Annotated in this window: 37 protein-coding genes (2 of these 37 running past the window's edge); 15 read left to right on the forward strand and 22 right to left on the reverse strand. The window is 42.7% G+C overall.

Annotation, left to right across the window (positions count from 1 at the left end; translation table 11 throughout):
• Positions 1 to 312, forward strand: partial view of an OmpA family protein gene (locus R8P61_14335; protein ID MDW3648243.1) — the final stretch only. The gene continues 1632 nt to the left of window position 1, outside the view; only the last 312 of its 1944 coding nucleotides appear in the window; its start codon lies beyond the left edge, outside the window; it ends in the stop codon at positions 310 to 312.
• A gap of 436 nt (positions 313 to 748) precedes the next feature.
• Here R8P61_14335 and dapB read toward each other — a convergent pair whose 3' ends face one another.
• From dapB to R8P61_14355, 4 genes are all read right to left on the reverse strand, one after another.
• Positions 749 to 1474: a 4-hydroxy-tetrahydrodipicolinate reductase gene (dapB, locus tag R8P61_14340; GenBank protein MDW3648244.1), complete on the reverse strand. Its 726-nt coding sequence runs from the start codon at positions 1472 to 1474 to the stop codon at positions 749 to 751.
• Between the two features lie 69 nt (positions 1475 to 1543).
• Positions 1544 to 2311 (reverse strand): DUF5683 domain-containing protein, encoded by a 768-nt coding sequence (locus R8P61_14345; protein ID MDW3648245.1) that lies wholly within the window; start codon positions 2309 to 2311, stop codon positions 1544 to 1546.
• A 172-nt stretch (positions 2312 to 2483) separates the two neighbouring features.
• Entirely contained in the window at positions 2484 to 3359 is an 876-nt protein-coding gene (locus tag R8P61_14350) for a ParB/RepB/Spo0J family partition protein (GenBank protein ID MDW3648246.1), read from the reverse strand.
• 44 nt (positions 3360 to 3403) lie between these two features.
• The gene (locus R8P61_14355) at positions 3404 to 4174 is read right to left on the reverse strand and encodes a bifunctional hydroxymethylpyrimidine kinase/phosphomethylpyrimidine kinase (protein ID MDW3648247.1); all 771 of its coding nucleotides are present in this window, start codon (positions 4172 to 4174) and stop codon (positions 3404 to 3406) included.
• 234 nt (positions 4175 to 4408) lie between these two features.
• Between R8P61_14355 and R8P61_14360 the strand changes: the two genes are divergently transcribed.
• On the forward strand, positions 4409 to 5014 hold the full coding sequence (locus R8P61_14360) for a GNAT family protein (protein ID MDW3648248.1): 606 nt from the start codon (positions 4409 to 4411) through the stop codon (positions 5012 to 5014).
• Here R8P61_14360 and R8P61_14365 read toward each other — a convergent pair.
• Positions 5011 to 6393 carry a sulfatase-like hydrolase/transferase gene (locus tag R8P61_14365; protein MDW3648249.1) on the reverse strand — a complete coding sequence of 461 codons (1383 nt, stop codon included), beginning with the start codon at positions 6391 to 6393 and terminating at the stop codon, positions 5011 to 5013. The genes R8P61_14360 and R8P61_14365 overlap by 4 nt on opposite strands.
• Before the next feature lie 183 nt (positions 6394 to 6576).
• Here R8P61_14365 and R8P61_14370 point away from each other — a divergent pair, with 183 nt between their 5' ends.
• A complete protein-coding gene (locus R8P61_14370) occupies positions 6577 to 8163 on the forward strand; it encodes a DUF547 domain-containing protein (protein MDW3648250.1) in 1587 nt (528 codons plus the stop codon).
• On the opposite strand, the gene R8P61_14375 is transcribed toward R8P61_14370, so the two are convergent.
• The gene (locus R8P61_14375; protein MDW3648251.1) at positions 8164 to 9327 is read right to left on the reverse strand and encodes an MFS transporter; all 1164 of its coding nucleotides are present in this window, start codon (positions 9325 to 9327) and stop codon (positions 8164 to 8166) included.
• A 98-nt stretch (positions 9328 to 9425) separates the two neighbouring features.
• Positions 9426 to 10388, reverse strand: coding sequence for a MerR family transcriptional regulator (locus R8P61_14380; GenBank protein ID MDW3648252.1), 963 nt, complete (start codon positions 10386 to 10388; stop codon positions 9426 to 9428).
• 145 nt (positions 10389 to 10533) lie between these two features.
• On the opposite strand from R8P61_14380, the gene R8P61_14385 reads away from it, so the two are divergent.
• The 4 genes from R8P61_14385 to R8P61_14400 are packed head-to-tail and all read left to right on the forward strand — an operon-like array spanning position 10534 to position 15559.
• On the forward strand, positions 10534 to 11613 hold the full coding sequence (locus R8P61_14385; protein ID MDW3648253.1) for a hypothetical protein: 1080 nt from the start codon (positions 10534 to 10536) through the stop codon (positions 11611 to 11613).
• Positions 11614 to 11663: 50 nt separating this feature from the next.
• Positions 11664 to 14570 carry an insulinase family protein gene (locus tag R8P61_14390; protein MDW3648254.1) on the forward strand — a complete coding sequence of 969 codons (2907 nt, stop codon included), beginning with the start codon at positions 11664 to 11666 and terminating at the stop codon, positions 14568 to 14570.
• Positions 14571 to 14573: 3 nt separating this feature from the next.
• On the forward strand, positions 14574 to 15011 hold the full coding sequence (locus R8P61_14395) for a GNAT family N-acetyltransferase (protein MDW3648255.1): 438 nt from the start codon (positions 14574 to 14576) through the stop codon (positions 15009 to 15011).
• A gap of 44 nt (positions 15012 to 15055) precedes the next feature.
• Positions 15056 to 15559 (forward strand): TlpA disulfide reductase family protein, encoded by a 504-nt coding sequence (locus R8P61_14400; GenBank protein ID MDW3648256.1) that lies wholly within the window; start codon positions 15056 to 15058, stop codon positions 15557 to 15559.
• Here the strand turns inward: R8P61_14400 and R8P61_14405 are convergent.
• The gene (locus R8P61_14405; GenBank protein MDW3648257.1) at positions 15549 to 16184 is read right to left on the reverse strand and encodes a uracil-DNA glycosylase; all 636 of its coding nucleotides are present in this window, start codon (positions 16182 to 16184) and stop codon (positions 15549 to 15551) included. The two genes, R8P61_14400 and R8P61_14405, sit on opposite strands and share 11 nt — an antisense overlap.
• Positions 16185 to 16280: 96 nt before the next feature.
• Positions 16281 to 19046: a TonB-dependent receptor gene (locus tag R8P61_14410; GenBank protein MDW3648258.1), complete on the reverse strand. Its 2766-nt coding sequence runs from the start codon at positions 19044 to 19046 to the stop codon at positions 16281 to 16283.
• Positions 19047 to 19347: 301 nt separating this feature from the next.
• On the opposite strand from R8P61_14410, the gene R8P61_14415 reads away from it, so the two are divergent.
• Complete coding sequence (locus tag R8P61_14415; GenBank protein ID MDW3648259.1) at positions 19348 to 19845, forward strand: hypothetical protein; 498 nt, start codon at positions 19348 to 19350, stop codon at positions 19843 to 19845.
• 2 nt (positions 19846 to 19847) lie between these two features.
• Here R8P61_14415 and R8P61_14420 read toward each other — a convergent pair whose 3' ends face one another.
• The 5 genes from R8P61_14420 to R8P61_14440 all read right to left on the reverse strand — a co-directional run bounded on the left by R8P61_14420 (position 19848) and on the right by R8P61_14440 (position 24859).
• The gene (locus R8P61_14420) at positions 19848 to 20468 is read right to left on the reverse strand and encodes a DUF3137 domain-containing protein (GenBank protein ID MDW3648260.1); all 621 of its coding nucleotides are present in this window, start codon (positions 20466 to 20468) and stop codon (positions 19848 to 19850) included.
• Between the two features lie 43 nt (positions 20469 to 20511).
• A complete protein-coding gene (locus R8P61_14425) occupies positions 20512 to 21123 on the reverse strand; it encodes a hypothetical protein (GenBank protein ID MDW3648261.1) in 612 nt (203 codons plus the stop codon).
• 70 nt (positions 21124 to 21193) lie between these two features.
• Positions 21194 to 22186 carry an aminoglycoside phosphotransferase gene (locus R8P61_14430; GenBank protein ID MDW3648262.1) on the reverse strand — a complete coding sequence of 331 codons (993 nt, stop codon included), beginning with the start codon at positions 22184 to 22186 and terminating at the stop codon, positions 21194 to 21196.
• Positions 22187 to 22288: 102 nt separating this feature from the next.
• Entirely contained in the window at positions 22289 to 23323 is a 1035-nt protein-coding gene (locus R8P61_14435; GenBank protein ID MDW3648263.1) for a nucleoside hydrolase, read from the reverse strand.
• Positions 23324 to 23329: 6 nt separating this feature from the next.
• Positions 23330 to 24859, reverse strand: a complete 1530-nt coding sequence (locus R8P61_14440) for a M20/M25/M40 family metallo-hydrolase (protein ID MDW3648264.1) — start codon at positions 24857 to 24859, stop codon at positions 23330 to 23332.
• A gap of 197 nt (positions 24860 to 25056) precedes the next feature.
• Here R8P61_14440 and clpB point away from each other — a divergent pair, with 197 nt between their 5' ends.
• The 3 genes from clpB (at position 25057) to R8P61_14455 (ending at position 31202) form a co-directional block, all read left to right on the forward strand.
• Positions 25057 to 27669 carry an ATP-dependent chaperone ClpB gene (gene clpB, locus R8P61_14445; protein MDW3648265.1) on the forward strand — a complete coding sequence of 871 codons (2613 nt, stop codon included), beginning with the start codon at positions 25057 to 25059 and terminating at the stop codon, positions 27667 to 27669.
• A gap of 239 nt (positions 27670 to 27908) precedes the next feature.
• Positions 27909 to 28400, forward strand: coding sequence for a hypothetical protein (locus R8P61_14450; protein MDW3648266.1), 492 nt, complete (start codon positions 27909 to 27911; stop codon positions 28398 to 28400).
• 351 nt (positions 28401 to 28751) lie between these two features.
• Complete coding sequence (locus R8P61_14455) at positions 28752 to 31202, forward strand: PKD domain-containing protein (GenBank protein ID MDW3648267.1); 2451 nt, start codon at positions 28752 to 28754, stop codon at positions 31200 to 31202.
• 74 nt (positions 31203 to 31276) lie between these two features.
• Here the strand turns inward: R8P61_14455 and R8P61_14460 are convergent, their stop codons facing one another.
• Positions 31277 to 31678, reverse strand: a complete 402-nt coding sequence (locus tag R8P61_14460; protein MDW3648268.1) for a DUF4345 domain-containing protein — start codon at positions 31676 to 31678, stop codon at positions 31277 to 31279.
• A gap of 136 nt (positions 31679 to 31814) precedes the next feature.
• Entirely contained in the window at positions 31815 to 32981 is a 1167-nt protein-coding gene (locus R8P61_14465; GenBank protein ID MDW3648269.1) for a hydroxymethylglutaryl-CoA reductase, read from the reverse strand.
• A 170-nt stretch (positions 32982 to 33151) separates the two neighbouring features.
• Between R8P61_14465 and R8P61_14470 the strand changes: the two genes are divergently transcribed.
• Positions 33152 to 34087, forward strand: a complete 936-nt coding sequence (locus tag R8P61_14470) for a homoserine kinase (protein ID MDW3648270.1) — start codon at positions 33152 to 33154, stop codon at positions 34085 to 34087.
• A 52-nt stretch (positions 34088 to 34139) separates the two neighbouring features.
• Positions 34140 to 34268, forward strand: coding sequence for a hypothetical protein (locus R8P61_14475; protein MDW3648271.1), 129 nt, complete (start codon positions 34140 to 34142; stop codon positions 34266 to 34268).
• Between the two features lie 66 nt (positions 34269 to 34334).
• Here the strand turns inward: R8P61_14475 and R8P61_14480 are convergent, their stop codons facing one another.
• From R8P61_14480 to R8P61_14495, 4 genes are all read right to left on the reverse strand, one after another.
• Positions 34335 to 40916 carry an FG-GAP-like repeat-containing protein gene (locus R8P61_14480; protein ID MDW3648272.1) on the reverse strand — a complete coding sequence of 2194 codons (6582 nt, stop codon included), beginning with the start codon at positions 40914 to 40916 and terminating at the stop codon, positions 34335 to 34337.
• Positions 40917 to 41160: 244 nt separating this feature from the next.
• Positions 41161 to 49185: an FG-GAP-like repeat-containing protein gene (locus tag R8P61_14485; protein MDW3648273.1), complete on the reverse strand. Its 8025-nt coding sequence runs from the start codon at positions 49183 to 49185 to the stop codon at positions 41161 to 41163.
• A 267-nt stretch (positions 49186 to 49452) separates the two neighbouring features.
• Positions 49453 to 50532, reverse strand: a complete 1080-nt coding sequence (fbaA, locus tag R8P61_14490) for a class II fructose-bisphosphate aldolase (GenBank protein ID MDW3648274.1) — start codon at positions 50530 to 50532, stop codon at positions 49453 to 49455.
• A gap of 108 nt (positions 50533 to 50640) precedes the next feature.
• On the reverse strand, positions 50641 to 53511 hold the full coding sequence (locus tag R8P61_14495) for a glycoside hydrolase family 31 protein (protein MDW3648275.1): 2871 nt from the start codon (positions 53509 to 53511) through the stop codon (positions 50641 to 50643).
• A 260-nt stretch (positions 53512 to 53771) separates the two neighbouring features.
• On the opposite strand from R8P61_14495, the gene R8P61_14500 reads away from it, so the two are divergent.
• Positions 53772 to 54779, forward strand: a complete 1008-nt coding sequence (locus R8P61_14500) for a glycosyltransferase family 9 protein (protein ID MDW3648276.1) — start codon at positions 53772 to 53774, stop codon at positions 54777 to 54779.
• On the opposite strand, the gene R8P61_14505 is transcribed toward R8P61_14500, so the two are convergent.
• Both R8P61_14505 and R8P61_14510 read right to left on the reverse strand, forming a co-directional pair.
• A complete protein-coding gene (locus R8P61_14505) occupies positions 54763 to 55473 on the reverse strand; it encodes a hypothetical protein (protein ID MDW3648277.1) in 711 nt (236 codons plus the stop codon). The two genes, R8P61_14500 and R8P61_14505, sit on opposite strands and share 17 nt — an antisense overlap.
• A 192-nt stretch (positions 55474 to 55665) precedes the next feature.
• The gene (locus tag R8P61_14510; protein ID MDW3648278.1) at positions 55666 to 56160 is read right to left on the reverse strand and encodes a DUF6565 domain-containing protein; all 495 of its coding nucleotides are present in this window, start codon (positions 56158 to 56160) and stop codon (positions 55666 to 55668) included.
• 294 nt (positions 56161 to 56454) lie between these two features.
• On the opposite strand from R8P61_14510, the gene R8P61_14515 reads away from it, so the two are divergent.
• Positions 56455 to 57671 carry the 5' portion of a gliding motility-associated C-terminal domain-containing protein gene (locus R8P61_14515; GenBank protein ID MDW3648279.1) on the forward strand. The gene runs 1048 nt beyond the window's last position, so only the first 1217 of its 2265 coding nucleotides appear in the window; it begins with the start codon at positions 56455 to 56457; its stop codon lies beyond the right edge, outside the window.

A 57671-nucleotide genomic window follows, 5' to 3' on the forward strand; every position in this document is an offset into this window, starting at 1 on the left:
AATACAGGTAAATGGGATCTCTTGTCAAGCTCCTATCCGGAATTGGAACGGGTGGTTGATTTTCTGAACCTCAATCCCAGAGTTGTCATTCAGGTAAGTGGTCATACCGACAATACCGGAAATAAAGCCCAGAAAGTAGAACTCTCCAATCGCAGAGCACTTGCGGTCAAAGACTATTTGGTAGAGCAGGGAATCAATCCCAATCGACTCAAAGTAAAAGGATATGGAATGTATCGACCGATCGCTACGAATAAAACGGAAGCGGGAAGAAAGAAAAATCGTCGAGTGGAGTTTGAGGTTTTGGTGAAATAAGAAAGATGTAAAATGAGGATAAGTCAAGCTTTCTTACTTCTCAAATCCTTGTTCTGCATTCTCTCCTTCCCTTTTGTCATTCCTAGGCTTGAATAAGGGCAGTATCCTGCGCCGAGGAATCTGTATATAGGGCTTATAGGAATTCAGGATTTCTCAGCACACTAGCCCTACCAAAATCCCGCTTCGAAATGACGATTAGAATTGATGGATCGAAGGTATTGACATCAAGCTTCATACAGCCTTGTCATTGCGAGTCGTAATCCACGGCGAAGCAATCTCCTTGGCAACAAATAGCTCTCGGATTCAAGGAGATTGCTTCGCCCAACATTTTGGCTCGCAATGACAAAGTTGTTTAAAGCAGAAAGATGTAAAATGAGGGTAAATCAAGCTTTCTTACTTCTCAAATCCTTGTTCCTTATTCTGCATTCATCCTCCCCTAATTAAAAAGCTCTGTAAAACTGTAAAAGCCCTTCTTGCCCTGCATCCACTCTGCAGCAATGACCGCTCCCAGTGCAAATCCTCTCCGATTATGTGCCTTGTGCTCTATACTGATTTCATCAATAGCAGAAGTATAACAGACTTTATGCCGTCCAATGATTTCACCTGAACGAATATAACCGACAGATAGCTCCTCAGCTTCAGGGGCTCGATTTAAGAGAGCATCTGTTGCGATACGATTCTTTCTATCTAATCCTTCCAACACCTGATTACTGAGGCTTACAGCCGTTCCACTGGGGGCATCAGCTTTATAACGATGATGCTGCTCTTCAATAAAAACATCGTATTGCGGATATCGGTTCATGAGCTCTGCCAGTTTTTGATTGAGCAGAAAAAGCACATTTACCCCCACCGAAAAATTGGAACTATATAAAACGCTGGCATCCGCTTTCTTTGTCATTTCTTCGACCTCTCCCAGCCTGTCATACCATCCCGTAGTTCCGGTAACAAATGGGATACCCAGTTTGAGAACTTTCTGGAGGTTGGGGAAAAATGCATCCGGATGGGTAAACTCAATAATTGCATCCACTTCCTCTGCTTTCAAGGCTTCCAACTCATGCATATTGTCTTTGTCAATCTTCGCGACAATTTCATGTCCTCTTTCCAGGGCTTCGACTTCTATGGCCTTACCCATTTTTCCATATCCCAATAATGCCAGTTTCATAGAATAATTATTTGATTCTTGCCTTCTTTATGAAGGAGGGCAAAAATAAAACATTTTTATATGGACTTCCTAGAATTTGAATTGCAGAGAGAGGCCGGGATAAAAGGAGGTTCCACCGACACCCATATTGAGTTGCAATACATCCGGTCTAACTCTCATGCTTAAATCTTCGGATACATCAAAGCCTCTCAAATGAGCATGCACATAGGCTTCGGCAATCTGGATCACATGCCATCCCGCTAATAATAGGTAGGCATTATCGCGGCGACTTCTGTACTGGTTTCTTTGGGTTCTGAGTCCTTCTGTATCAAATCTTGCACTCAAATCCGTCTCTACTCCATCCAGGGCGAGCAGATAGGCCGTACCAAAGCGACGGTAACGCACATTATTGAAATTGATCCACCAGACAAAGGCACCATAACCGGCATAAAAGATGGGGATTTTCCAGTAGGATCGATTGTATGCCTGTCCCCAGCCAGGAAATATGGCACTTCTTTGCCAGGCTACCGCCGGATCATAGGGAGGAGGATTGGGTTGCTTGGTAAAGCCCTTGGGGTAAGGGATATTCAGATCATTATCCCTCCAGGGAATTTTGATAGTAAGTTGATACTTCTCGTTGACTTCCTTGATCTCAGGCAAATTGTCTTTTATGGCTGTAGCACTTTTGTTGAGAAACTTTTCTTCCGGCTTTTTGGATTTATCTCCCAGGTATTCAATTTCCAGGGGAAAGGGCTTAACAGGATATTTTGTTTTATACAGGAATTGAGGAATTTCTTTCGGGATTCTCACTTCCAGTCTATTGATATCCTGTGCAGACAATTGCAGTCCCAGTATCATAGGAAGAAGCAGCAGGATTAATTTCCTGAATTGAAGGATGCCGTTATGTAAAAACAGATTTGCTATGGATCTCCTATTTATGCTCAAGAGTGTAGTCCAAACAGCCAAATGGTTGTAAGGCGGGGCAAATTTGGAAAAAAATTCGGAGAAAGTACGGATGAATGAGGCTTTCTTAAATATCCAGCAATTCCAAAATCCGCTGAAGATCATCATTGCTACTAAAGTTGAGCTTTATTTCTCCTTTGCCATCTTTCTTTTGGATCAGGCTTACTTTATTCCCAAATTTTTCTTCCAATTGACGTTCCAGATGATCAAGATGTATGCGATTGGGATCCGATGTTTTCTCCGTTTTCTTTTTCTCTTTAGGAGTGCCAAGTTTTCGGACCAGATCTTCGGTTTGACGAACTGACAATCCTTTGCTGATGATGTCCTCAAAAATGCGAAGCTGCATGGTTTGGCTGTCTACCGTAATCAGGGTTCGCCCATGGCCAAAGCTTATTTTCTTTTCTTTAAGTGCCTTCTCAATTTCAGCAGGCAATTTCAGCAAACGCAGATAATTTGATACAGAGGTTCTGTTCTTTCCTACCTTTTCCCCCAATTGATCCTGTTTCAATCCCAGTTCGGAAATCATGCGCTGGTAGGAAAGGGCTATTTCGATAGGATTCAGGTCTTCCCGCTGGATGTTTTCAATCAAGGCCATTTCCAGCATCTGCTCATCATCGGCTGTACGAACATAAGCAGGGACTTCCTTTATTCCTGCGATGCGGGCAGCTCTCATTCTTCGCTCTCCGGCAATTAGTTGATATTTATTCGCGGAAAGTTTGCGGACCGTCAAAGGTTGAATAATGCCATGCAATTTGATCGAATCAGCCAGATCATTCAGTTTACTTGAATCAAAATTATTTCGGGGTTGGAAGGGATTAATCTCAATATTCGCCAAGGGAATTTCATTGACGCCTGCAGGCGATACATCCGGTTTGTTTGAAGGAAGATCTGTAGGAAGTATTGCTCCCAGTCCTTTACCCAGTCCTTTGTTTCTCTTTGCCATAGTCTCTCAAATTGCCCGAGCAAAATACAAAGAAGATTCCAGATTTACACTTCTGGAAAGATCAGGAGATCAGGGCTTTGTGCAGCCTGAGACTGCTCAATGATCCTCAGGGTCTCCATAGCCGCTTTTTCCATTGCCTTTCCATGAGGCATTTTCCTCAGGAAAGCGAAAAAAAGAAAAAAAGCTGCAAATACATCTCCCGTTCCTCCATAATGAGCGTCCAGCCTTTTATGTTGGAAAAGCATCATTTCTTCTTCATGCATCAAACCCAATTTGATTTGATTTTCGGCAGGAAGACTGGTAGCTATAAAAGACAAATTGGAAAATCGCTCCTGAAAGCAATTCAAGGCTTCCTGAGAAGAATCTAACTCATGTTCTGGTTTGCCTGTCAGCAGGCAAAGTTCTGTATAATTAGGAAAGGCCCAATCCGCCTTTTCGAGGAGCCTGGGCCAGGCATCCAGAACTTCCTGAGGCACATAGAGTTTGCCGTGATCTCCTGAAACCGGATCAATCAGGACGTTCTCAATGATATCCTCATATTCTTTAAGGCCCTGTAAAATGATTTCACTCTGCTGAGCATTTCCCAAATAGCCCACATATAGAATAAGCCGCTCATTTCTCCTTTTCGCAATGTCCAGGCTACTGTAAAACAATTCTTCAAAGGCCGTATCCGTTTTTACAAAGCCGGGTATATTGGTTAGTCCACTCAGGTATAAACTGGGGACAGGCAAAATGCGGGTTCCCAGGATACTCATCATGGCTTTCATGCTAGCTGTCCCATGTACAGCAAAACTATGAACACAGAGGATTTTCATACTGCAAATTAAGCAGGACTCAGCAATAAAAAGGACATAATAAATCACATTATGACAGAATATTTGAGCCCAACCCATCCATTTATCGGGGGATGTAGTTCAAACATTAGGAGAAACTTACTATTCATGCAAGGAGACCCATATTTCGAGGACTCTTTAGTATATTGAATACAGGATATGGAAGAACAAAAACATCCACCACTTTCGGAGGCTCTGAACAAGGCGATTCCTTCCATGAAACTACTCAAGGATGCCCTTGTGCCAGTTTTCAATCCCTTCACTCCAGAGCTACAAGTAGATAAAAAGATTTATCTACGGGGTATCTATTTGGATGATGTGGAGTATGTTCACAAACTACTCGTTGACAATCGTGAGCACCTGGATAGTTTCCTTCCCTGGTTAAACAGATTGGAAACTGTAGAGCATGTGAGAGATTTCGTGAAGCGAGCTCGCTATAAAAATATTTATGAAGGACGTTGGGTATATGTGATCTGCTACGAAGATATTATCGTAGGCATGATAGATTTCAATGATGGCAAAGCCGCTAAGCGAGAAATTGCAATCGGTTATTGGCTCTCAAAGGAATGCGTAGGAAAAGGAATTATGACCCGCGCCGTCGAAACTGTAGTTGATTATTTATTTGGCGAACAATCCGTCAACAAAATTCTGATCAAGGTTGCCCTGGGCAATAATAAAAGTATGGGCATCCCTGCAAGGCTCAACTTCAAATGGGAAGGAGTCGATGTAGGAGGCGGCAGTCTCAAAGGAGAAAAAGTTGACCTGGTTATTTATAGCCTGGATCGTCCTACCTGGGAAGAACGACAATGGGCGTCCATTTAATCCTCTTTAGGCCTCAAGGGATCAAACTCAATACTTTCTATCATTTCGGCAATTTCGTCCAGTAACTGCTTTACCACTTCCGGATGTTGAGCACTCAGTTCGCGGACTTCATACGGATCATTTTCAAGATCATATAAGAGGGTTTTACTCAATTCCAGATCTGTTATCAATTTCCAGTTCCCATCCCGTATCGCATAGGCATATCCTTCCGGATCATCAAACTGCCGCGTTTCAAAAGGCCAGAACATAGGTTTTTCTCTTTCGGCGGATTCTCCTTTCCACAATACACTCATATCTTCTCCATCAATAGGCCGATCATCTGGCACCTCCAATCCCAGGACTTTACAAATACTCGGTAATAAATCATATCCATGCCAGGGAATATCAGAAACATAATTTTCTGCTGTAAAGCCAGGAAACCTAATAATACAAGGAACTCGAATTCCCCCTTCAAACAAATCAGCTTTTCGCCCCCTCAATCCTCCCGTACTTCCATACATATTTACTTCCCACCAATGTCGCCACTGAGTAGTAACCGGTCCATTATCACTGGTAAAAATGACCAGACTATTTTCTCGCATGCCTAGTTCATCCAGCTTTTTCAATAAACGCCCTACCTGAAAATCCAAATGACTGATATTTGCATAATACTCTCCGGGCCCTCTATCACTGAGATTCTCCAGATCTATTTCTCCTTTAGTATAAGAAGCATACTTTGCATTGAATTCATCCGGACTAGCGATTTCGGTATGAGGTTCATTTAGGGGAAGGTAGAGAAAGACCGGCTTTTCAGGATCGCGTTTTTCCAACACCTCTATAGCTTCATCAACGACTATCTGTGCGCTATAGCCTTCAACAACTCCTAAAGCTTCTCCATTCTTGTGGAAGTTGTCAGGGTTTTTATGGGTAGGCAGGGCAAAGGCATGATTGAGCAACCAAAACTCAAAGCCATGTTCATCCGGGCGGGGATGCTTGGCATCATCCAGGCCTCCATTGAGATGCCATTTCCCAATTGCATAAGTTTGATATCCCGCTGCTTTCAGGACTTGTCCCAGCCCCATTTCCTCTTTCCGTAAATAAACATTTTCCCCTTGCGGTATCCAGCTTTTAATCCCACTCCGATAGGGATTTCTCCCTGTCATCATAGCCGCACGCGAAGGAGAGCACAAAGGAGAGGGGCTGTAAAACTGGGTAAAGCTGACTCCCTCTCTTGCCAATTGATCAAGGGCTGGAGTCCTGATGATAGGATGTCCATATGAGGCCAAATCACCATATCCCAGATCATCGGCGAGGATAAAAATCAGGTTTGTTTTTTCTGCTTGGGAAAAAATAGGGGAAAATTGAGAGAGACTAAGGAGGAAGATGAGTAGACTACGCATGAGCAAAAGCGTTAATTTCCTTCAAAATAGGCTTTATGGAGGGATTTAGCTGAAAGTATTGCATAAATATCAATAATTATAACATTTCTGTCACTTCGGCAAATGTGTCAGGAAGCTAACATTATGCACTCTAAAGCCCTTCTAGTTTTGAGCAAATTCTTAATTTCGTTCAATCACAGAATCATGTATACAATCCGCATTTTCGTAAGCACCCTCCTACTCTTGCCAGCTATCCTGGGATTTTCACAGAGTCAGGATCAATTTTTCTTTAAACAAGCAAACGCATTCTTTGCCAAACATGTAGTAAATGGCAAAGTCGATTACGCCAACCTCAAGGCTTCTCCCAATATGCTGAATGCCCTGGTGAGAACCGTTGAGAACTACGATCTTCCTTCCAAGTCAGCAAACGAACAGAAAGCTTTTTTCATCAATGCCTACAATTTACTAGTGGTAAAAGGACTGGTAGATGCTTATCCGGTTTCTTCGCCACAGGACATCAGCCAATTCTTTGACAAAAGATCTTATGTGGTAGCGGGAAGAAAAGTAAGTCTAAATGAACTGGAAAAGCAGTGGCTTTTCAAAGAGTATCCTGATAGCAGGTTGCATTTTGTCCTAGTTTGTGGCGCATTGGGATGTCCTCCCATTACCGATTTTGCATATATGCCTGAAAGTCTTGAGGCAGAGTTGGAACAACAAACCAAAGCCGCCCTCAATGATCCCAATTTCATCCGGCTAAATACGTCAGAAGGAAGCGTAGGCCTTTCTCAGATTTTTGATTGGTATGGAAAAGAGTTTCAGGAAAACGGAACGATCCTCGATTACATCAATAGCTATAGAACCAATAAAATCCCTGCTTCCAGTAAGCAAAGTTTTTATACCTATGACTGGAGCATCAATGATCAGCAGGCTGCTACCTCCAGTGATACAGATCCAAAGTCTAATATTCAAAAGTTTACCCCATCTGTTCTGCTCGGCCAGGGTCAGGTTGAAGCCAAACTATTCAACAATCTTTACACCCAGACAGGTTTTAGAGACGGGAATCGCGAGTTTGTTGATTTGGGGGAAAGACAGACCTTCTATACAGGAATCATTCAATTTACAACAGGAGTAGATAAAGATGCCCGTTGGAATGTAGGCTTTGAGGCCAATTTACAGTCCGTAAGATACGACTCAGAAACCGGGAGTAGCCCTCTTCGAATTTTTGGAAGCAATTCTGATGAAAGCCTGATCTTTAACCGGACAGCCCTCACTACCCTGGGACCAAGAATCCGTTTTCGCCCAATCAAAAGCATTCCTAATCTATCCCTTACCAGTACTTTTCTCTTTCCTCTTCATAATGATTTAGAAACTCCTTTCTTCCTGGCTCACAATAGAAAGACCTGGTTTACTCAACTCTTTTATGATAAATTCTTTGGGGATTTCCAACTGTTTACGGAAGTCGATTTTTTGTATCGATTCAAAACGGACAATCCTTCCTTTACCCAGGATGCCTTTTTCCGTGTTCCCATCACTGCTTTTCTCAGTTATTTCCCTACCTCAAAATCAACCGTCAGCGTAAACCTGCAATATTCACCTGCCTTTACCGGTCTACCGGGAAATTCAACAGGAACTTCTTTTAACCTGAATCGCTATTTTGTACAGGGAGGTGTAGGGGCTAAATATCAGGTAACAAAAGAATTGAATCTCGAACTCCTCTATACCAATTTCTTCTTATCAAAAGGAGAAGGAGCTGGTCAGACCTTCAACTTTGGAATTGTATTCCTGCGATAGTTATGCTGATTTTTGTGGCTTCCAGGCTACTTTCACCAGTATAGCAGCGAGAAAAGTCGAGAGGGCCAGTATTCCCAGGGCTTGCGGGAGGCTGAGATAATCGGCTATAAAGCCAATAACGGGAGGCCCTAATAAGAAACCGAAATATCCAACACTACCGATAGCAGCCATATTTCCCCCGGTACTCATGCCGGGGGTTTTTGCTGCCTCAGAAAATATAACCGGGACAATTGCAGCAAAGCCGATTCCGGCTATCCCAAATCCCAGAATAGCTACCCAGGAATTGGCAATAAGGAGTAGACCGCCTATGCTAATGGCTACCATCAGGTTCCCTCCAACCAAAATATTCATTGGACCAATCTTCTTCGTAACATCATCCCCCATAAACCTGCCGATGGCCATGGCCAAGCCAAAAGCTGATAAGGCCCAGCCAGCATAGCTGGGATCTGTATGCAGGCTTTCTTCCATATATAAGGTACTCCAATCGGCAATGGCTCCTTCTGCTAAAAAGCCTAGCAGAATTACAACTGCCAGCACTAAGAGATTTTTACCTGGCAGGGCAAAAGCTGGTTCTTCCTCCTTTATCTTATCTTCTTTGATCGGAAGCAAGACAGATCTTTGAAGAAAAATGATAAACAGAAAGAAAGTGGCAATGACTACCATATTGGGGGTATAAGCGATTTCAGCTCCTTTGGTCAAACTTCCAATGGCCGAGCCCAGCATCATTCCGGTGCTCCAAAAGCCATGAAAGGAAGACATAATACGCACATCTTCCTCTTCCTCCACGACAGCTGCAGCTGTATTCATCGCGATATCCATTCCTCCCATACTTATCCCCATAAAAAAGAGCACCAGCAGCACCAGACTATAGGTACTCAAGGAAAGGGGAAGCGGTAAAATGAGGCCAAATACAAAGGTCAAAGTAATCGATAAGGTCCCTGCACCATACTTCTTGCTAAGTCTTCCCATCAAAGGCATGATGCAGAGACTCCCAATGGCTATAGCCAGCAGGGTAAATCCCAATTCACTTTCATCCAGTTGGAATAATTGCTTGAGCTCGGGAATGCGGATCGCCCAACTTCCAAAGAAGAATCCATTGCACAGAAAAAGGGAGGCAATTGCTCTGCTGGGAGCATGAGTGAGGATATGTCGGATAGAATTCACGCCTGTTTACTATTTAGGTTAAGGGAACAAAAATAGCAAGCAAAGCTGATTTGCCAATTATGGGACAAGCAAAATGAAAACTAAAAGTGAAGGAATGCTTATATCAGGCTACCGTTCCCCGTTCCGTTCCCATTCCCAGTTCCGATTCCATTAGCATTCATCGCTGAAAATGGTTTGGCAGAATGGGTATCCACAAATTCAATCAAAGATTCAATTTGTTTGAAAACCGTGAATTCCTCAGGAATCGAATCCAACTGATTGATGATCTGGTAGCCAGACAGAATTACCTGTTCATGGGTACACATATTTTTCATCTTTTGCAGGAAACTATTCAGCTCATCGCCTGAAGGATAACTGGTAATAATAGAAACCAGGTAATCAGGTTTATAGAGTTCAAGAATTAGTTCCAAGTCCTTGAGGGGAAGATTTTGGCCTAGATAAATGACCTTATTATGCCGGGATTTTATGAGATAGGCCGCAAATAACAGACTCAGTTCATGCAATTCCCCTTCTGGTAAAAAGAGAACATAGCGTTTTGCCTGAGGATTGGGAGGAGAAATCTGCCCATCGATAGCCACGATCAGTTTCTGGCGAATCAAAGAAGTAATAAAATGCTCATGGGCAGGGTTTATACTTCCGGTTTGCCAAAGTATTCCTATTCTTGCCAGAAAAGGATATACGATCTTTAGCATGGTATTCTCAAATCCAAATTGAAGGGTATTGGTAGAAATGATCTTTTCAAACCGCTCTTCGTCCAGATTTACCATCGCAATCACGAGGGCATTTACCTGATTTGGAAATTCAAGGTTGGAGGCCGATATCTTCCTGACTTTCTCAGAAATTTCAGACGGTGCCATTTTTGAAATCTTGGAAATCTTGTGTCCATTGCGATTCAAAAATGATATATTCAAAACCAATTGAAGGTCTTTATCGTCATAATAACGGATATTGGTAGCAGATCGCTTCGGACTTATGATTCCGTAACGTTGCTCCCAAACTCGCAGGGTATGTGCTTTTATGTTTGAAAGCCTTTCTAGGTCTCTGATTAAATACTTTCCCACAATAATCGGGCTTACATATTACATATAACTAATATGAGATACTATTCAAACTTGATATGTGCAAATTTGTTTTATTTTTTTTCACCCTTGTGAGAGTATCACTTAAAAAGTAACTTCGTAAACCAATATTTTTTCCAAAAATCGTATGAAAATTTCACACCTGGCTCTTTCTTTCCTCCTGATCAGTAGCACCTTATTGTGGTCCTGTGGAGGAGAAAGTACGACTACGGGTTCGCCACCTCAAAGCCGGATGGCAGAAGAAACACCCGCAGTTCAGGAGGACCCGGAACAAGTTGCGAGGGAAAAGATCATCAATATTCTTTCAGACTATTATACAGATATCGCTGCTGAACAGCTCGATGCCGACAAATATTTCGCTCCGGAAGTAGAACAATTCTTTGGGAGTAAGGGCATTTCTCGCGAAAAAGTAGGCCAAAGCCTACGCAGTGGATTTGAATCAGTAGAAGATCGACATATCACCTTTGATCCCAGCAGCCTGCGAATAACTCCCACCGCCAATGGATATGAAAGTGTCTTCAGTGGGCAAACTATACATAAGCGTAGCAATGATGGACAGCAGGTAAATGCTGCTTTTAAAAACAAAGTTCGGTTTAATAAAGAATTCCAGATCATTGCCTATGCAGGTGCGGATGAGAAGCAGGCCCAGAATACCAGAGGCCTGGCTCCGAGAGAGGAAGCAAGTGCTCCATCAGGAGTTGCGGCAAGTCAAAGCATGGCTAAGCAAGTCCTCGAAGAATTTAAGAGTGGGAATTTTTCTCGCTCGAAAGCCCTCATCCATCCAAAGTATGGGTTCTACCTGATTGGACAACCGGGTGCATATAGTGTTCCCTATCACCTCACAACTTTTGATGAAATTTTTAAAAAGGCTCCCTGGCTGGAGAAAGGTACAGATATGTATACCGAGCTGAAAGAGGAGGCTATCCCGAATTTCACCTGTGAAGGAGACAATTATTTTGATAAAGACGGATGCTTTATTGCTCCGACAAAGAACTTCAATAACCTCAGCAGCCTGATGAGAGCGCTGCGCCAGGCAGAATTTGATGAGTTTGGCCCGGCAGTTATCAATAAGGCTGTAAACATTGAAAAGTTAGTTAAGGTTGAAGTAGTGGAAACCAAGTCCGGCATGGCCTATTACTATGGCGAAGATGCAGGGAAATGGTACCTACTTATTATTGACATGGCGAGTTATGGGTGCTCTGCCTAATTTTGATTTATTAATTCATTTACATTTTCCCAGAAATTTAATCTAAGAACATGGCTAAAAAATTTATCCGTTTTGGCTTTGCCCTTGCCTTTGTTGTAGGCCTATATGGCTGCAAAGGGAGCAAGAATATGGCAACCACGAAGACCGACGACACAACGACCCGCGAAATTACTGATGCTACTGTAGCGAAAGAAGCAGCTCCTACCGTCGAAGAAACAATGCCTGTAGGAGAACCTCTTCCCTTTGACCCGGATACCCGAGTTGGGAAGCTGGACAATGGACTTACCTACTATATTCGCCAAAATGCTAAACCCGAAAATTTCGCCGAATTACGCTTGGCAATCAATGTTGGATCCTTGCAGGAAAACGAAGATCAACAAGGTCTTGCTCACTTCCTCGAACATATGTGTTTCAACGGAACCAAGAACTTCCCAAAAAGTGATTTGGTAGATTATCTGGAAAGCATCGGAACCAAATTTGGTGCTCACCTCAATGCATATACTGCTTTTGATGAAACGGTTTATATGCTGAAAATCCCAACGGATGACGCAGATAAGTTTGACAAAGGATTGCAAATCCTGGAAGATTGGGCACACAATGTCAGCCTGGATGCTGAAGAGATCGAAAAAGAAAGAGGAGTTGTTATCTCAGAATGGAGAACCAGACTGGGAGCACAGGAAAGAATGCAGCAGGAAACCTTGCCAGTTATATTTTACGGTTCTCGCTATCCGGAAAGAATTCCTATTGGAAAAACCGAAATCCTCGAATCCTTCAAACCAGAAACCCTGGAGCAGTTTTACAAAGACTGGTACCGTCCAGAATTGATGGCCGTTGTTGCAGTAGGAGATTTCGATATGGATGAGGTAGAAGCCCAGATCAAAGAGAAGTTTGGACGCATCCCAAAAAGTGGAGGAAATACCCGTGATAGAGGGGTTTATCCCCTTGCTGACCATGAGGATACCAAAGTAGTAATTGCTGCTGATGAAGAATTCCCATTTAATGTCGTTCAGCTCATGACAAAACATCCCCATGTGAATGTTCAGGACATGGCAGGATACCGCAAAAGCGTAAGTCGTCAATTGGGTCTGAATATGCTCCAAAACAGACTTACAGAGCTTACCCAAAGTGCAGACGCTCCTTTTAATGCCGCTTTTGGCGGTTATGGAGGATTTGGAGCTCGTAGTACCGATGCCATGCAAATGGGCGCTCTCATCGCTCCTGGAGGCTTCGTAAAAGGTCTAAAAGCACTGGTTACAGAACAGGAACGTGCTGCCCGTTTTGGATTTACAGAATCTGAATTGGAAAGAACCAAGAAAAGTCGCCTTGCCAGCCTTGAAAAAGGTTTCAAGGAAAAAGACAAAACAGAATCAGCAAACCTGATAGACTCTTATGTTCAGAACTTCCTGGCTGGATCCCCGGTTATGGGAATTGGAAACAGCTTGAAGATCAATCAGGCACTCCTTCCTCAAATCAGCCTTGAAGAAGTAAATGAAGTTTTTAAGAGCATGTTTAGAGATGACAACCAGGTAGTGGTAGTCATGGCAAGCAAGAAAGAAGGAAATGAAATTCCTGCTGAAGCTGCTTTGAAAGCTGCGATCAAAGAAGCCAAAGCACAGGAATTGGAAGCCTATACGGATGAAGTTTCAGATGCTCCACTGGTAGCCGAACAACCGGCCCCCGGTCGGATCATGATGGAAAGTAGCTGGGACGAAGTAGGTGCAACTAAATTTAGACTTTCCAATGGAGCTACTGTTATCCTTAAGCCGACCAATTTTAAGGATGATGAAATCATTATGAATGCCTTTAGCTGGGGAGGGAACTCTCTCTACAGCGATGAAGAATATATGTCTGCATCTTTTGCCGATGCCATTGTCAGCAACTCTGGATTGGGTGAGTATGATGAACTCCAGCTAGGAAAATACATGGCGGATAAAGTTGCACGTGTTTCTCCTTATATAGGAGAACTTACAGAAGGACTTTCTGGTTCCAGCTCCGTGAAAGACCTGGAAACTATGTTCCAGTTGGTACATCTCTATTTCACAAAACCCAGAAAAGACACTACGGCTTTTGAAGCTATGATGGCTCAGCAGAAAGCTTTCATTGGAAATATGCTTTCAAGTCCTCAGTCCTATTTCAGCAATGAGGTAAATAAAATCATGACCAATGATCATCCACGTAGCGGTTTCCCAACGATAGAAAAACTGAATCAAGTGGACCTTGAGGATGCTTTCCGTATTTATCAGGACCGCTTTGCCAATGCGAGTGACTTCACTTTTGTCTTTGTTGGGAATTTTGAAGTGGAGCAAATGAAGCCATTGATCAAAAACTATATCGCCAGTCTTCCCCGCATCAAAAGAAAAGAAAACTTCAAAGATGTAGGCAGAGAACAAATGAGAGGGGTAGTTGAAAAAGAATTCCGCAAAGGAAGAGAGCCTCAATCTCAGGTTCGCCTGGTTTATACTGGTGATTTCGAATACACAGAACAGCAGAGTTTTCACCTGGATGCAGCTATTGATGTACTTAGCATTATGATGCGTGAATCCATGAGAGAAGACAAAGGAGGCGTTTATGGTGTTGGAGTTGGTGGAGGAGCAAGTCGCAGACCTCGTCAACAGTACTCTGTAAATGTAAACTTCACCTGTGATCCTAAAGATGCAGAAGACCTGATCGCTACCGCACTGGCTGATGTGAAAAATCTTCAGGACAATGGTCCCTCAGAGAAAAACATGCAAAAGATCAAAGAGATCATGCGCAAAGAAACCCAGGACAATATGAAAAAGAATGGTTTCTGGTTGAGTGGACTTTCTTCTGTGGTTAGAAACAAGAAAGAGCCTGCTTCCTTATTGGATATGAATGAAAAAATCGATGCCCTGACAGCAGATGATGTACAAAAGGCAGCGAAAAAATACTTTAATGGATCTAATTTCGGAAAATTCATCCTGTACCCGGAAGAATAAAAGATGGAATACAAGATCAGGAAAGGGAGCATAGATGAGGTAGTCGAAATTAGCCGACAAATACCAGAATTTATCAATCCCTATCCGAAAGAAACCTATGAGGCGCGCCTGTCGGGCGTGCCTCATCTCATTCTAGTAGCAGAGTCTCAGGGAAAAGGAGTAGGATTTAAAGTAGGGTATGATCGAGATAAAGACAGTTCTTTTTATAGCTGGATGGGTGGAGTTCTTCCTGATTACCGAAGAGCGAAACTTGCCAAAAGGCTGGCCGAATATCAGGAAAGCTGGGCAAAAGAACAGGGCTATATCAGTATTCGATTTAAAACGAGAAACAAACTCAAAGCCATGCAAATATTTGCAATCTCCAGAGGATTTGATATCATAGCATTGTTTCCGGAAGACGATTTGGGAGAATATCGCATCCTGATGGAGAAACAGCTGTAAACGCTTTTACTTACGGATTCGTTAACCCTATAAGACTCAAAAATATGCGCAAACAAATACTCTTAATTCTATTCTTTTTCTTCAGTTTTGGTATACAACTCTCTTTTGCCCAAAACAGTAGTGAACTTCCTATAGAAATCCTTAAAGATTTTGAAGGTAATGCTGCCCCCAAAAGCCTGTTAGATAATGATGGCAAACCCGTTATCCTCAGTTTCTGGGCAACCTGGTGTGCTCCTTGCCTACAGGAATTAAAAAGTATTAAGAAGATTTATGCGGACTGGCAGGAAGAAAGTGGCGTGAAACTGATCGCAATTTCCATAGACCGAAACAGGCAACTGCCCCGCGTCAAGCAATTGGTTGAGAAAAACAACTGGCCCTTCGAAGTTTACATGGATGCTGATGGCGAGTTTCGCACAGCCCTCAATGTGGTCAATATCCCTCACACCTTTGTCCTGGATGGAGAAGGAAATATCATTTACCAAAGTACTTCCTACAGTCCGGGAGATGAAATGAAGCTCTACGAAAAGGTGAAGACAGCTAGTGACTGATTTCCATAAAAGCCTTTATTCCTTTCACAAAATCTGCCTTCCCACCATAAGAGGGATGTCGGATGTACTGATACTCAATTGAGAGGTCTTTCATATCCTCAAGTCCGAAATAGGCTTTCTTCCCAACAGCTGCAATTCGCTCTATAGGGTACATCTTTAGCAAGCGTCGAATAAAAGCCTGCCCTATTCTCAACTCCCCTACCCTGGGCCCTCTATTGCTTTGGGGATTTTCCTTGAGATGAGGATGAAAGGGAAAGATATTCCAGATCAAAGGTACTTCCGGGTATTTATTCAATTCCTCCCAGACCATGAAGGCTGAGCGTTCTTTCTCCAGGTCTCCTTTTGTCAGACATTTGTACCCATACCCCCCACCAAAAACAGCATGCTCGACTTTCTGAAACAAAAGTGATTCGCAGCTAAAAGGTACTCCACTAAGTTTGCATCCCTTATATCCCGGTGCTTCCCCCAGAAGCAGGCTCCGTGGCTGGAGGGTCTCCATCCGTTCCAGATAAATCCTGAGATTATGTCTCCGTAAGATGGAAGCTTTCGAATTTCCCCTATACAGATTTTCAAAATCTTCTTGACTCGGGATTTTTTTGAGGGCACGAAAGAAGGCATCAATCATCCGGCAAATTTCTCTGCGAAGAAGGAAACTTCAAAGTTTGGGCATAAAAAAAGCGTGAGTAAGCGAACTCACCCACGCTCGATTCATGAAGTATCATTACTTTTTACCGAATCCAAAGTCATCGACGACAAAGCTCAGATAATAGGTAGATCCTATTTGAGGGCCGCCATAAACTGTCAGGTATTCCTTGCCTAATATATTTGAACCTCCGATTTTGACTACGGATTTGATTTTTTCTAATCTGAGAAAGACAGCTGCATCAATCTGACTTCTGGCCGGAATTTGGCCTATACCAAAAGGAGATTCCCAGAGATAGGCATCATTCCAACGATAATGCAGGCTAAAACCCAGGCCGCGATATATATCCCGATTACTCAAGGTTCCTCCAATTCTGTTTTTAGGAGTATTAAAGCCCGCCAGGTAGCCGGGATTATTTGCAATAGCAGAATCAGCGTCAAAAGTAGAATGAGTATAATTCACACTAAAGCGGTATTCATTAGGAAGGCGAAATTCAAGATTTGCCGTTCCTCCTGTCGAATAAATAGTTTCCGGAATATTGGAATAAACTGCAAAAGCACGATTCACCAATAAGCTATAGGTACTGATCCTGGTAACAAAGTTCAGGTACTGGTTATGATAAAGACTCAAGTCCAGTTTAACTCCATCTCCAAAAGCACCTGAATATCCAAACTCATAATTGGTGATTTTCTCTTGCTGAAGGTAATTCAACTCAGCCAATTCTAGCAAAGAAGGATCATTCCCTCCATTGATCAGAAACCTTTGGAAAGATTCCAGGGTCAGGAGTTGATTATGGATATCTACTCCGTTTACCAGATTGCCTTGTCCGATATCGAAATTGAAATTCTCAAGATTGTCTCGGGTTCCTCCCAGAATGATAGCTTCCCCCAGGTTCAGAGCGATATATGCTTCCTGTGATGCAGGATTTCGGAAACCAGTCTGAGCAGTAAATCTGAAGTTCTGGTCTCTGTTTTTTCCAAAGCTCAATACCAAGGATCCTCTCGGAGTGGTACGTCCTTCGAAATTCAGATTTTTATCATAGCGAACCGATCCTCTAAGGGTAATCCTCTTGTCCCAAAATTGACGGGCTCCCTGTACATAGGCTCCGTATTCAGGAATGGGAATATTAGTATTAAATCCTAATGCTCCATCATTAAAGAGGCTTCCTTCAGAATTGAGATTGTATTTTCGAAAACTACCTCCAATCTGCAGGCTGAACAATGGGAATTGTTCTTTGAAGTCATAATTACCATCAATATGGTAAAAAGTCGATTTATCGATAAACTTCGATCCACCTGTAGAAATGTCGGGATTGTTTAAGGTCAACTGTCTCAATTCCTGGAAAAGCGCCGTCTCAGGCCCTGATATATCCCTATCGGCAAACTCACGAGCTGCACTATGATCTGCTGCCAAAACACCTGAAATTTCACCCCGGTAGGCGGCACCATATTCCTGAGACCAAATCGCACTGGATTTAAGTCCTTCCTGAATAAAAGCACCAGTTGCCAACATCTGATAGGAATCTCTGGCATCTTCCAAAGAATAGTAACCTCTCAGGTAAAAGTTGGGCGAACGCAGTTCCAGATTATGGATTTGCTGGTTGATATTTCTTAGGGGGTAAATCGTAGTATGACGAAGGATAGCATCCGCATAGGTGTATCGATAGCCATAAATTGCCTCAACTTTATCTGTCAGTTTATAGTGCAAAGCCGCGCTGGCTTTGATGTTGTCAATATTATAGTCAACTATATCTGATTCTGCTATCCCGGACCTGTTGATGGGGGTAAAAGTCCCATTTCCTACAAGATCTACCGGAACCACAATTTCATCCCCATACATATTCACAGCATTATAATTGGGATCTGTTCGTGGGCGGGATAAAAGAAGTTCACTATTAGGTATATCTGAAATCGATATATAGTGACTCTGATCATTGGCCGTCCAGTCTGTTGCTTTGAGGTAGGAGATATTAAACTTAAAGGCCAATTTATCATTGATCTTTTGAGCATATCTTACTGCACCTTCTACAAAAGGATTGGTTCCACCTGCATCCTGTACCGTAACTCCCCCTTTTACCGAAGCACTCAAGCCCTGATAATCAAAGGGGTTTTTAGTTGACATCACAAGGGTTCCATTAAAAACATTGGGACCATAAAGCGCTGAGCCGGGTCCTGGAACCAATTCAATGTCTCTCAAATCAAGTTCGGAGCTCCCTACGAGATTACCCACAGGATAATTCAATCCGGGACCGATAAGGTCGACACCATCCAGTAATTGGACAAATCGCCAGTTTTGCACATCAGCGAAGCCACGCGTATTGAGCGAAGCAAAACTAAGGCTACTGACATTTACCTGAGCACCGGGTAAGTACCTGAGCCCTGTATAAAAATCAGGGTTAGGTATTTCTCTGATAGAAAGCAGGCCCAACTTCTGCGCATTGAGCGAAGATTGAGCGGTGCGCTCTTCCACTTTGGAAGGAGCAACTACCACATTCTCAACTTTTGGGGCAATAGCAATTACCCCCTCTCCTTCCGCTTCGGGATACAAGAGGATGTTGATTGTTTCTGACTTCTGCTTGACCTCAAACTCCTGGGTTTGATACCCAAGGGCCATAATCACCAGTGTGAATGGAGGGGCAGCCGAAGCCTTCAGTTCATAAGCACCGTCTGGATCACTTAAGGTCCCCTGAACCGTACCTTTTACCGATATGTTCGCTCCTACTATGGTTTCCCCGGAGACAATATCATTTACAGATCCTTGCACGAGAGATTGCGCATAGCTATTGGAGCTTAAACTGCAGGCAAGGAATAAAGAAAGGCAGTAGTAAATGCCTGTTTTAAGCATAAAACTAATCGTTTGGGCAAAAAAATTGGATTGAAATTTAAAAGACCAGATCCGAATGAGTTAAATCCCCAGCTCACCGGATTCAGTAAATATAACAGCTATTCGGGGCATTCTATTATGTTTGCTTTTCGATTTTTAAAATTTGTGGATATACGGCTGCTTTTGAGGTGTAAATGGTTCGAAATCTAAGAATTTTTGATAACGGGCAGACCATATTTTACTACCTCCATCAAAAATTCACTGCTTTTATAATCCCATTTTCAAAAATTATGTAACTTAATCACCTACCTATATACACACTTTGTTTAGTTCTCAAAGAATTTATACCAGTTCACTTGCCCCTGCGGATCTCCAAAAGGAAATAACGGAGGTTTTTCAAGCCTTTGAATCTAATTCCCAGCTTTCTATCACGGATGAACAACGTCCCTTTGATGCAGACTTTGAGCAAGGAATTTGGAGCCTGAGTCCACGAGATATGGAAAAAGGAGAAGAAAGGTTTAGGATCTGGGGGGAGATTCAAGCTTATGAGGAGCAAGGGAGCCGCTTTATTTTTCAGGCCAAAGCCAGCAAACGTCAAAAATGGTCTCTTTTTAAGGATTCCCTATACGGTCTCTTCCTTACCGCTTTTACAGCCTTTATGGAAGTGATCCAGGAAATACCCTTGATAGTTGTCATCCTCAGTATACCCATAATGCTGATTTTCGTAGGAGTTTACCTGAAGAAATCTCAACAGAAAATATTAAGCTATCGATGGGATCAGTTGGACAAAAATCTGGGAGAACTTGCCAGACCTCTTTAAGATCAGAAGCTAAATTCAGGATCATCAGGATCTGCCGTTCCAATCTCATATAGTTGATCCAGCAATTCAGCAAAAATGTCGTAGATCGTATGTAATCGATCCAAATCTTTGATTACTCCCATAGCTGTAAAGGAGAGGACATTTACTCCTTTGGGATATTTTCTTTTAAAAATCCCATCATCCTCTTCCGTTTTAATCTCAATATGCTTCTCTGTTTTGCTTATCAGGGCCCGCAGTTTCCAATTCTCAAATAGCATCCTCAACTTCCGTTCATCCGTACCCTGGATAATAAAATCCTTATCAAATTTAGGCTGCCCGACGATGATATCCTGAAGCCCAAATTTTTTACCAACATCTCTCAGGAAATTTCTGCGAACAATCCGAAAGGTAAAATTGTCACGATAGACATAGGCAGAACGAAATCGGGTAAAAGTTACATGCGTGTTGCCAGTAGATACCACATAAGTATCCAGACAAATTTCCCAGTCTTTATGATATGCATAGACTTTCTCCGTCTTGCTCATAAATTTTTTCTCCACCTCAAAATCCCCACCTACATTTTCACTAAACTGTTTCCAGATTTCAGCTTTACTCGGGCCAAACATTCCCCTTTTCTTTTTCATAGCAAAAGATTAGTCAGGAAATAATACGAAATTCAGACAAAAATCAATAGCTATGCAAACAAGAAGTATCCCGGGATAATACTTCTATCTTTTCCAGCTGATCCAAACAGGACTTCATCATCTGAGTTAAATGATCCAGTTTAACAGGATCTTTGATAAGGCCTACTACATGGTAAGAAAGCTCCCCGACCCCCTCAGGCAATTTCTTAGCAAGCCGACTTTGGGCTTTATGGATTTTGAGTTCAAACTGCTTTTCTTTTGCAAGAAGTTTCCGAAACATATGATCTCGAAACATGTTTTTTAACATGCGCTCATCAGAACCTTTGATCACGAACTTATGGTCAAAATCCGGATTCCCGATCTCCACATCCTGATAGGAAAAGAATTTCAAAAATCCTGTTAGCATATGACTCCTGAAAATTCTGAAATCAAAGGCTTTTATCTGATTAAAGGGAACTCGTAGACGGGTATAATAGATCATGCTGGAACCTGTATGAACTACATAGGTATCCAGGTGGATAATCAATTGATGATGTGGGATTTCGATTCGCTGTACGCTTCCTTTTTTGGATTGGTACAACTCCAGATTTCGTTGATTTGCGTATTCCTCCCAGACAACTTTTTTACTGGGACCAAATAGTTCTTTGATCTTCATGCTTAAGGGTCTTGTGTATGCAAAGGCAGAACCTTTGTATAAGGACTCTATTTCAGACCAAAAGATGGAATTATTTCATGATGAGTCGATGGGCTTCTTTTAAAAGTCCCTCTTTCTCAGCTAAGTCCAGAGAAAGGGGTAATTGAGCCAAACCAATCAGGCGACGCATGATTTCTACTCCCACCAAAGCTTCCAATACATCCGTATTTAGATTTGAAGAGAATTCATAGTTAGTCAGGATTTGATCAATGGAAGTCTGTGCTTGTTCAGCCATGTGGAAGTGGGCGATCCAAACCGAGAGATCAAACTCAGGAATACCAAAAAAACCAAATTCAGGATCGATGACTTTTACGCCACGTATGGTCTGCAACCAGGAGCCAGGATAAAAGTCTCCATGTAATAAGGTAGGACCATCTTCCAGATAATATTTGCTTAGCTCCCCTACCCGGACTTTAAAGGCAGCATCTGTTTTATAGCTCATCGCTATTTCCTGCAAACCTGGGCTCACATCATCCAAATTGAAGCCATTCTCTTCCAAAAAAGGATAATTAAAGATATGCTCTGCATTGAGCGCACGCATATCCCGATTCGGAATATTTGGGGTAATTTTTTCGCTGTTAAATTCCCCATGCAGAATGCTTAGAAATTCTGCCAGCTCTTTGATTTCCTCAACTTTGATATCCTTTTCTTTCTGGTAGAGAAAACTAAAATCTTCAGAGCTACCCAGATCCTCTAACTGGATCAGATAATTCTCAGGATCTTTAGCCACCAATTCTGGCGTATAATCATACAGCCGGACATCTTGTTGAATGGTTTCGTAGAATTTAGCTTCAACCAGGGCTCTTTCTACCGGAGCCGGCACTTGTGGATACTTTTCTACGTAGGGCCTGGACTGTTTCAGGATAAAGCTGCGGAAATTACTTCTCACCCTCAAGGTGTAATTCATATTTCCTTCTCCCGCCTTCTTCGCAGAGATGAGTTGCTCATCAGGAGCGATCCATTTATGGCTCCTGAGGTGTGCTTCCATCTGTGGCAGTTCATCAGCATTGAGGGTAAAATTCATTGGGCAATCCGATTTTCTATTAATCAGCAGTAAAGATATTCCATAATCTGGAAAATGGAAACTATAAGGGCCTGGATTTGCTGATTTTGTCTCCTCCCGGACTTATTCAAAATGCCGCATAAATTCCTCAGTAAAGCTTGCTGGAGGACTGTGGTAATAAAATACTTTTCTTTGACTCTCCAACTCCTTTGAGACCAATAAATAAGCTTTGTAAACTCTCAAATCAGAACTATCAGAAACAATATTGTCGGCTTCAGCCAATCGGATTTCCACTGGCAGTTCTTCGTATTGAAAACCTTCTTCAGAAATGAGGTAAGCACTAGCCAGTAAATCAAAAGGATTGTATTTATCTGCGCCCCAAATGCTCCATTGCTTCAGCCAGTTTTGGGATCTATCTGCCAGGTATTTTCCGGCCTCACCACTAGCTTCAAGACGATCCAATTCTTCCTTTCCAAACCAAACTTTATGTGAGATTTCAAAGGGATGTAAGACAACTTTAATGTCATGCTGCAAAAGGATGCGGAAGGCATTGGGGTCCAGGTCGAAATTCAGGTCAGCAAAGGGGGGATCGTGGCTTTCACTGGCTTTAAAATGGTGATCGATACTCCGTCGACCAGCCACTAATACGACCGATTTAATTTGGCTGGCTAAATCCGGATAGAGCAGGAGCAATAATCCTACATTTGTTGCAGGGCCAATGGCCATGATGTGAAACTTTTCTTTTTGTAAGGCCTCTGCCAAAGCTTCAACCGCATCATTGCTTCGTATTTCCTGTAAGTCTATCGCTTTCGCCGCTCCTTTATAAACAGGAAGCGCTTTAGGGCCAAATGCATCTCGAATCTCTTTTCCCAGACGGTAAGCATTATCAATGTCCGTATTTCCAAAAACGGTACTGACACCTACTACTTCCACCTTCTCCGAATGCAAAAGATGCATCAAAGCAAAGCCATCATCAACATCCCCATACAAACCATTTGGATTTTGGACTCCGATCGCCAGGTCTGCATCTACCCAGATTTTCTTTATTCCACTCTCTTCCTTTTCAGGCTCCTTCGACTTTTCTTTTACTTGCTCAGAACAGCTTATCAGACAAATCAATATCAGGCTCCAAAGGGCTCCACTTCTGCTTTTTGGCATAATTAATTACTCAATTTCTTCTGTAAGAACTGACAAATAGCTTTTGATTCCATCCACAAAATTGCCCAATCGTAAATTCTCATTGGGGCTATGCTGGTTATTGTCCTTATTTACTGTGGGAACGGTAATCGCAGGTACTCCCAGATTTACCACAAAGGGGGAAATGGGAATGGAGCCTCCTGAAGTAGGCTTTCTAACGATCTGTTTTCCATGGGCTCTATCCAAGGCACTACCCAGCCATTTTGCATAAGGAGATGTGATAGGGGTACGAAATGCTGCATAAGAATGCTCAAAGGTAAAAGATGCGATCCTTCCATGTTCTGCTCTTTCTTCATCCGTAGGTTCTCTATCCGCTTCTATTACATAATATCCTTTGCTCTCCACATGCTTTTTAACCAATCCCACCAGATAATCCGGATCAGATTGGGGAACCAAACGAATATCAATCTCTGCGATAGCTATACTCGGCACAATGGTTCTCCTTTGCGCCAACACCCAGCCGGAAGACAGACCTCTTATATTTAGGGAAGGATAAAGAACAGATTCCTGCAAACTGCTACCTACTTTATCAGTTTCAGAAATTCCGATGGTTCTTTGCAAAGCAGGCTCATCATCTGGTACGGCTTCATAGGCTTCCCGCATTTCTTTAGAAATTGTAACTCCCTCATAATATCCCGGAATGGTCACTCGTCCATCCTCATCCTTCATGGATGCTAAAAGCTGGGAGATTCTCAGAGCGGGATTTGGAGCATAGTTTCCGAAGTGTCCACTATGCTGTGGCTTTTTGGGTCCAAAGACTTTCAGGGTGATGGTACTGATCCCTCTCGCACCAAAAGTCAGGGTAGGAAGTTTGCTGGCATGCATGGGGCCGTCATAAATGGTTAGCACATCTGCAGCCAGCTTTTCTTTGTATTTCAAAACAGCATCCGGTAAATGAGGAGAACCCAGTTCTTCCTCAAAGTCCATAATGACTTTCAAATCATAGGGTTGTTTATATCCTTCTCTTTCCGCTATATCCAAAGCAGACAGAAACATAACTACCGGCCCTTTTGCATCTGAAGCTGCGCGGGCAAATACCCGCCAATCGGGATTTACTTTGCCTTTGATATTTGACCAGTCGATAATCTCCCATTTCCCATCCTTCATTTCCTTCAATACCGGCTTCCAGGGATCAGGCTGAAACCATGCTGTAGGATCAACAGGCTGCCCGTCAATTTGTAAATAGATCAATACGGTATTTTCAGATTTACTGCCTTTTCTTTCGGCTAATAAAAGTGGAGGTCCTCCGGTATCCAGCCTTTCGGTACTAAATCCCCTTTGCCCGAATGCTTTTTCCATCCAGCTCACATTCATTTCTACATGCTCCTCGAAATGGGCATCATTGGGAATACTCAGGCACTCTTTCAGGAGTTCGTAGGCCTCAGGTAATTGTTTTTCAACTGCTGCATCCAGTTTAGCCATGTTTTGGCTAAAGGCATCAACATTCAGGAAGATAAGCAGCAAAATCAGGCTGCTTTTTGCTAGAAGTAGTTTCATAGATATTCAATTGCTAGCACCAAGTTACAATTTTGCCTCAAGAGAAAAGAGAAAATCCTGCTGAAATAGCAGAACACATGATGCCACACCTGCCATTTCGACACCAAAATCGAGCAGATCATGTCATAATGGCCACTTTTCCTTAATGGTCAGGAATTTGATTCTAAAATGGAAACAAAGCAGCAAGTACATAAGAAATGAATTTCAACAACTATACATTGAAGGCACAGGAAGCCATCCAAAAGGCAAGTGAACTCGCCAAGGCTTCCCGGCAGCAGAGCATAGAGAGTGGGCATTTACTAAAGGCCCTACTGGAGACCGAGGATAGTATCATTCCTTTTATGCTGAAAAAGCTGGGAGTGAATGTTGACTTTCTCCAGACGAAACTGGAGGAAGTGCTGGCCGGCTATCCCAAAATAGAGGGAGCTACGGGCGGACAATACCTTTCTAATGAAAGTCATGCCATCCTGGAAACCGCAAACAAAGCAGCAGGCAAACTCAATGATGAGTTTATTAGCCTCGAACATCTCTTATTGGGATTGATCAATTCCAAGAATGGTGCAGGAAAATTATTGAAGGAGCAGGGAGTTAGCGAAAAAGCATTTATGCAAGTGATGGAGGAAGTACGGGGAGGCAGTCGGGTAACTGATCAAAATCCAGAAGCCAAATACAATGCGCTGAAAAAGTATGCAAGAAACCTGAACGAGATGGCCCGTAAGGGAAAACTCGATCCTGTGATAGGTAGGGAAGATGAAATCAGGCGGGTAATTCAGATACTTTCGAGGCGTACCAAAAACAACCCCATCCTGGTGGGAGAACCCGGGGTTGGTAAAACGGCAATTGCAGAAGGCCTGGGTCATAGAATCGTGCAGGGAGATGTTCCTGAAAACCTCAAATCCAAGACGATCTTTTCCCTGGATATGGGAGCCTTGATAGCGGGAGCAAAGTTTAGAGGAGAATTTGAGGAAAGGCTGAAAGCAGTGGTAAAAGAAGTAGTAAGCGCCGAGGGGAGCATCATCCTTTTTATTGATGAAATCCATACCCTGGTAGGAGCCGGAAAAGCAGATGGAGCGATGGATGCAGCGAATATCCTGAAGCCTGCCCTTGCCAGAGGAGAATTGAGAGCCGTAGGAGCGACAACATTGGATGAGTATCAAAAGTACATCGAGAAGGATAAAGCATTGGAAAGGCGTTTTCAGGCAGTAAGAGTAGATGAGCCTGGAGTGGAGGATACGGTTTCCATCTTGAGGGGATTGAAAGAAAGATATGAGGTGCATCATGGAGTTCGAATTACAGATGCCGCCATCGTTGCAGCAGCAGAACTTTCCAACAGATACATCTCTGACCGTTTTCTTCCAGACAAAGCGATTGACCTGATCGATGAGTCAGCAGCCAAGTTGAGACTGGAGATAGACAGTATGCCTGAGGCACTCGATGAGATAGAAAGAAAAGTTAGGCATTTGGAAATTGAGCGGGAAGCATTGAAGCGAGAAAATGAGAAGAAGAAGATGGGAGAGATAGAGGAGCAATTGGCCAATCTAAATGAAGAGCGAAAAAGATTGCGTTCCCATTGGGAAACAGAGAAAGGAATCATCCAAAAGATCAGAGACGCCAAAGAGCGACTTGAAGCATACAAAGTAGAAGCAGAGGAGGCTGAGCGCCAGGCAGATTTTGGGAAGGTAGCAGAGATTCGATATGGTGCGATGGTTAAGGAGGAAGAGCATATCGAGGCGCTCAAGCAGGAGTTAGCGGGCTATCAAAGTGATCTCCGCATGTTGAAGGAAGAGGTAGAGGCAGAGGATATTGCGGAGATCATTTCCCGCTGGACAGGAATTCCGGTGAGTAAGATGGTAGAAAGTGAAAGGCAAAAGCTCCTGAATCTGGAAGATGAACTTCACAAGCGAGTAGTCGGGCAGGAAGAGGCAATCGAAGCTGTATCGGATGCGATCAGAAGAAGCAGAGCAGGATTGCAAGATCCCAATCGACCTATAGGCAGTTTTATCTTTCTGGGAAGTACCGGAGTGGGAAAAACCGAATTGGCCAAGGCCCTTGCCGAGTATCTCTTTGATGATGAGAAATCCATGGTCCGCATCGATATGTCGGAGTACCAGGAAAAGCATAGCGTAAGCAGATTGGTGGGAGCACCTCCCGGATATGTGGGTTATGATGAAGGAGGACAGTTGACTGAAGCTGTAAGGAGAAAGCCTTACTCCGTTGTTTTGCTGGATGAGATTGAAAAGGCCCATCCCGATGTATTCAATATCCTCTTACAGGTTTTGGATGATGGAAGGTTGACGGATAATAAAGGAAGAGTGGTCAATTTCACCAATACCATTATCATCATGACCTCCAATATGGGATCGCACTTTATCCAGCAGAAATTCGGAGAACTGAATGACAGCAATAAGGCAGCCCTTATGGTCATGATCAAGGAAGAGGTGATTGATCTACTTAAAAGCCATCTGAGGCCAGAATTCCTGAATCGAATAGATGAAACCATCGTATTTGCACCACTGAGTGAGGGCGATATGCGATCCATCGTCCAAATTCAGGCAGCAAGATTGATCCGCAGCTTGCAAAAGCTGGACATCCAATTAGAGTTCTCAGAAGAGGCCCTGGATCTGATCGGAAGCCTCGGCTACGATCCACAATTCGGCGCAAGGCCCGTAAAGCGAATCTTGCAAAAAGAAGTGGTCAATGAATTGTCTAAATCAATTCTTGCGGGGGAGATAAACAAAAGTTCTCAAATTCAGGTGGATGTCAAAAACGGCATGATCCGATTTGAAAACATTACTCAGCCCGTCAATTAGTATATAGCTCTTAAGAAAAGAGAATCTTTTTCAGGCGCAGGGAGAAATTCCTGCGCCTTTTTTTCAACCATTTCTTCCCATTTCCCGTAGGTAAAAATACACACCTGCTATTAGCTAATTTTATCATTCGGTCACAAGTAAGAAAATGGGCATTTTTCACCAGGAAGTGCATCTCATTTGCTTACGTTTTTCCGATTGAAACTGGTATATTTAGTTAACAAAAATCAATCTTCCTTACCATGACCTATCCTAAAAAATTCTTCTGGATTTACCTCACCACAATCTCCTTCTTCCTCGTCGGATTGCAGCATTTGCAAAAGATGAATGTATCGAGAACAAGCTCTTTCAAAAAAGTCAAAAGATCTTGTAGCCAGTTTCAGATCAAAGAACATAAAAGGCACATTATCACAGAGATTTCTACTCAAAAAAGAGTCGTTGCTCCTCTTCCGATCAGTTCTACTATGATCAAACACAATGACTTCCATTATAGCATTTTTAGCAATAAGGAAGGTTTGAACAGTGGACTGGCTCGTTACAAAAAGGTGGTAAAAACCAAAGTTAAGGTAGGCAAACACGGAGATATTAAAGCCATCAGTATCATAGGGTACCGAGGGCATTGTAAGAAAAAGAAATCACGTGAATTTCATCAAATATCGAATCAAAAATTCATTCCCGGGAAGATCAACGGCCAGGCAACTGACCTTTGGGTGAATGTAGATTTCAGATATTAGATCACGCTAAAGAATTTTTGTTTTCATTTGGTTCTCCCTGGGTAGCTAAGGCTGCTCAGGGTATTTTATTTGTAAGGAAAAGGGAGAAAATGAAGTTTTCTGGTGTTCAGGTGTTCTGGGGAGTAAGCAGAAGGGAAGAGCGTATGGGAGTGTTGTGGTGTTTTAGTGTTGTAGTTTCAGGAAGCCAACTATCGCACTACAACACTAAAACACTTCCTCCCAGCACCTGAATACGAGAACACATCAACACCTATTAGAGCACCTATTAAATAGGGTGAATCCAAAACTATTTGTACTTTTATCAGATGATCTAATTCCAATCAGGGGACAATTTGATAAGCCTGCTTTAACATGAACTCAATTAAGCTACTGTCACACTACATTTCCGCATTTATTCTCATTTTTTTACTCTCTCATTCAGGCTCTCTTCAAGGGCAATGTGTTGACAATTTTCCCTACAAGGAAAACTTTGATGCAGGTCCGGGAGGATGGGTAGCTGGCCCGGCAGCAAATTCATGGAGTTTAGGTACTCCAGCTAAAGTAATTATCAATTCGGCATCTTCAGCCCCTAATAGCTGGATCACCGGAACCCTCTTTAGCTCTTACCCAAATAATGCAGACATATATGTAGAAAGTCCCTGTTTTGACTTCAGCAATGTTGCCAATCCTTATATATCCATGAATGTATGGTGGGAATCGGAAACGGGAGAGGATGGAGCTGTGCTTGTTTCTTCCATTGATGGAGGAAATACCTGGCAAAGGGTAGGTAATTTTATTGATCCGGTCAACTGGTACAATGATAATAACATAGACGGAAGCTTCCTGGGTGGACCTCCCTGCGGATCTTTTATCGGATGGGCAGGTAGGGTAATCACCGGAAATGGTAGCCAAAGATATGTATTGGCACAAAGACCGCTGGCAGGATTGGCGGGCCAGGCCAATGTAAAATTCAGGCTCTGCTTTGCCTCCAATATCACCCTCAATTCTGATGGCTTTGCTTTCGATGATGTACTCATTGCGGATGTGCCTCTTATCGAATTGGGACCTGATCAAAGCGTTTGTTTTGGCGATACCGTCCAACTGAATGCTTGCGACCCAAGAGCCCTCGAATATCAGTGGAACACCTCACCTATTGATACCCTTTGTGAGTTGACGGCATTAGCTACTTTTGAATACATCGTACAGGTTACGGATACCAATGGTTTTATCATCCGGGACACCATGGATCTCTTTGTATCCCCTACCGATGTAGTGCTTCCTCCTGACCAATTGCTTTGTCCGGGGGACACCCTGATGCTGGATGCAGGAAATGCGGGAGCCAGTCATCAATGGCTACCGGGAGGTCAAACCACCCAAAACATAAATGTCACTGAGACCGGCACCTACAAGGTCACTGTCTCGGACAATTTCGGATGCGTAAAAGAAGACTCCATAGATGTCCTTATAGATTTTGTTCCGGATGTAGATTTGGGTAATGATACAACTATTTGTATCGGTGAATCTTTATTATTAGATGCCGGAGCTTCAAATCCGGGAACTATATATGCCTGGAATTTTAATGGGGCCAATACTCAAACCATATTTGTATCTGCTCCGCAAGAATACGTGGTAGTAGTAACCACTGCAGCCAATTGTGTAGCTACAGATTCTATTGATGTGGGCGTTTCTCTTACGCCTGTAGTTGATCTGGGTATAGATAGAAATGAATGTGGCACCTTTACCCTTGACGCTCAAAATCCCGGTTCGACCTACCTATGGTCCTCGGGAGAAACTACACAAAGGGTTACAAAAAGCGGAAGCGGAACATTTTGGGTTCGTGTAACTAATGCAGATGGCTGTTCCGATGCGGATACTGTTACCATCGGCCAGGGAACTATACCTCCGGTAGACCTCGGAGCTGATCCTATCATCTGTAATGGAAGTTCGGCCACTCTGGATCTTATGCTCAATGGCTTTGATTACTTCTGGTCAACGGGAGAAACTACCAGGAGCATTATGGTTAATACGCCTGGCGTCGTTGTCGGTCGGGTACGGAATGCTGACGGTTGTGAATCCATAGATTCCGTTACGGTTATTCAATCTCCTCTCGTAGTTGAGCTTGGGCCGGATCTTCTGATTTGTAATGGAGACAGTACTCAACTAAATGCTGGAAACACGGGTGTCAGCTATCTCTGGAATACAGGAGAAATGGATGCTTTGATTTTCCCACAAACCGGCGGACTCTACTCTGTGGAAGTTACAGGTCCTCAGGGATGTGTAGCCCGAGATACCATTACCCTGACTGCACAACCGGATTTCATCGCAGATTTTTCTGGTCCGGATTCAGCTGAATTGTTTGAGTCGATTCAGTTTATGGATGAAAGTATTGGTAATCCTGATACCTGGTTCTGGGAATTTGGAGATGGACTCAGCTCCACAGATCAAAATCCTATGCACGCCTATCAGTCCATCAATACTTTTGAGGTTTGTCTACGGGTGCGAGAAGGGGTTTGTGTAAATGTAGTGTGCAAAGAAATAGTTGTGGAGATTTTTACCGGAATAGAAGAAGAGCTCGGATTGGAACTCAATATTTTCCCTAACCCTAATGGAGGAAGATTTAACATTGATATCAGCTTACCTCAATTCCATCCATTATCCTACAAACTTCTGGATATAAGTGGTAGAGAAGTTTATAGAAAAGACCTGGGTATCTCTTCTTTCCTAAGAGAAGAAGTATCTATCCCCGGCTTAAAATCAGGTATCTACTTATTAGAATTGCAAGTTGATGAGGCATTGGTTTACCGAAAAGTTATGATTCAATAATCGTATCTCAGAAAATATAGGTTTAACAAAAAAACAGCCCGGCTAATTCCGGGCTGTTTTGCTTTTCCCTATATTTATTCAGCCATCGGATTTTGCTGTTTTCTCAACAGAATAAATCCCCAAAAGCCAATAAGAAGTTCTAGGATCATCGCGACAAAAAGCCCTTGAGACGGCATACCATCCAGCAATAAACTGAGTATTCTCCCAATTCCATAAGAAAGAAAAATCAGGCTGCTTACCAGCAGGGAAATATAGGTCCAGGCAATTCGAAATATACCGAGCAGGATCAGAAGGCTGGCAAATACAATTACAGTCCCCGATGCTCTTGTATCACTTAAAAGACTAATGTTATCCCCCAGGATAATCTCGGATTGGGCCTGAAATGAAATAGGAAAAAAGAGCAAACCTACTCCAACATATAAGCCTATGATGCTGCTCAATATCAAAAATGCCCAAACTGCTTTTGAATTTTTCATTGTATTAGGAGTTAATAATTACTACTAATACAAAGCTGAAGTATTCAGGCTAAAATGATTTGTTCGAAAAGGATTTAGATTTGTTCGAAAGAAACTTATTCTGACTTGGCCAGCTCAAAAGCCCCATAAAAACTAGTTATCGATTCCTGCCATAGCTTTCATGACTGCTTACCCATTCATCGGCGATGATCGCTCCACTCAGGGATAATTCTCCGCACAATACAGTTGCGGCAATAATTTCTGCAAGCTTATTGACCTTGCCTGCGCCAAAACAACCCATGACTTCGAGACATTCTTTCTGGGTGGCCAGGCCTGTACCTCCTCCATAGGTCGCAACGATCAAAGCAGGGATGGTAATAGAAAGGTAGTAATCTCCATTTTCTCGTATTTCTCCATGCAAAATACCCGCAGAACTTTCCGCTACATTTGCTACGTCCTGCCCTGTCGCGATAAAGATGGCCGTGATTCCATTTGCGGAATGAGAGCCATTATTTATAGAGCCAGATAGCATACTTCCCACATTTGAAAGTTGGCGTTGATAATGCATGGCTTTGGCTGTAGTTCCCAGATTTTCCTCCACCAATTTAGCAGGCAAAACAATTTCGGCTACTACTCGCTTTCCTCTTGAATTGAGGGTGTTTACCTGTGAGTGTTTTTTATCTGTATCAAAATTGGCGGCCAGGGAAAAGTGTCGAAGTCCTTCCAATCCCTGACTGAGCATCCAATTACAGGCTTTATGAGCTGCTTTAGTTACCATATTTTGCCCCGCTGCATCTCCCGTTGTAAAATTGAATCGTAACCATCGCAGATTACCTGCAGAATATTGCTCAATATCCCTCAACTTTCCCACGGAGGTAGTCTCTTCCGCTTTGGCTTTGATTTGCTCAAAATTTTCATCTACCCATGCACCAAACTTCTTTCCATATCGAGCATTTTCAAATACAAAAATCGGCGCACGCTGCATGGCATCATCTACTACTGTAGTGGTGATCCCTCCGGCAAGACGCGTCAACTTCATTCCCCGATTATAACTAGCCACCAGGGTACCCTCTGTCGTCGCCATGGGAACATAAAAGTCACCTACTGCATATTCACCATTTACTTGTAAAGGACCAGCAAATCCTATGGGGACCTGAGCGACTCCACTGAAATTTTCAATATTGCCGGGGAGGATGTTCGGGTCAAATGAATAAGAAGAGAGATGTGTGAGATCTGCCTGGCTCTGTTCTTTAATAAATTCCTGGCGCCTGGCAGCCATTTCACGGGTATAGTCGTTTTCTTTGGATCGAGGTAGTTTAGCCATGTCTATTTTTTATAATCCACTAAAAAAGACATTTGCCTTCTGAAAACAAAAAAAGAGCTGTTTAGCTTGGATAGAGGATTTTAAATTGAGGAGCCGGATAAGTTTTTTGTAAGCATTCCTTTCTTTAACTTGCCGCGATTTTTCCCTGCCCTCGGGATAAAGATCGAATTATGAAAAATGAAGTACATGTATTTGCACCCGCCAGTGTTGCAAATGTAGCTTGCGGGTTTGACACCCTGGGATTTGCCTTACAAAGACCCGGTGATGATGTAATTGCCCGTTTCTCCGACACCCCCGGATTGAGGATCACAAAAATCCTGGGAGATGAGGGAAAACTTCCATTGGAAGCAGAGAAAAATACAGCAGGAGTTGCTGCCCTTTCTCTAATGAATCAACTGGATCTCAAGATTGGGGTCGAAATGGAAATCCATAAAGGAATTCCCATTGGTAGTGGGCTGGGATCCAGCGCATGCAGCGCAGTTGCAGGAGCAATGGCGATCAATGAATTATTGGAAAGACCTCTGAGCAAACAGGAGTTACTGCCTCATGCGCTTGAGGGGGAAGCTATTGCCAGTGGAGGAGATATTCATGCAGATAATGTGGGGCCCTGTCTATTGGGAGGCATGCAATTGGTGAGGAGTAATCTAGAATATGATGTCATTACCATTCCCACACCCAAAGATCTTTATGCCGCAGTAGTACTTCCGGAATTGGAAATCCTGACTGTAGAGGCCAGAAACATCCTCCGCAAAGAAATCCCTATGAAGGAAGCTATCACTCAATGGGGGAATGTAGGAGGGATAGTTGCAGGTTTGATGCAGGGAGATTATGCCTTGATTGGTAGATCACTGCAGGATGTGATCGTAGAGCCCTATCGAGCGAAATTGATTCCGGGCTTTTACAAGGTAAAAAAAGCAGCTTTGGATCAAGGAGCACTAGGATGTAGCATCTCAGGAGCCGGACCTTCCATTTTTGCGCTCTGTGAAGGCGATGAAACAGCTTTCAAAGTCGGGATTGCCATGCAGCAAGCTTTTCAGGCGGAGGGAATTGGGGCCCAAAGATTTATTTCGACCATAAACACCCATGGTGCCCAGCGTATAAAATAAGCGCGGGAGTGACATCGTTTATATTCTACGTCTTAAGAGAAATTACTAGAATATGAATAGGGAAATTTTACCTGAAGAAAGAAAGACTGAACCCGTAAAAAAAGGCCTGGATGTCGAGCTATTTTTTTACCTGACGCTGGCCATTGGTTCGGTGTTTTTGTTACTCATCAGTTTTAGTTAAAAAAAATCGCCGCATAGTTGCGGCGATAACACACAGACAAAAATCTGCTTCTCTCAATTATCACACTTATTTTATAATCAGTTTCTGGGTATAACATCTGCCGAAAGGATCATAAGCCCTCAGCAAATACATCCCTGAACTCATTTTATCTCTTTGGAGCAAGAAGCTTTGGGTACCTACTTTGGCTTCTAGCAGTTTCCTGCCTTCCAAATCGTAGATTTCGTAGTGATCCGTATCTATAAGCAATTCCGGGTTTTCTTTGTAGCGAAGCCTTGCCAAACTCTCTGTTTCCAGAGGATTCGGACTGAGCCAGAGTTCAAATAAATTCTCCCTTGATAACTCTTCAAGACTGGTGATGCGATTTTGAACCGTATTCGTTTCGATAAAGGCATTGTAATCAAATTGGATGGAGGCTTTATTTTCGATCAAGCTTCCTACAGCCAATCCCGGCTGAGGCTGTATCTGGAACTCAACAAAGCCGTGGCTTGCGGGTTCATTTGCATTCGAATCCGGCAGGAAAATTCGGTCAAAGGTGAACTTCAAGATACGATCTTCGGATACTCCATAATCAAAGTCATGGCTGGCACCCAGAATTTTCAGGCTGGACAAATCCAGGTTTTCAGGAATGCTGTCTTCTATTACCACCCACGTAGCGAAGTAATTGCCAACATTCTGAAAGCGAATCTTGTAGGTAAGGCTGTCAGACGCCAGGATGTTTCCTTCCGGGCTTACGAGGATATCATTCGGATCTACTGCTCCTACGATTTCGTTTACATCGATGGTCAGATTATTTGCCAGATTGCAGTCATCAGGAGGATTTCTGAAGTAGGACCTGCTCTCGGCCATTTTTCCGATTTGAGCATCAACAGAAACCGAATCTTTGACCATGATGGTCTTCTGGTCCATGGATTCTAGTCTTCCTACGTACCAAACGTATTCGGTATAGTCGGTATACACATTCTTTTCGTCCCAATTCAAATCCGCAGATTGAACTACTATATCATTGTCAAACTCGACCACAAGCTCCAAACTATCTGCGGCTATCGCTCCCCGGTTTAGATAAGAAACTGCATAGGTATTGACAAAGCCTCTCCTCAGCGCAGTACTGGACAAATAGGTTAGCAAGTCAGGCTTCGAGCAAGCGGCTTGCATAGCAAAATTTTTCCCACAAAAAGACAAGGAACCCGATCTATTTGCACTTTCATATACAATCGTATGAGCTAGCGCACAGTTTTGGGTAATAGACCAATCTGAATTGGGAGTGGTGGAAACCGTGTAAGTTCCATATTGTCGATAGATGCGGTATTCACCGGAATCGTTGGTTGTTACGTATTTGGGTCCTGGCAGTACTTCCAGAAGCATATTCGGTATACCTGCTTCTCCGCTGTCTTGCACACAGTTTTGGTTTGCGTCATAAAAAACGACCCCACAGATTTCAGCTCCATCAGCCTCAACTATCGTCTGGCAATCATCGGTTTGCACATTGGTTAGCACTTGTTCGAAACCGGAAGGCCAATCAATAACAATGGAGTCAATGTTTTGGGCATTTCCCAATCCGAAATAGGCGTTAAGGCTGGATTGTCCACTTGCTCCTCCCCCACTCTGGCTATTGATTTCACGCGTTTGCCAGATGCTATTCCCATTTACTCTCGCCTTCAATCTGATCTTTGCTCCGATGGCAGATTTATTTGACCGAACCCCTTCTAATTCTATACACTTCCAGCTGAGACATGGATTGGCATCATTGGTATATAAGGTATTATTCTGATCTCCCTGATTGGCCAGGAACAAATCCAGGTCTCCATCCCTGTCGTAATCCGCGCTTGCTACTGCCATGGTGTTTTCAGCGTCCCCATCAAATAGATCACTTTTACGGAAACTCCCATCCCCATTATTTACATAAAAGAAGTTTTTGAAGCCCGCATTATTGCCCACAAAAAGATCAAGGTAACCGTCTTTGTTCATATCCAGCCAAACACTGCCATGGGAATGCCCTCCATCGTTTACAATAATGGACGTATACTCTTTGGAAAAGCTCCCGTCTCCATTGTTGTTGTAAAGGAAATTGTTTTCTCCACCTGCATTAGCAACGAATAGGTCCATGTCGCCATCATTATCGTAATCGCCCCAGGAAGAGCCGGTAGATTTCCCCCCATCATTTACAATGTCGCCTGAAGTAATTTTGGTGAAGCTTCCATTGCCCTCATTGTGGTAAAGGGAATTATTATCTCCTCTATCATTGGGTACAAAGAGGTCTTGTAAACCGTCATTGTCATAATCTGCCCAAGTCGCTCCTATGGAAAACTTGGCTTCCAGCGCTATGTCATTATTGGTAGCTCTGCTAAAGCTCCCGTTTCCGTCATTGTGATATAGCTGGTTGTATCGGGTAGGCATATAATCTGAGACAAAGAGGTCCAGATTCCCATCATTGTCATAATCCACCCAAACGGCATTATGGCAATAGCCCTGGTACTCACTAAGGTCTCCAATGTTATCTCTCCGACTGAAGCTTCCATTGCCCAGGTTTTCGTAGAGATGGTTGGTCGCCCTGACATTATTCGCAATAAAAAGATCCTGGTCACCATCGTTGTCATAATCTCCCCAACTTGCACCAGCTGCTGAGCCTAAATCGGTGAGGATTGAGCCCAGGTTACTAGCCTCGGTAAATTGGCCGTTGCCATTGTTCGTATAGATTTTGCTACTTTCCCAGTGATTATATTCCCCAACAAAAAGATCTTCAAATCCATCTCCATTGTAATCTCCCCAGGCTACGGACCAGTTATTACCAGAAGCATCTGTAAGGCCTGCAATTTGGGTTTTACTGATCCGAAGGTTCACATCGTAGGGAACACTGACTGAAGGCAATTCTTCTCCACAGGAAGCATAAGAAGTGGTTGAAAAGCTGATCAAATCACCCGCCTTGTAATCCGCTTCATTTTTTACACGAAAAGCTATTTTAACTCGATTCTTTGAGGTATTTGTTATGCCGACCAATCCTTCATTGGCGATTTCCGTTATTTCATCGTTCAGCACTATTTCAAAGCTGTTCCCATTTAAGATGGGATCACTCATAGAAGTCCAGTTCCCACTCAGAGGGTACAAAATCTGTGTACTACCCGAAACCAGACTCATAGAATTAGCTGCTGGCAATTGAACATCGAGATTGATATCATTCACATAACCCAGTTTTACACTGGCAAGCTCTACTTCAATATCTGTATAGATTTCGCAATTAAGGTTTTCTCTTACTCCACTCAACCTCATTTGCAATTGAGCATCTTCCGGATCAACTTCCAGCGGCAGGCTGGAATAACTACAGGAAAAATCAGCGAAGGTAGCAGGGAAGGCAGTACACTCATAGCCTGCATCTACCATGATAGAGCTTGGTGCGCAAGCAGAGTAATTTGCTTTGATCAGGTAGGTCTTGGTTTGACCAGAAGAAATGCTACCGATTCGGTAGATATCTCCATTCAGTTGCAGGCTATCTCCTGAACTTGCGTCAACAACAGCATTTATGGTAACGTCCTCATTGGGAATTCTGAAATGCATCCAGCTATAGTCTACACCTGCACCATTGGGCTTTACTTTCACCGTCCAGCTAATTTCCTTTTGCAATCCATCAATAGAAGGAGTCGGTGTAGTTAACTGAAGATTTGCAGGAGAAAATCTGATCCGATCGGGATTGCTTTCGTACCACTCAGTTTCGCTTCCCGATAGAAAGTCTGACTCCTGGAAGCTAAATTTCCAATCTACGTCCTGATAGGTATTTTCCGGCACATCACAGGATGGCGCCAATTCTACATAAAAACTCCCTCGGAATCCATCATCACTCAATAGAATATTTCCTCCATAACCTTCAAAGTATTGTTCGAGGTCAAAGAAATAGGTATTCCCTGCACTTGAATCCGGCTGGATATTATTTTGGGTTTGGGTGGAACTTACATTTGTATAGCGCGTTCTACGGTGGCGCATATAAATGTCCTTGATCGTATAGTGGTCGGGAATGGTAAACTGCGCCTGTTTCACATGGGCCCAGTAACGGTATTCATAAGGGAATAGGTTTCCTCCGTTATAGTTTGAACAGCAATCTCCGATACTCAGCTTAAAATCCTGGTTGATGACCCTGGAACACGCATTGATAGTATAGTTTGTTCCTTTTTCATTGACAAAGTAATATCCAATGAGGGTAAAGCGACCGCCCCAATTATTACAAACGTATTGTTGATTCAAGGATGGGCTTGCGACATCGCTTATGTATAATTCATTCTCTACATCTACCTGAACTACAGTTCCACCTATATTGCCACTTACTTTATACTCTACTTTTAGCCATACCGAATCAAGATCATCAAATTCGTAGCCAATAAATGAGCTACAAAGGTTTTCCAGAACAGCAGGACTGAAATCATAGGTAAAGCTTCTGTTTTCTCCCTGATCTGTATAATTCATGCCAATCTGATCGCAGGAAATATATGAGGAAGTGGATTGATCATATATAATGAGTTCCGCCCGAACAGGACTTAGGTTCACACCTTTTTCAATGGTTGAACTTGCAGAGCCATATCGCCAATTGGTGTTGGCGGAAGCTGACTTGACCAGGCCACTAAATACTGCTTCAAGGGTATCACCATACATCAGCCGCTGTTCTCTTACTTTGCTCATATCCAAACTCCCTCCATTATCCGCTTTACCATCCTGATTGTTGTCAGGAAGTCCAAAACTGCTCCTTTTTATACTATAGGAATTAAATGCGATTCCTTCTGTACAATTGCCAGGACATTTGATTTCCGTAGTCGTTGTCTGCGTACATAGAAAAGGCATAACGCAAGCCGAGCTACAGTTTGTATCAGGTACATAGTAGATGTCCAGACTCAGTTGCACTTCACTTGAACCCTGAGGCAAGGCAGAACAATCAGCTTGTAAATTCAGCTGTATTTCCGATTTGGGAAGGTTAAAGGGAAGTGGACTTGGATATTTGGCTGTAAGGATCCGACTGCTATTATCATAAATTACAGACATAGGCGTCCAGGTATTCACCCCACTTTTAAAGCTTAGGTCAGTAGGATCATTGTTCCATAGAAGGCCTTGTGGAATGCTGAAGGCTAATTCATAGTGTGCTCCTACTCCTTCTGGGAATTCGTTTTTGAAGCTTGAGATGGTAAATAGGTATTCCCCTTCCTGACCATTGCCTAAATCAGAAGGACTTTCCACAAAAGTTGTCATCTGCCCCCTCAGGTCATTTTCCCCAAGCTGGCTTTTTGTTTGAAGCCCACTTTGGCACACATCATTGTAGTTAAGCTCTGTTTTCCATCCTGTATTGGTTTCATTATTACAGACATTCACACAACAACTGATCGTGTTCCAATTAATTACTATTTCATCAGCACTTTCCATATCCGGAAGGTTCAATTCCATTCGACCAATTGGATTGCTACCCAAACAAGCATAGGCTCTATTCTCCTGGGTATTCCAAAGTTGAGTGGGGACTATTTTTGTCGCGGCCCCTCCATTGATTTTTATTGTGATAGAGGAAGTATCGATCCGGGAAAAAATATTTTGATTGTATCCTCCTCCGGTAGATTTCCAGATATCGAGTAAAACATCTACTGCTTTTCCATTGCCGTTGTTTTTCAGGATAATTTCCTGGGTGTTTGGATTTCCATCTCCATAGCAAGCGGCTTGTGAAGCCTGGGTATTCAAAGAGATATTAGGCAATTCCAAAGAAATGCTAATATTGGCATTCATCGTCGCATCTACCACCGTATCATTTTCGCAATACCAAGCCGCATGTATACTAGAATTTATAGTATGGGCTTCACAACCTGATACTGCAAATGTCTCTATAAACTCCAAACTTTCGTTGGTATCAAAGAAAGCGTCCCCGTTTCCGATATTTTGGAAATCGTTTCCGCTAAAGAAAATTGTATCCTTTGTGTTATTAATAGTACCCAAACTACTTGCTATCAATTCGATGCCTGTAGCATGCGTATCGCTAATGAAGAATGAACTTAGTTTTCCATATCCTCCATTTACAATCTTGATATTTCTCGTGCTTGTTGCCCCACTGTTAACGGTCTGGTTGGCCGGACTAATTTTGATAATGCTTAGGGCGGGATAGAGAGCATTGTATGGGACACTCAGATCCTCTTTATCCCCTTCATTTGCTACAAGCTCCACCCGATTTTGCAATACTCCTCCAGATAAAATGCTATTCATCGCAGGGATAGAGGCTTCATAAGAAATACTAAATCCGGCAGAAGCTCCGTCTGCCAGATCATTCAGGCGAAAAACAGGAGCCTGTGGATTTGAGATGTCGTATTCATATACCCCCAGACTAGAAGTATCCTGAAGACTGCCTGGTATGTAGCTAATTCCTGTTGGTAAATAAATGCTGATTTCCTGGCCACTAAGTGTAAAACCCGAGGCATTGAGATAGCTGATTCCAAACTCCTGGCTTTCTGCGCAAACACTTATTTCCAGAGGAGTGTCAAAAGTGAAATAAACTTCGCTTAATTCAGCCCGGAAAAGATTGCTCATCATCAAAAGGCCAGGAATTAGAAATAAAAATAAGTAGTTCTCTTTCTTGAGAAGCCTGGCTTGTGAAGGAGTAAAGAATGGAAACCGAATTAGCTTGTATGGGTTCTTCATTGGCCTTAACCGTAAATCTCAATTGTTTATAAGGGTAAACTCTCTTACTATCTTACAATGAGATTCCAATTAGGTGCCAATTAGAAAAAGTGCGAATAGACTAATTGAGGGCTCTTTTATCCTGAGCAGTTTTCCATTTTTTGGAAGATCAACCAAATCTCGGATAAAAATTGCCCGACTTCCAACATAAAAAAACTCCCTGCACCAATGGCACAGAGAGCTCCAAATACAATCTTAATCTATATTATTTTACTTCCAGTTTTTCCGTATAGGAGAAACCATTTTTGTCGTATGCTTTTACGAGATAAAGTCCTGCTTTCAGCTGGCTTTTTCGAATGGAAACGGAGCTGGCATTCAAGTCTTTACTTGCGCTCAACAGGCTTCCACTAAGGGTATAAATCTCTAGTTTGTCTATATCTATTCGAATACCGGCATCCTCAATATGTCTGATCTCAGCCTGCGCTTCCACTTCCAGGGGATTGGGGCTCACACTCAGATAGAGTTTGTTTTGCTCAGCCCACTCCAAGGAATTCACGACCTGGTTTTGAACCGTATTAGTAATGATGAACTCATTGTAGTCAAACTGAATGGCTGCTCTATTCTCGATCACAGTACCAGCAGGAATCGCCTGACCGGGTTTGATCTTGTATTCGATAAAACCATGACTGGCTGCCTCATTGCTATTGCTATCAGGCAAGAATATGCGGTCAAAGGTAAAGCTGATCACACGGTCTTCTGAAATCTGGTATTTATAATCATGACTGGCTCCTTGCAGCTCAAAGCTGGCGAGGTCGAGAAAAGGAGAAATGGTATCCTGGATAAAGACTCGCTGCGCAAATTTGGTTCCCACATTCTGGAAACGAATCTTATAGGTCAACTCATCATCCTTTTCAATCGCACCTTTTGGGAATACAAGTATGTCGTTGGGATCTACTGCACCCACCACTTCATTGTAATCGATGCGCATGTTATTGGTCAGATCACAATCGTCGGGTGGATTGCGGAAATATGCCCTTACTTCTGCTTGCTTGCCCAGGGTTGCTGTTGCAGAAACAGAATCCGTGATCATAATCGTCCCCTGCTGCATCGGATTCAGTTCGCGAAGGTTCCATACATATTCCGTCACGCTTGTCCCCCTGGTCATTTGATTCCAGGGCACATCCGAACTCAGGGGAATGATGTCATTGTCAAATTCTACAACGAGTTCGAGATTTGAAGCACCCAAAGCTCCTCTATTGAGGAAAGATATCGCATAGCTATTTCTAAAACCTCTACGAAGAGCTGTGCTACTCAAATAAGTAACCAAATCCGGTTTTGGACAGCTTGGACTCATCGCAAAGTTCTTTCCACAGAATGAAAGTGAACTGGCTTTATTTGCACTTTCATAGACGATGGTATGAGAGCTATCACAACTGCTTACATTGGACCACTCATCTGTGCTGATGCTGTTTATGGAATAGGTACCGTATTGACGGTAGATTCTGTATTCTCCGCTATCATTGGTCGTTACGTATTTAGGACCTGGCAGTACTTCCAGCAAAATATTCGGTACACCAGGTTCTCCCTGATCCTGCTGGCAGTTGCCATTGAGGTCATAGTAAACGACTCCACATATTTCTGCTCCATCTTCTTCGATGACTGTTTGGCAATCATTGAGAGAGACATTGGTTAAATGCTGCTCAAAGCCTGAAGGCCAATCGATGATAACAGAGTCTATATTGCTGGCATCTCCCAGACCGAAGTAGGCGCGGATGGTAGACTGACTACTGGAACCGCCCCCCGTCTGTGTACTGATTTCTCTCGTTTGCCATACACTCTTGCCGTAGATGGTGGATTTGATCCTTAGCTTGGCACCTACAGCCGACTTATTCGAACGCACACCTTTCAATTCGAAGCACTTCCAACTGATACAAGGATCGGCTTCATTGTTATAAATGGTATTGTCCTGATTTCCATGATTTGCCAGGAATATATCGAGGTCTCCATCTATGTCATAATCCGCGAAGGCAACTCCCATGGTATTTTCCAAATCCTCATCAAACATCTCACTTCTGCGAAATGTGCCATCTCCATTGTTGACATAGAAGAAGTTTACATTGCCTGCATCATTTCCGACAAACAGATCGAGGAATCCATCTTTATTCATATCTGCCCATCCACTTCCATGGGAATGGCCTCCCTCCTGAGTAATGATGGAGGTATAATTTTTAGTAAAAGAACCATCTCCATTGTTTACATAAAAGAAGTTGTTCTGATTACTAGCATTGGTTACAAAGAGGTCCAAATCACCATCATTGTCATAATCTCCCCAGCTACTCCCGGTAGAATTCCCTCCATCATTTACGATATTTCCCTCAGTAATTTTGGTGAACTGACCATTGCCTTCATTGTGGTAGAGAGAGTTATTATCATCTCTGCCATTTGGAACAAAGAGGTCCAGCAATCCGTCATTGTCATAATCTGCCCAGGTAGCTCCCATAGAGAATTTGGCTTCCAAAGCGATGGGATTGTCTGTTGCACGGCTGAAGGTTCCATCTCCATTGTTATGGTAGAGTTGGTTATAACGGGTAGGCATATAATCCGACACAAAGATGTCCAACCATCCGTCATTGTCATAATCTATCCAGGCAGCATTGTGGCAATATCCTTCGTAGCTACTGATATCTCCGATGGAATCCTGACGAGTAAATGTTCCGTCTCCATTGTTTTGGTAAAGGTGGTTAACTGCACGTACGTTATTGGACACAAAGAGGTCAAGATCACCATCATTGTCATAGTCGCCCCAGCTTGCCCCTGCGCTTGCTCCTTTGTCCTGGATGGGCGCACCTGCAGTTGTTGAAACGGTGAATTGGCCGTTTCCATCATTTATGTAAAGCTTACCAGCTTCCCAATGATTAAATTCTGCGACATAGAGGTCTTCGTAACCATCATTGTTGAAATCTCCCCAGGCGCCACTCCAGTTGTTTCCTTTATCATCAGTCAATCCGGCAATCACAGGTCGGGTAAACTTCATGTTTACATCGAAAGGAACTGTGATACTTGGTAATGGCTTTCCACAGGGTTCGTAAGAGTTTGCTACGATGGTAATGAGATCACCGGCTTTGTATCCACTTTCGTTTTTGATTCTGAAAGCAATCTTCAAGCGATTTTTAGCTGTATTGGTAATACCGACCATACCGTCATAAGCGATCTCGGCAACTTCATTGTTGATATCAATCGTAAACTCGTCATTGCTTACTGTCGGATCCTGGATGTAGTTGTATGATCCGCTGATGGGATACTTGATTTTGGTACTATCGCTTACCAGGCTCATGGAGTTATTGCCCGGAAGCAATACTTTCAACTGAATATCTCCTACATAACCTTGCTTTACACTGGCCAATTCAACTTCTATATCTGTATAAATCACACAGTTCTCACTGAAACGATCTCCTTTCAATCTCATTTGCAATTCAGCTGGCTCTGGCTCTACTTCCAGTTTCGTCTGGGTATAGCTACACTTGAAGTTTGCAAAGCTGTCGGGATAAGCCGAACATTCGTAACCGGCAAATACATCTATATAGGTGGGTTGACAAGCAGAGTAACGAGCATTGATCGATAGCTTTTTGGTGGCATTGGAAGAAATAGCTCCCAATTTGTAGATATCGCCGCTGTACTCAAGCGTATCTCCACTAGCCTGATCCACAATAGATGTTATCGTTACATCATTATTTGGAGCCTTTACATGCACCCAACTATTGTCAGATCCACCTCCTCCGGATTTCACGTTCAGGGTCCAACTGATATTCTTGCCTAAACCGTCAATGATGGGTGTAGGAGAAGATAGCTGCAGTGATGGGGGCGAAAAGCGGATTTGATCCGGATTTGAGATATACCAATCAGTCTCGCTGTTTGACAACCACTCCGATTCCTGGAAGGTAACCTTCCAATCTACGTCCTGGTAAGTATTTTCCGGCACATCACAAGAAGGAGCCAGTTTCACATACAAGGTCGCACGGAAACCGTCATCGCTCTTAATCACACTTCCTCCGTGTCCGTCGAAGAATTGCTCTATGTTCAAGTGGTAGGTGTTCCCTACTACTGAATCCGGTTGAATGTTACTGATCGTTTTGGTGATCGAAGAATTGGTATGCTTGGTAGCTCTATGCTTCATGTAGATATCCAATACTTCGTAGTGATCCGGAATGGTAAACTGAGCTTTGTTGATATGCGCCCACTGCCTGTATTCATAGGGGAATAAGTTTCCTCCGTTGTAGTTAGAACAGCAATCCCCTATGCTCAATTTGAAATCCTGATTGATTACTTTGTTACAGGAAGAGATGGTGGTTTTGCTTCCTTTTTCATTCACAAAATAGTAGCCGATCATGGAAAAGTTCCCTCCCCAATTGATGCAGGAGAATTTATCGCTGCTATTTGAAGGATTTTCTACATCACTCAAATAGATATCCGTATCTATTTTGGCCTGTTCAATTTTTCCCCCAATATTTCCGCTCTGCAAATAGTCGATGTCTAACCAAATGCTATCACCATCCTCAAAGAGAAATTGGTCAAAGTCAAAACTTTCTTCGTCTAAATCCAGATTAACCGGATATACCAGTCCTGGCGATTCGGCCGAATTGGGATTATTCGCAGTCCAGTTGTTGTTGATATTGTCCAAATCTGTATTCGAATTTGCAGATTGAACGTCCCCTGAAGGCAAGATGACAGAAACGGGATAAACAAGTGCGATTTCCGGTATATCGACCAATATATCCAGGTAGCCATTTTTTTCTAAGAGTGCTTCTTTACAGTCGAGGTAAAGGCTACTCAATTCCCTATCGGATGAAATGGATAGCCTTTGATTATTTTTGGTCTGGACACTTAGGGGAAATTCCAACTGAGGCCAGCTAGCAGCTCCGGGATTAGCATCCACCCAATTATCTATTGCAGTTTCCAGGGCCGATTCTGTTTGATAGCTGATGTTCGATCCACCGGGATAGTTAACCTGAACCGGATAAACCAAGTCAAAACATTTTCCATACAGCTCAGAATTGCAATTTACCTGACTGAGGGTGATCTGGTCTGCAACTGTACATTGGCTGTCCTTATTTCTAACTAGCACATCATAGCTTGCAGCAGTCAATCCGCTGAAATTAGGAGAATCCTGAAAAGTCTGACCATTATCTATGCTGTATTCCAGGCTGCCTCCCTGAGCAGATATAGAAATCGTTCCATCGTTTAAGTCCGGACACGAAGCCGCAGTCGGAGAAGAAGGACTAATTGAGGTGATAGAAGGAGTTTCACAGGAAGCATCTTCGCAGTCAATTTTCCCATCTCCATCATCGTCTATCCCATTGTTGCAAATTTCATTCAGGGCAGAAGCCGTAAAGCTTATGTCTCTTCTTCCACTACCGCCAGTCTTACAAACCATGAGATAGGCATAGCTTTGATCTGTTGTAAAAGTAAAGGTACTTCCACTACTTACTTCATGATCAGGGCTACTACAATCATCCACAGAACAATTATCATCCGTCAGGTAAAAATTTGTATTACCTGAAGATTGAGAGACAACTTCAATTTCCATGGTAGTTCCTGAAACATAATTGGGATGTGAGCTCAGGTCAATGAAGATTTTTGCGCAAGCCTGTTTGTTGCTACCCGTAGGTACTCCGCAACCACAATCCGTATCCGTCTGAACGCCATTTGCATTGCTTCCGTCTGTGCATCCATTTTCATCGCATCTCAACACATTGCAATCATCGCAATCTGCAAGTATGGCATCGGTTCGAGGAAAATCAGGGATGAGAACTTTAGCCTCTTCAAAAGAGGCAATTGCCGTTTTTTGTTTAAAGTCATGCTCCTTTCCCAAAGCATAAATACCGGAATTGGGTGCATAAGGTTCTAAATTGTCCCTGAGAGCTAAATAGCCTTTAGCTCTGTTTTCTGCAGCCTTAAATTTCCGTATGCTTTGAACCATTTCCTTTCGGGAAGATTTGGTCCTGGAAAGGCTGTCTTTTATGTCTGCAGGTGTAAAGTCGTAATAAAAGGTCTGATCTTCACCTGAAATGCTGCTTGTTACTTTTACACTATCGCTGCTTCTATATAAACCAGCAGATTGATCGTATACCCTGAGACTTGCGCCTACATGGCTAAGGTTTTTTCCCAGTAGAATGGAGTTTGACGCATAGCCATAGGGAAAGCCGATACTACCTGATCTTTCCGACACCTTCGCGACAAAGGTGGTTCTCAGGGTATCCCCAACCATAATTCTGTTGGTTTTCACTTTGCTCATATCCAAAGACGAAGATCCATCAGGGCTTCCATCCTGGTTGTAGTCCGGCAAGCCAAAACTTGTTCTTCTGGCATCATAAGAAATCAGGGATAAGCCTTCCTCACATTCGTCTGGACAAACAAGCTGAGTTGTTGCCAAACTGCTGCATAGAAAAGGAATCAAACAGCCATCTGTACAGCTAGTGTCTGGAATATAATTGACAGTCATCTGAAGATCGACTTCGCTAGTCTCACTATTAATCTCTCCGCAGTCTACACTTAGTATCAGTCCTATTTCTGCTTTAGGCAGATTGAAGGGGGCGGGATGAGGATAGCTCGCGACAAGCTCACGCTGGTTTTGGTCGAAGCTTATAGAAGATGCCGTCCAGCTTTTTGTTCCACTTGTAAAAGTCAGATCAGACGTATTTCCACTCCATGCAAGGCCCTGAGGGATCTTAAATACCAGTTCGTAATTTGCTCCAGGCCCTGCAGGAAGTTTATTGCTGAAACTTGAGATGGTAAAGTTGTAGTTTCCTTTTTGTCCTACACTGAGGTAGTAAGGATTCTCTACAAAGACGGTCATATTCCCTCTCAAATCATTCTCGCCAACTTTAGATGTAGTTTTCACCTCTGTCTCGCATGCATCTGTGTATTTCACCTGAGTTTTCCATCCTGTATTAGTTTCGTTGTTACATACATTGATGCAACAATTGTAAACGTCCCAGCTAATTAAAGCTGTTGCCTGAGGTGAGAGCTCAGGCAAATCCAGAAGTACTCTTCCGATGGGATTAGATCCCAGGCATGCATAATCTCCTGTATTTTTGGTAGTATAAACCAATCGAGGCTCGATTTTTTCAGCAGCTCCTCCATTAACAGAGATCATCAAACTCGAAGTATCGAATCTGCTGAATATATTTTCCGTGTAGTTCCCTCCGGTTGATTTCCAGATGTCAAGTTCAACATCTATGGCTATGCCCTGTCCGTTATTCTTTACGGTGATCTCCTGTGTATTTGCTGTAGAAGGACCGAAACAAGTAGAGATTGAATTATTCGTTGATAGACTTAAGGAGGGCAATTTCAAGCTGGTGCTGATATTCGCATTCATAGTTGCGTCCACAATGGTTTCTCCTTTGCAGGACCAACCCGCATCTATGGAAGAACTAATGGTATTGCCAGAACATCCGAAAGCCAGTATCCTTTCAGTAATTATGAGGGTCTCATTGTTGTCGAAAAAATTATCTCCGTTTCCAATTCCTGTAAAGTCTGCTCCACTTAAAAATATGGTGTCTTTAGTAGGGTTGATTTGCCCCAAATCAGTGCCTACCAATTCGATTCCATCGCCATGAACATCCGTCAGGAAGAAAGAGGATAGTTTCCCATAGCCCCCATTGACAACTTTGATAGTCCTGCTTGCTGTATCTCCACTAACCAGACTTTGATTGGCTGGATTGATTTTGATGATGTTTAGCGCGGCATATAAAGCATTGTAAGGAGCAGAAAGCGATTCTACTACTCCTTCATTACTTTCGAGGATTACTTTGTTCTGAAGGCTTCCTCCATTTAGTATTTCATTCCTTGCAGGAATGGATATTTCGTAATCGATACTAAAACCTACCGATTCCCCATCTGGCACATCGTCGAGTGTAAATACCGGATTGCAAAGATCCCTTATATCGTCTTCTATAATATTGTATAGTGAGGTATCATTTAGACTGCCGGCTATATATTTAACCCCTGCAGGTAGCTCTACAGTTATTTCCTGATTGGTAAGTGAAAAGCCAGTCGTATTGAGGTACTCTATAGAAAAGGTGTAGGCGTCGGAACAAACCGTAACCTCCAGAGGCACTTCCATGGATAAGAAGACATCCTCCAAAGGCTGATTAGAGAGGGTGGAGAAGAAAAACAATGCTGCCATGATGAATATGATGACAGCATCTGTAATAACAGATGTTTTTAATCGGGTCTCCAGGCGAAGTTTCTTACGGGGCTTATCTGAATTTTTCGGAGTAAAGTTGTTCAATACGCAGAGCTTTATTTAATCGTTGTGCAATAATAGCTCTATGCGACATCAATTCGAGTTCGTTTATTTTACATATTAAACATATTACAGCTCATGTAATATTTTCATCAAACTATAAGCCTTAATAATCCTCAAAGCTGATTTCCATCTCATTGGGTCTTGAGATCGATAAAATTTCAGCTTGATTCCATGTAAGGAAATAAAAAAAAATCGTAGCAAAACATACATTTGCTACGATTTTTCGAAATAAATATATCTTTAGGGAACTTATCCCAATACGTCAATCGCGTTTAAGTCTTCAAAAGCTAACTTAAGCCTTTTATTAAAGGATTTTTCTCCTTCACGCAACCAAACACGAGGATCATACTTTTTCTTATTAGGCTTGTCGTCTCCCTCTGGGTTTCCGATTTGTGCCTGCAGGTATGCTCTCCACTCAGATTCGTATTCACGAACCCCATTCCAGTATGCCCATTGGGTATCAGTATCAATGTTCATTTTTACAGCTCCATACTCAATGGCTTCGCGGATTTCTTCACGAGAAGAACCGGAACCGCCGTGGAATACAAAGTTGATCGGATTGGAACCTGTACCAAATTTTTCCTGTACGAACTCCTGAGAGTTTTTAAGGATGATAGGCTTAAGGCTAACGTTTCCTGGTTTGTAAACTCCATGTACATTACCGAAAGCAGCAGCAACGGTAAAGTTATCGCTGATCTTTTTCAAACGCTCATAAGCATACGAAACTTCAGATGGCTGAGTATACAAACGGGAACTGTCGATATCAGTATTGTCAACTCCGTCTTCTTCACCACCGGTTACTCCCAATTCGATCTCGATGGTCATGCCCATAGTATTCATTCTCTCGAAGTATTTGGCAGAGATTTCGATATTCTCTTCAATGGGTTCTTCAGAAAGATCCAGCATGTGAGAGCTGTACAGAGGTTGACCCGTTTGCTCGTAAAACTTTTCACCAGCATCCAGGAGTCCGTCTATCCAGGGAAGGAGTTTTTTTGCAGCATGGTCCGTATGCAAAATAACGGGTACTCCATAGGCTTTGGCCATTTGGTGTACATGATGTGCACCTGATACGCCACCTGCTATAGCCGCTTTTTGATTTTCATTCCCAAGGCCTTTACCTGCAAAAAATACAGCTCCACCATTTGAAAATTGAATGATAATCGGAGAGTTCGCATCTCTTGCTGTTTCTATAGCGCCGTTTACAGTATTGGTTCCAACTACGTTTACTGCAGGAAGGGCAAAGTTATTTTCATTTGCGTAGTTGAGTAGTTCCGTAACTTCATCACCGTGGAGGACCCCGGCGCGAAATTTTTTCTTAGCTGTAATCATATATTCGATCTTTAGGGTTATGGGAGCGAGATTAAATCGCCGACAAAGCTGCAAAAACTTTCATTTGTGTACAAATGAAAGTTATTCTTTAACAATTTGATAAAAAACCTACTTCAAATATCCTTTTATCTCAACCATAGTATCGGCACCCGACCAATTGACTTTCACGACAACTGTATTTTTTTCGAAGTCCCACCAGGCTGCTTCCGGACCCGGGCTTTTTATATAGGCATCCTGATCACTCAACATAACCTTTTTACCAAAGACTTTTACACTTTCAGGAGCTGTTGAAAATCCATGAATATGCAAGAGGATATTTATTCCTCCATTCAAGGCTTTCATTTTCCCTTCACCTCTTATTTGGGCAAATATTTTAAAACCTTTCACTTTGCCGGTAAAGAAAAGCTTTTTGTAGTCATCCTGTAAAAAATTTGTTTCACTCACTCCATTGTCCCAATAAAGCTCTCCCTGATCAAATTCGGTTTCGGGATTCGGGTAATAATGCAGAACCAAACTATCACCTCGGAATTCGGAAGTATTTTGCATGACATTAGCCATGGGAATCCAGGAACCTCTTTTTACAAATAGTGGAATTTCATCCGCCTTTAAAGGAATGGATTCTTTGCTACCTCCGCTGATCAATTCTTCTGTATAAAAATTAAACCACTCCCCTTTCGGAAAATATATATCTTTTAACTTTTGTCCTCTTTCCAAAACAGGGGCTACCATCAAAGCAGGACCCCAAAAATATTGATCCTCAATTTCCCAGGCTTGTGGGTCCTGGGGGATTTCGTACATAAGTGGCCGCGCCAAAGGAGTTCCTTTCTGATTATTCTCGTAGGCCAGATGGTAATTGTAAGGAAGTAAACGATACCTTAGTTGAATTGCCTTTTTAACAGCCCGCTGGGTATAGGGATCGTAAAAAATTGGTTCAGGCTCAACTCCTTCTTCTCCATACACCCGCATAATGGGAGAAAATGCTCCTAATTGCATCCACCTTCTATATAGTTCCGGATCTTTGGGACCTCCTGTATATCCCCCAATACCTGAATGCATGTATCCAACTCCGCTTAAGCCACTGCCCAATATGATTGGGATTTGAGCTTTATAGGCATTCCAGGAGCGAGCAGCTTCTCCGGACCACATAAAGGTGCCATAGCGTTGTACCCCTGCATATCCAGAGCTCTGGATATTGAAAAACCTGATCTCGGGATAATCCTGCTTAAACTTTTCATACAGGATTCGCGACCATTTTAAAGAATACAGATTATGAACCTCTTCTGCCAGTCCCTTTTTATGAACCATATCTCTCGGATGTAGATTCGGGCCACTTCTTTGACTGGACCAGGCAGATATGCCATTTTCCATTTGAGTATGATACTGAGGCCACATCCAGTCTGCCAGATTTGTATTAAATACATCTAGTAATGCTGCAGGCCCCGAAGGGAAATCTGAAATAATTCGAGTCTTACCTTTTGCATTGGTGGCAAACAGGCTTCCTTTGTCGGCAGTTGCAAAATGCTTGCTGCCTTGTGCGATATAGGGATCAGCACTAAGGATGGTGTGAATTCCTTTATCCTTAAAGTCCGATATCATGCGTTCTGGATTAGGCCATATTTTACGGTCCCAATCCATATTTCCCATTTTTTCTTCACCTCCAAACCAGTACTTATCCAGTAAAATGGCATCAATCGGATAACCAGCAGCCAAACTCCTTTTTACGATCCGCTCTGCTTCAAACTGATTTTTATAGCCATTTCTCCCCTGGATAAATCCTAAAGCCCATCTGGGAGGCATACTCTGGCGTCCCGTAAGTCGGGTATAGCGTTCGACAATTTTTGCAGGTTCGGGACCCAAAATAATGAAATAGGAAAGGTTGGAGTCTTTCACACCATATTCCAGTACTCCGGGCTCTCTTTTCCCCATATCCAGATAGGCCTTGCGGGGATTATCAAAAAATATCCCATAGCCTTTGGAGGAAATAATAAGTGGAATACTCAAATTGAGGTTGTCCTCTCCTTTGCTATATCCATAGGCAGGAGAATTATAGGTATATAATCTTTTTCCATTGAGGTCCTGATCTACTGCCCTGGCTCCCATGCCGTATAAATGTTCTTCATCTGATAGCTGGAAGCGAACTCCTGTGATCTGGCCAACTCCTCTGAGATCTTTATGGTAAAAAAAGCCGTCTTCATCCAAAAGCAATTCCCGATTCCCATCCAGAAATTCTAAACGAGTAGGTGCCTGATGAAGGCGAATATTAAAAGGATCTACTCCGGCGAGGCGGTAGGGATCATGCGTATTCCCGTCATATATATTTCTAAAAGGCTCTGGTCTTTGTACAACTGCCGACGACCCTCTTTCCTCTAATCCCCCTTTAGGGAAATAGCTAACATTGAGTATCCCTTCTCCATATGATTTGAGTAGAATGGATTGCTCTCCATCCGAAAAATAAATACTCCCATTATCCAATTGCTGCATTTTTTCAACTGCATCCATATTATCAGCATTGCCCGCATGCGCATTCTCAAGGGGACCTTGCTCAAATACCTGGTATTGGGGATAGAATATATCTTTGTCTTCGCTGTCCTTAGCTACGAGTGAGCCATTTTCATTTCTGAAAACGAAAGCCATTTGGAGGAAAGGATCATGGTCGGTGAATCCATAGAAATTTTTGATCTGAAACTGTATCTGATATAAATCCGGGCCGATACGTTCCATTTTCATTCGGTCATCGGCTTTTCCCCAATTTCCCTGCACATAGCGCCAGTCACTGGGTTGATCAACCGTACCTAAAATAACACCTGTATGGGCATATACCTCTCCGGTATAACCTAGTAAGGCCTTATTTCCTTTACTGGCATCAAAAACAATGCTTACAATATCATCGGCCCTGGGATTTGAAGGATTTACCCGTAAGACCTGAGAGAACAAAGAATATGGGAGAAACAGTAGGGATATGAGGTATGCGTATCTCATTTGGACGTGTTTTGTCGGGTCTTTGAATGGGTGTCTTAGTCTATATCCGCAAAAGAAAAGCCTGATATACAGTCTTTTTTAAGCAATCTTAAGGCCAATTTATTGATTATTTAAGCAGAGAGAGGAGCAAAGAAGGGTATCGGCCAAAAATGATGTTTAAAAGGTCATGAGAGCAATTTCACCCGTCGAATCCCTGATGGATTTCGCTTCTTTGAAAGAAACATCTGTATCTTTGTCCGATAAATACTGGAGAATACGGTATGGGCCTGAAAAAAGTATTGATTATTAGATTTAGCTCGATAGGAGATATAGTCCTAACAAGCCCTGTCCCCAGAAGTCTGAAAAAAAGTCATCCGGATTATGAAGTCCACTTTCTTAGTAAAAAGGCGCATAAAGATTTACTCCTCCATAATCCTCATATAGACAAACTGCATATTCTCAAGGATTCTTTAGGGGAAACCATCCAGGAACTGAAGCAAGAAAACTTCGATTACATACTGGATCTTCACCACAATCTGCGGAGCTTTTTGATTAAACTTCGATTGGGAGTAAAAGCCTCTTCCTTTCCCAAGGAGAACTGGGCGAAATATAAAATGGTTCGCTTTAAGAATAGAAAGATCAAACTCAGGCATATTGTAGAAAGGTATGCAGATACCTTATCTATTGTGGGCAGTCAATTGGACCATGAAGGCCTCGATTTTTTTGTTCCAGAGGGATTGGAGGAAAAGGCTCAGAATCTCTTGAGTGAACAACTGCCCCAGGTCTCAGAAAAACCTCTGGCAATTGTACTGGGAGCCAAACATGCTACCAAACGCTGGCCAGCTTCTCATTTTATTGAACTTATTGAACAGTTGGGGGAAGCCGTTGTCCTGATCGGAGGACCGGATGCGAAAGAAGAGGCAGAAGAAATCAGTAAGTTTATACAAACACCTCTTTATAATAGCGTGGGCCATTTATCTCTACTGGAGTCAGCGGCATTATTAAAACAATGCCGAGCGGTAGTCGCGCATGATACAGGCTTTATGCATATTGCTGCTGCCTTTCAAATGGATATCTATTCTCTTTGGGGAAATACAGTTCCGGAATTTGGCATGACACCTTACAAAAGTCCTCATCAATTATTAGAGATCAGGAATCTGGATTGTCGGCCTTGCTCCAAAATAGGATTTGACCAATGTCCAAAAGGACATTTCGCCTGCATGAAGCAACAAAAAGCAGAAAAAGTGGCTGAGCGTATAAAAGGGGGAATGCCTAAATCCGAACTTTAGGACAGGTACAGCGCTTTTTCATTTTCACCAAATGAAAGTTGAGGTAGATAGAAGCATTTAATCCAATCTCATTATCCTCCAACAAAAAAGTACTCACAGGCTCCTGGCTATTACTTAGCGGACTTTGATTCTGTATCCCTGTAAAATAGGCCTCACCTTCAAATGTGAGAGAAAGATGGGTATTGAAGAAAAAACTGTATCCGAAAAAGGCACTTGCACCCAGATTGCGATAGGAATAAGAAGCCGGGATATTCCCTCCATTGCTCATAGCAAGAGCCTCTACTTTTCCACTGGTATAAATGAGGTCAGCTCCCCCAAAAATCTGAGATTGCCCCATATGATACATGCGTTTGTAACCCAGATGAAAATCCCAGTCCGTCTTTTCAGCCGTATAATCATCCAACTGTTGAAAACCATCTGGATAGGCAAAACTGGCATTTCGTCTAAAAGCTCCTATCCGAAATCCATCCGAGATAGAATAATGATAGGTGTACCTAATTCCATTGAGGGGATGTAGACTAAAAGAGGATCCATTATCATATCCATCACTCAAAGTTGGTATGGAGTTGATCGAACCTAATTGCAAACTGAGTTCATGGATCTGAGGTTTAAAGGCAGCCCTCTGTGCAGAAAGATTACCTAAAGACAGGATCAGGATCGAAAATAAACCAACGAAAAAACGCGTGCTGAACATAAATATGGGTTTAGCTGATGGAAAACAATGAAATCTAGTAAAAATTTGGCTATGGATCAGCTGATTTTTGAGTGGAACCTAAGCCCTTAGCGCCAGGCCTTTTGATTTGATTGTCCTCAACATGAAAAATCCCTCCTCAAAGGAAGGGATTTTCAGTCAATGTTTAGACGATATTACGGATACCACTCCGTATTAATTCTTCTCCAGTTCTTTCTCGAGTTCTTTTCCAGCCTCAATCAATTCTTTTAGAATTTCTCTTCCGGCTTCTTTGAGTTCGGGAAGTGCCTCTTTGATCTCTGGTACGATCTCTTTGAGAGCTTCACGGGTTTCTCGAGAAATATCCTTGGCATGTAAACGAATCATTTCTGACAATTCCTCCCCATTGTCAGACCAAAAATTTTCCAGATTGTTGCCATGTCTGTACATGGCATATTGCATGGCATCTGACCAGATGCGTGTTCTTTCTTTACGGGTGAAATCTTCTTCGAATTCAGGATACCACTCATCCAGCATTTCCTCCAGCTGCTCATCCTTGCGGTCCCAATCAGTATCATTAAAATCTTCATGGTTTTCCTTCACATTATCCATGAATGATTCGTAGCGACTCATAAACTGATCCTTGCTAAAGGGCTTACAAGCCAGAAGGATACAAAAAGGGATCAGTATGATTAGTTTTTCGATTCTCATTTCTTTATGTGATGATTTGTTCTTTATTCAATAGACAGACTTGTTTTCAAATGGTTGGAATCAGGCAACCTTATGCCTCTTTTCAGGGCCTAATATAGGTAGAACCGGTCCGAGCAAGAATTTATTATACAGGCAATGGGACTTTTACCCTAAATCCAGGTTTATATTTGATCGAGAGATGAGGACTAAAAATGCTGGAAGCAGGAATAAACACCTTTGGCAAAGGCTTTTCGTTTTTTAGGAATATTCCTGAGCAAAAAATTGTCATATTTAGGTAAAGATTACAAGAGCTGTATGCGAAAACTACTACCCTTACTTTTTCTCTTCTTTTTTGACATTTGTGTATTGGCACAATCAAATGAAGGTACTGATTTCTGGATGGGATTTATGGAGCATCTGGATCAAAATGCCAACACAAAAGTCCTCATGATTTCCTCTCGCTATACTACCAGTGGTACCGTCAGTATGCCTTTGCTGTCCTGGAGCACTAGCTTTAGCGTAGCAGCCAATGATGTGGTTTTTGTAAGTATCCCTTTGAATGCAGAAACAATAGGTAGCGAAAGTATTACCCGTACTGGTATACATATACAAAGCCAGGCCCCGGTTTCCATTTATGCTCATCAGTATGCCAACTTTCGATCAGAAGCATCGGCTGTTCTTCCTACAAATTCTCTGGGGAGCAATTACTATGCAATGAGTTATTTTGGCTATGAAAATAATCGAGGGGTACATCCTTCAGAATTCCTCATAGTAGCTACTGAAGATGAAACCACTATCGAAATTATTCCTTCGGATCCAACAGCAGGAGGCAGCCCGGCTAATAGTCGTATTAATGTTGTCCTGGATCAAGGGGAAACCTACCAGGTTCAGGCACTTTCCGGCTTGGGGGGAGATTTGACAGGGAGCAAAGTTTCTGCTGATAAATCTATTGCCCTCTTTTCCGGAGCAAGTTGGACCGAAGTTCCCCTGAGCTGCAGCACCCGAGACAACTTATACGAACAAATGTACCCGGTCAGCACCTGGGGGAAGAAATTCCTGACTGTTCCAAGCAAGGATGCCAGCTTTGATTATTATCGGGTACTTGCCTCAGAAGATAATACCGTCGTCTATAGAGATGGGGCGCTTGTAGCAAATTTGAATGAAGGTGAATTCCTGGAGTTTCGTTTGTATGGCCTTCCTTCCTTTATAGAAGCAAATAGAGGCATCCTGGTTGCCCAATTTAATATCGGCAATACCTGCAATTCTCAAAGCAATCTGGGCGATCCTTCTATGATCCTGCTAAATTCAGTCGAGCAAACCCGAGACACCCTTACCTTATATTCATCTCCCTTCGAGGGAATACTGGAGAACTACGTAAATGTCATTACGAGAGACATAGATAAGGACTCTGTTTATCTGGATGGGAACCTTATCTCTAATCAATTTCAAAGTATCGCGGGCAATACGGATTATGTATATGCCAGTTTAAGCGTTTCAACGGGAACCCATACGATCACCTCATCCGGTTGCGG

The organism is Bacteroidia bacterium (assembly GCA_033391075.1).
GTDB lineage: Bacteria > Bacteroidota > Bacteroidia > J057 > J057 > JAWPMV01.

Coding starts and splice junctions, on each gene's coding strand:
- R8P61_14505 (MDW3648277.1), bottom strand. CDS start 55,473: ATGTTCAGCACGCGTTTTTTCGTTGGTTTATTTTCGATCCTGATCCTG.
- R8P61_14435 (MDW3648263.1), bottom strand. CDS start 23,323: ATGCCAAAAAGCAGAAGTGGAGCCCTTTGGAGCCTGATATTGATTTGT.
- R8P61_14430 (MDW3648262.1), bottom strand. CDS start 22,186: ATGAATTTTACCCTCAATGCTGATGAACTGCCACAGATGGAAGCACAC.
- R8P61_14350 (MDW3648246.1), bottom strand. CDS start 3,359: ATGGCAAAGAGAAACAAAGGACTGGGTAAAGGACTGGGAGCAATACTT.
- R8P61_14390 (MDW3648254.1), top strand. CDS start 11,664: ATGGCTAAAAAATTTATCCGTTTTGGCTTTGCCCTTGCCTTTGTTGTA.
- R8P61_14465 (MDW3648269.1), bottom strand. CDS start 32,981: ATGGCTAAACTACCTCGATCCAAAGAAAACGACTATACCCGTGAAATG.
- R8P61_14495 (MDW3648275.1), bottom strand. CDS start 53,511: ATGAGATACGCATACCTCATATCCCTACTGTTTCTCCCATATTCTTTG.
- R8P61_14385 (MDW3648253.1), top strand. CDS start 10,534: ATGAAAATTTCACACCTGGCTCTTTCTTTCCTCCTGATCAGTAGCACC.
- R8P61_14460 (MDW3648268.1), bottom strand. CDS start 31,678: ATGAAAAATTCAAAAGCAGTTTGGGCATTTTTGATATTGAGCAGCATC.
- R8P61_14365 (MDW3648249.1), bottom strand. CDS start 6,393: ATGCGTAGTCTACTCATCTTCCTCCTTAGTCTCTCTCAATTTTCCCCT.
- R8P61_14440 (MDW3648264.1), bottom strand. CDS start 24,859: ATGAAACTACTTCTAGCAAAAAGCAGCCTGATTTTGCTGCTTATCTTC.
- R8P61_14370 (MDW3648250.1), top strand. CDS start 6,577: ATGTATACAATCCGCATTTTCGTAAGCACCCTCCTACTCTTGCCAGCT.
- R8P61_14475 (MDW3648271.1), top strand. CDS start 34,140: ATGAATAGGGAAATTTTACCTGAAGAAAGAAAGACTGAACCCGTAAAA.
- R8P61_14395 (MDW3648255.1), top strand. CDS start 14,574: ATGGAATACAAGATCAGGAAAGGGAGCATAGATGAGGTAGTCGAAATT.
- R8P61_14510 (MDW3648278.1), bottom strand. CDS start 56,160: ATGAGAATCGAAAAACTAATCATACTGATCCCTTTTTGTATCCTTCTG.
- clpB (MDW3648265.1), top strand. CDS start 25,057: ATGAATTTCAACAACTATACATTGAAGGCACAGGAAGCCATCCAAAAG.
- R8P61_14345 (MDW3648245.1), bottom strand. CDS start 2,311: ATGATACTGGGACTGCAATTGTCTGCACAGGATATCAATAGACTGGAA.
- R8P61_14455 (MDW3648267.1), top strand. CDS start 28,752: ATGAACTCAATTAAGCTACTGTCACACTACATTTCCGCATTTATTCTC.
- R8P61_14470 (MDW3648270.1), top strand. CDS start 33,152: ATGAAAAATGAAGTACATGTATTTGCACCCGCCAGTGTTGCAAATGTA.
- R8P61_14480 (MDW3648272.1), bottom strand. CDS start 40,916: ATGAAGAACCCATACAAGCTAATTCGGTTTCCATTCTTTACTCCTTCA.
- R8P61_14400 (MDW3648256.1), top strand. CDS start 15,056: ATGCGCAAACAAATACTCTTAATTCTATTCTTTTTCTTCAGTTTTGGT.
- R8P61_14355 (MDW3648247.1), bottom strand. CDS start 4,174: ATGAAAATCCTCTGTGTTCATAGTTTTGCTGTACATGGGACAGCTAGC.
- R8P61_14405 (MDW3648257.1), bottom strand. CDS start 16,184: ATGATTGATGCCTTCTTTCGTGCCCTCAAAAAAATCCCGAGTCAAGAA.
- dapB (MDW3648244.1), bottom strand. CDS start 1,474: ATGAAACTGGCATTATTGGGATATGGAAAAATGGGTAAGGCCATAGAA.
- R8P61_14450 (MDW3648266.1), top strand. CDS start 27,909: ATGACCTATCCTAAAAAATTCTTCTGGATTTACCTCACCACAATCTCC.
- R8P61_14360 (MDW3648248.1), top strand. CDS start 4,409: ATGAAACTACTCAAGGATGCCCTTGTGCCAGTTTTCAATCCCTTCACT.
- fbaA (MDW3648274.1), bottom strand. CDS start 50,532: ATGATTACAGCTAAGAAAAAATTTCGCGCCGGGGTCCTCCACGGTGAT.
- R8P61_14410 (MDW3648258.1), bottom strand. CDS start 19,046: ATGCTTAAAACAGGCATTTACTACTGCCTTTCTTTATTCCTTGCCTGC.
- R8P61_14420 (MDW3648260.1), bottom strand. CDS start 20,468: ATGAAAAAGAAAAGGGGAATGTTTGGCCCGAGTAAAGCTGAAATCTGG.
- R8P61_14425 (MDW3648261.1), bottom strand. CDS start 21,123: ATGAAGATCAAAGAACTATTTGGTCCCAGTAAAAAAGTTGTCTGGGAG.
- R8P61_14500 (MDW3648276.1), top strand. CDS start 53,772: ATGGGCCTGAAAAAAGTATTGATTATTAGATTTAGCTCGATAGGAGAT.